Annotated in this window: 54 protein-coding genes, 1 pseudogene and 2 other annotated features (1 of these 57 only partly in view); of the genes and pseudogenes, 8 read left to right on the forward strand and 47 right to left on the reverse strand. The window is 48.6% G+C overall.

The genetic code is table 11. The features are described 5' to 3' along the window. Window positions 1–328, forward strand: partial view of an NADPH-dependent FMN reductase gene (locus NSU00_RS10135; protein ID WP_013859893.1) — the 3' portion only. The gene continues 227 nt to the left of window position 1, outside the view; 328 of the gene's 555 nt are visible here — the last part of the coding sequence; its start codon lies off the left edge, out of view; its stop codon occupies window positions 326–328. A 346-nt stretch (window positions 329–674) separates the two neighbouring features. On the opposite strand, the gene NSU00_RS10140 is transcribed toward NSU00_RS10135, so the two are convergent. The 3 genes from NSU00_RS10140 to NSU00_RS10150 all read right to left on the reverse strand — a co-directional run bounded on the left by NSU00_RS10140 (window position 675) and on the right by NSU00_RS10150 (window position 3,136). Then, window positions 675–1,193 (reverse strand): VOC family protein, encoded by a 519-nt coding sequence (locus NSU00_RS10140; RefSeq protein ID WP_340703635.1) that lies wholly within the window; start codon window positions 1,191–1,193, stop codon window positions 675–677. 118 nt (window positions 1,194–1,311) lie between these two features. Next, window positions 1,312–1,779 carry a dUTP diphosphatase gene (gene dut, locus NSU00_RS10145; RefSeq protein WP_258921338.1) on the reverse strand — a complete coding sequence of 156 codons (468 nt, stop codon included), beginning with the start codon at window positions 1,777–1,779 and terminating at the stop codon, window positions 1,312–1,314. 238 nt (window positions 1,780–2,017) lie between these two features. Then, window positions 2,018–3,136 carry an RNA-guided endonuclease TnpB family protein gene (locus NSU00_RS10150; RefSeq protein ID WP_071452103.1) on the reverse strand — a complete coding sequence of 373 codons (1,119 nt, stop codon included), beginning with the start codon at window positions 3,134–3,136 and terminating at the stop codon, window positions 2,018–2,020. Between the two features lie 87 nt (window positions 3,137–3,223). On the opposite strand from NSU00_RS10150, the gene NSU00_RS10155 reads away from it, so the two are divergent. Continuing rightward, the gene (locus NSU00_RS10155) at window positions 3,224–3,364 is read left to right on the forward strand and encodes a ribbon-helix-helix protein, CopG family (protein WP_003352379.1); all 141 of its coding nucleotides are present in this window, start codon (window positions 3,224–3,226) and stop codon (window positions 3,362–3,364) included. 145 nt (window positions 3,365–3,509) lie between these two features. Here the strand turns inward: NSU00_RS10155 and rplT are convergent, their stop codons facing one another. The 19 genes and pseudogenes from rplT to NSU00_RS10250 form a co-directional block, all read right to left on the reverse strand. Further along, complete coding sequence (gene rplT, locus NSU00_RS10160; protein ID WP_013859897.1) at window positions 3,510–3,863, reverse strand: 50S ribosomal protein L20; 354 nt, start codon at window positions 3,861–3,863, stop codon at window positions 3,510–3,512. A gap of 33 nt (window positions 3,864–3,896) precedes the next feature. Continuing rightward, window positions 3,897–4,094, reverse strand: a complete 198-nt coding sequence (rpmI, locus tag NSU00_RS10165) for a 50S ribosomal protein L35 (RefSeq protein WP_013859898.1) — start codon at window positions 4,092–4,094, stop codon at window positions 3,897–3,899. Window positions 4,095–4,117: 23 nt separating this feature from the next. Beyond that, window positions 4,118–4,639, reverse strand: coding sequence for a translation initiation factor IF-3 (infC, locus tag NSU00_RS10170; RefSeq protein WP_162096694.1), 522 nt, complete (start codon window positions 4,637–4,639; stop codon window positions 4,118–4,120). Between the two features lie 72 nt (window positions 4,640–4,711). Beyond that, window positions 4,712–4,827: a sequence feature (ribosomal protein L20 leader region), on the reverse strand. Window positions 4,828–5,224: 397 nt separating this feature from the next. Next, window positions 5,225–6,478, reverse strand: a complete 1,254-nt coding sequence (locus tag NSU00_RS10175; protein WP_340703636.1) for an MFS transporter — start codon at window positions 6,476–6,478, stop codon at window positions 5,225–5,227. Between the two features lie 99 nt (window positions 6,479–6,577). Beyond that, window positions 6,578–8,500 (reverse strand): threonine--tRNA ligase, encoded by a 1,923-nt coding sequence (thrS, locus tag NSU00_RS10180; RefSeq protein ID WP_029142484.1) that lies wholly within the window; start codon window positions 8,498–8,500, stop codon window positions 6,578–6,580. A 75-nt stretch (window positions 8,501–8,575) separates the two neighbouring features. Further along, window positions 8,576–8,798 (reverse strand) — a binding site (T-box leader). Window positions 8,799–8,916: 118 nt separating this feature from the next. Continuing rightward, a complete protein-coding gene (locus tag NSU00_RS10185) occupies window positions 8,917–9,753 on the reverse strand; it encodes a putative sporulation protein YtxC (RefSeq protein ID WP_340703637.1) in 837 nt (278 codons plus the stop codon). A gap of 126 nt (window positions 9,754–9,879) precedes the next feature. Continuing rightward, entirely contained in the window at window positions 9,880–10,824 is a 945-nt protein-coding gene (gene dnaI / locus NSU00_RS10190) for a primosomal protein DnaI (protein ID WP_029142485.1), read from the reverse strand. Continuing rightward, a complete protein-coding gene (locus tag NSU00_RS10195) occupies window positions 10,821–12,218 on the reverse strand; it encodes a replication initiation and membrane attachment family protein (RefSeq protein ID WP_017554726.1) in 1,398 nt (465 codons plus the stop codon). Before NSU00_RS10195 ends, dnaI begins: the two co-directional genes overlap by 4 nt. A 14-nt stretch (window positions 12,219–12,232) precedes the next feature. Continuing rightward, entirely contained in the window at window positions 12,233–12,691 is a 459-nt protein-coding gene (nrdR, locus tag NSU00_RS10200) for a transcriptional regulator NrdR (RefSeq protein ID WP_013859905.1), read from the reverse strand. A 205-nt stretch (window positions 12,692–12,896) separates the two neighbouring features. After that, window positions 12,897–13,385: pseudogene (locus tag NSU00_RS10205) on the reverse strand (benzoate transporter); the annotation flags it as partial. A 97-nt stretch (window positions 13,386–13,482) separates the two neighbouring features. Continuing rightward, the gene (locus tag NSU00_RS10210; RefSeq protein WP_340703638.1) at window positions 13,483–14,520 is read right to left on the reverse strand and encodes a glyceraldehyde-3-phosphate dehydrogenase; all 1,038 of its coding nucleotides are present in this window, start codon (window positions 14,518–14,520) and stop codon (window positions 13,483–13,485) included. 132 nt (window positions 14,521–14,652) lie between these two features. Further along, the gene (gene coaE / locus NSU00_RS10215; RefSeq protein WP_118497776.1) at window positions 14,653–15,255 is read right to left on the reverse strand and encodes a dephospho-CoA kinase; all 603 of its coding nucleotides are present in this window, start codon (window positions 15,253–15,255) and stop codon (window positions 14,653–14,655) included. 16 nt (window positions 15,256–15,271) lie between these two features. Next, the gene (gene ytaF, locus NSU00_RS10220; RefSeq protein WP_041819248.1) at window positions 15,272–15,913 is read right to left on the reverse strand and encodes a sporulation membrane protein YtaF; all 642 of its coding nucleotides are present in this window, start codon (window positions 15,911–15,913) and stop codon (window positions 15,272–15,274) included. Window positions 15,914–15,977: 64 nt separating this feature from the next. Then, a complete protein-coding gene (gene mutM, locus NSU00_RS10225) occupies window positions 15,978–16,811 on the reverse strand; it encodes a DNA-formamidopyrimidine glycosylase (protein ID WP_013859910.1) in 834 nt (277 codons plus the stop codon). A 35-nt stretch (window positions 16,812–16,846) separates the two neighbouring features. Beyond that, on the reverse strand, window positions 16,847–19,474 hold the full coding sequence (gene polA, locus NSU00_RS10230) for a DNA polymerase I (RefSeq protein ID WP_412734191.1): 2,628 nt from the start codon (window positions 19,472–19,474) through the stop codon (window positions 16,847–16,849). Between the two features lie 233 nt (window positions 19,475–19,707). Further along, window positions 19,708–20,643 (reverse strand): malate dehydrogenase, encoded by a 936-nt coding sequence (gene mdh, locus NSU00_RS10235; protein ID WP_195850581.1) that lies wholly within the window; start codon window positions 20,641–20,643, stop codon window positions 19,708–19,710. A gap of 70 nt (window positions 20,644–20,713) precedes the next feature. After that, window positions 20,714–21,988 (reverse strand): NADP-dependent isocitrate dehydrogenase, encoded by a 1,275-nt coding sequence (gene icd / locus NSU00_RS10240; protein ID WP_013859914.1) that lies wholly within the window; start codon window positions 21,986–21,988, stop codon window positions 20,714–20,716. 195 nt (window positions 21,989–22,183) lie between these two features. Beyond that, complete coding sequence (gene citZ, locus NSU00_RS10245; RefSeq protein ID WP_340703639.1) at window positions 22,184–23,299, reverse strand: citrate synthase; 1,116 nt, start codon at window positions 23,297–23,299, stop codon at window positions 22,184–22,186. Window positions 23,300–23,678: 379 nt separating this feature from the next. After that, the gene (locus tag NSU00_RS10250) at window positions 23,679–24,146 is read right to left on the reverse strand and encodes a DUF441 domain-containing protein (RefSeq protein WP_014097750.1); all 468 of its coding nucleotides are present in this window, start codon (window positions 24,144–24,146) and stop codon (window positions 23,679–23,681) included. 166 nt (window positions 24,147–24,312) lie between these two features. On the opposite strand from NSU00_RS10250, the gene ytvI reads away from it, so the two are divergent. Then, the gene (ytvI, locus tag NSU00_RS10255; RefSeq protein ID WP_340703640.1) at window positions 24,313–25,431 is read left to right on the forward strand and encodes a sporulation integral membrane protein YtvI; all 1,119 of its coding nucleotides are present in this window, start codon (window positions 24,313–24,315) and stop codon (window positions 25,429–25,431) included. A gap of 42 nt (window positions 25,432–25,473) precedes the next feature. Here the strand turns inward: ytvI and pyk are convergent, their stop codons facing one another. From pyk to dnaE, 6 genes are all read right to left on the reverse strand, one after another. Continuing rightward, window positions 25,474–27,234: a pyruvate kinase gene (gene pyk, locus NSU00_RS10260; protein WP_340703641.1), complete on the reverse strand. Its 1,761-nt coding sequence runs from the start codon at window positions 27,232–27,234 to the stop codon at window positions 25,474–25,476. Between the two features lie 21 nt (window positions 27,235–27,255). Beyond that, a complete protein-coding gene (gene pfkA / locus NSU00_RS10265; RefSeq protein WP_029141413.1) occupies window positions 27,256–28,218 on the reverse strand; it encodes a 6-phosphofructokinase in 963 nt (320 codons plus the stop codon). A gap of 421 nt (window positions 28,219–28,639) precedes the next feature. Beyond that, the gene (gene accA / locus NSU00_RS10270) at window positions 28,640–29,614 is read right to left on the reverse strand and encodes an acetyl-CoA carboxylase carboxyl transferase subunit alpha (RefSeq protein ID WP_340703642.1); all 975 of its coding nucleotides are present in this window, start codon (window positions 29,612–29,614) and stop codon (window positions 28,640–28,642) included. Next, window positions 29,608–30,483 carry an acetyl-CoA carboxylase, carboxyltransferase subunit beta gene (accD, locus tag NSU00_RS10275; protein WP_013859921.1) on the reverse strand — a complete coding sequence of 292 codons (876 nt, stop codon included), beginning with the start codon at window positions 30,481–30,483 and terminating at the stop codon, window positions 29,608–29,610. The genes accA and accD overlap by 7 nt, the downstream gene beginning before the upstream one ends. 105 nt (window positions 30,484–30,588) lie before the next feature. Continuing rightward, on the reverse strand, window positions 30,589–31,821 hold the full coding sequence (locus tag NSU00_RS10280; RefSeq protein WP_041819251.1) for an NAD(P)-dependent malic enzyme: 1,233 nt from the start codon (window positions 31,819–31,821) through the stop codon (window positions 30,589–30,591). 160 nt (window positions 31,822–31,981) lie between these two features. Beyond that, window positions 31,982–35,320, reverse strand: coding sequence for a DNA polymerase III subunit alpha (gene dnaE / locus NSU00_RS10285; RefSeq protein ID WP_340703643.1), 3,339 nt, complete (start codon window positions 35,318–35,320; stop codon window positions 31,982–31,984). Between the two features lie 146 nt (window positions 35,321–35,466). On the opposite strand from dnaE, the gene NSU00_RS10290 reads away from it, so the two are divergent. Next, the gene (locus NSU00_RS10290; RefSeq protein ID WP_013859924.1) at window positions 35,467–35,799 is read left to right on the forward strand and encodes a YtrH family sporulation protein; all 333 of its coding nucleotides are present in this window, start codon (window positions 35,467–35,469) and stop codon (window positions 35,797–35,799) included. Then, on the forward strand, window positions 35,796–36,302 hold the full coding sequence (ytrI, locus tag NSU00_RS10295; RefSeq protein WP_017554745.1) for a sporulation membrane protein YtrI: 507 nt from the start codon (window positions 35,796–35,798) through the stop codon (window positions 36,300–36,302). Before NSU00_RS10290 ends, ytrI begins: the two co-directional genes overlap by 4 nt. 41 nt (window positions 36,303–36,343) lie before the next feature. Here ytrI and NSU00_RS10300 read toward each other — a convergent pair whose 3' ends face one another. Beyond that, window positions 36,344–37,282 carry a DHH family phosphoesterase gene (locus NSU00_RS10300; RefSeq protein ID WP_340703644.1) on the reverse strand — a complete coding sequence of 313 codons (939 nt, stop codon included), beginning with the start codon at window positions 37,280–37,282 and terminating at the stop codon, window positions 36,344–36,346. Between the two features lie 82 nt (window positions 37,283–37,364). Between NSU00_RS10300 and NSU00_RS10305 the strand changes: the two genes are divergently transcribed. After that, window positions 37,365–37,673 carry a YtpI family protein gene (locus NSU00_RS10305; protein WP_195850575.1) on the forward strand — a complete coding sequence of 103 codons (309 nt, stop codon included), beginning with the start codon at window positions 37,365–37,367 and terminating at the stop codon, window positions 37,671–37,673. Window positions 37,674–37,691: 18 nt separating this feature from the next. On the opposite strand, the gene NSU00_RS10310 is transcribed toward NSU00_RS10305, so the two are convergent. Together NSU00_RS10310 and NSU00_RS10315 are read right to left on the reverse strand one after the other, a co-directional pair. Beyond that, window positions 37,692–39,008 (reverse strand): CBS domain-containing protein, encoded by a 1,317-nt coding sequence (locus NSU00_RS10310; protein ID WP_340703645.1) that lies wholly within the window; start codon window positions 39,006–39,008, stop codon window positions 37,692–37,694. 198 nt (window positions 39,009–39,206) lie between these two features. Then, window positions 39,207–39,890 (reverse strand): metal-dependent hydrolase, encoded by a 684-nt coding sequence (locus tag NSU00_RS10315; RefSeq protein ID WP_013859929.1) that lies wholly within the window; start codon window positions 39,888–39,890, stop codon window positions 39,207–39,209. 151 nt (window positions 39,891–40,041) lie between these two features. Here NSU00_RS10315 and NSU00_RS10320 point away from each other — a divergent pair, with 151 nt between their 5' ends. Next, window positions 40,042–41,136 (forward strand): M24 family metallopeptidase, encoded by a 1,095-nt coding sequence (locus tag NSU00_RS10320; protein ID WP_061575649.1) that lies wholly within the window; start codon window positions 40,042–40,044, stop codon window positions 41,134–41,136. Window positions 41,137–41,215: 79 nt separating this feature from the next. Here NSU00_RS10320 and ald read toward each other — a convergent pair whose 3' ends face one another. Further along, on the reverse strand, window positions 41,216–42,331 hold the full coding sequence (gene ald, locus NSU00_RS10325; protein WP_340702784.1) for an alanine dehydrogenase: 1,116 nt from the start codon (window positions 42,329–42,331) through the stop codon (window positions 41,216–41,218). After that, a complete protein-coding gene (locus NSU00_RS10330) occupies window positions 42,303–42,566 on the reverse strand; it encodes a hypothetical protein (RefSeq protein WP_142918780.1) in 264 nt (87 codons plus the stop codon). The genes ald and NSU00_RS10330 overlap by 29 nt, the downstream gene beginning before the upstream one ends. Before the next feature lie 68 nt (window positions 42,567–42,634). Here NSU00_RS10330 and NSU00_RS10335 point away from each other — a divergent pair, with 68 nt between their 5' ends. Next, window positions 42,635–43,099: a universal stress protein gene (locus tag NSU00_RS10335; RefSeq protein ID WP_019720725.1), complete on the forward strand. Its 465-nt coding sequence runs from the start codon at window positions 42,635–42,637 to the stop codon at window positions 43,097–43,099. A 30-nt stretch (window positions 43,100–43,129) separates the two neighbouring features. Here NSU00_RS10335 and NSU00_RS10340 read toward each other — a convergent pair whose 3' ends face one another. The 14 genes from NSU00_RS10340 to refZ form a co-directional block, all read right to left on the reverse strand. Next, a complete protein-coding gene (locus tag NSU00_RS10340; protein ID WP_019720724.1) occupies window positions 43,130–43,960 on the reverse strand; it encodes an EcsC family protein in 831 nt (276 codons plus the stop codon). 155 nt (window positions 43,961–44,115) lie between these two features. After that, on the reverse strand, window positions 44,116–45,306 hold the full coding sequence (locus tag NSU00_RS10345) for an acetate kinase (protein WP_340703646.1): 1,191 nt from the start codon (window positions 45,304–45,306) through the stop codon (window positions 44,116–44,118). A gap of 209 nt (window positions 45,307–45,515) precedes the next feature. After that, window positions 45,516–46,517 (reverse strand): class I SAM-dependent methyltransferase, encoded by a 1,002-nt coding sequence (locus NSU00_RS10350; RefSeq protein WP_041819254.1) that lies wholly within the window; start codon window positions 46,515–46,517, stop codon window positions 45,516–45,518. Between the two features lie 113 nt (window positions 46,518–46,630). Next, complete coding sequence (gene tpx, locus NSU00_RS10355; protein WP_340703647.1) at window positions 46,631–47,134, reverse strand: thiol peroxidase; 504 nt, start codon at window positions 47,132–47,134, stop codon at window positions 46,631–46,633. A gap of 120 nt (window positions 47,135–47,254) precedes the next feature. Then, window positions 47,255–47,704, reverse strand: coding sequence for a GerW family sporulation protein (gene ytfJ / locus NSU00_RS10360; RefSeq protein WP_118497765.1), 450 nt, complete (start codon window positions 47,702–47,704; stop codon window positions 47,255–47,257). 35 nt (window positions 47,705–47,739) lie between these two features. Beyond that, on the reverse strand, window positions 47,740–48,414 hold the full coding sequence (locus NSU00_RS10365) for a DUF2953 domain-containing protein (protein ID WP_340703648.1): 675 nt from the start codon (window positions 48,412–48,414) through the stop codon (window positions 47,740–47,742). Between the two features lie 52 nt (window positions 48,415–48,466). Continuing rightward, window positions 48,467–48,991, reverse strand: a complete 525-nt coding sequence (locus NSU00_RS10370; RefSeq protein ID WP_019720717.1) for an RDD family protein — start codon at window positions 48,989–48,991, stop codon at window positions 48,467–48,469. An 11-nt stretch (window positions 48,992–49,002) separates the two neighbouring features. After that, a complete protein-coding gene (gene sppA / locus NSU00_RS10375; RefSeq protein ID WP_340703649.1) occupies window positions 49,003–50,019 on the reverse strand; it encodes a signal peptide peptidase SppA in 1,017 nt (338 codons plus the stop codon). A 115-nt stretch (window positions 50,020–50,134) separates the two neighbouring features. Then, window positions 50,135–51,709, reverse strand: a complete 1,575-nt coding sequence (gene mbcS / locus NSU00_RS10380; RefSeq protein ID WP_340702787.1) for an acyl-CoA synthetase MbcS — start codon at window positions 51,707–51,709, stop codon at window positions 50,135–50,137. Between the two features lie 133 nt (window positions 51,710–51,842). Next, a complete protein-coding gene (locus tag NSU00_RS10385; RefSeq protein WP_013859944.1) occupies window positions 51,843–52,046 on the reverse strand; it encodes an alpha/beta-type small acid-soluble spore protein in 204 nt (67 codons plus the stop codon). 88 nt (window positions 52,047–52,134) lie between these two features. Beyond that, on the reverse strand, window positions 52,135–53,343 hold the full coding sequence (gene thiI / locus NSU00_RS10390) for a tRNA uracil 4-sulfurtransferase ThiI (protein WP_035188423.1): 1,209 nt from the start codon (window positions 53,341–53,343) through the stop codon (window positions 52,135–52,137). Continuing rightward, a complete protein-coding gene (locus NSU00_RS10395) occupies window positions 53,340–54,494 on the reverse strand; it encodes a cysteine desulfurase family protein (protein WP_019720714.1) in 1,155 nt (384 codons plus the stop codon). The genes thiI and NSU00_RS10395 overlap by 4 nt, the downstream gene beginning before the upstream one ends. 464 nt (window positions 54,495–54,958) lie before the next feature. After that, on the reverse strand, window positions 54,959–56,659 hold the full coding sequence (gene ezrA / locus NSU00_RS10400; RefSeq protein WP_340702788.1) for a septation ring formation regulator EzrA: 1,701 nt from the start codon (window positions 56,657–56,659) through the stop codon (window positions 54,959–54,961). 292 nt (window positions 56,660–56,951) lie between these two features. Next, window positions 56,952–57,590, reverse strand: a complete 639-nt coding sequence (gene refZ, locus NSU00_RS10405; RefSeq protein ID WP_019720711.1) for a forespore capture DNA-binding protein RefZ — start codon at window positions 57,588–57,590, stop codon at window positions 56,952–56,954. Window positions 57,591–57,671 lie beyond the last annotated feature (81 nt).

Consider the following 57,671-nt stretch of genomic DNA (forward strand, 5'->3'; position numbering starts at 1 on the left):
ACCGGAATATAACCGTTCCGTCCCGGCTGTCTTAAAAAATGCCCTCGATGTTGGTTCCCGCCCGTACGGCCAAAGTGTATGGAATGGAAAACCGGCGGCAATCATCAGCCAATCCCCTGGAAACTTGAGCGGGTTTGGCGCCAATCATCATTTGCGCCAGTCGCTTGTTTGTTTGAACATGCCGATCCTCCAGCAGCCTGAAGCTTATATCAGCAATGTGGCTGCACTGTTTGATGAAAGCGGCAAGATTGTAAATGAAGGCACAGTCCAGTTCCTGCAATCTTTTACAGATGCATTTGTTGATTTGATTAAAAAGTACAAAGGCTGATGTTCCATATCGGAAGCTGAAAAACAGCGGGATGCCCTTTCGCCAAAGGGTTCCCGCTGTTTTTCGCCCCTGTGCCATTCCTTGATCGTTTAAAAGCAGCTGAAAATCCGGAGAAATGTCTTTTCCGGCCAGGAACAGCGGGCCTTCACAGAGATTAGTTCACAACGCAGGAGCTGGCCGGCAAGCTGGATACCGAATTGAATCAATTTAAAGTCAGCTAATGATAAACAGACAGTATGATCACATGCAAGTGGCCACACTGCCTGTTTTGATGAGTAGGAATAAACCAAATCCGGCCAAACTCAGGACCTTAACGTATGCAAGTCCGGAAGCGGCGCTTTTAGAATCATGCTTCATGCATTCTGACAATGATTTTCCCGCGTACGTGGCGGCCTTTTAAGGTTTTCAAACCGGCCGGCAGTTCCTCACGCGGGAGCACTTGATTGACCATCGGGTTATATGTCAATTCATAACTGTGGCTGTAAATTTCCACTAAGTTTCCGAACGGATCTTCACAGTAGACCATCCGGTAAGGCTTTTTCCCCGGGTAATATTCGCGGACCGGCATCCGTTGTTTGCCCCCGTGCGCCTTTATTTTTTCCATGAGCCCTTCTACATCTGGGTCCTGGACGGCATAATGGAAAATGCCCGTTTTCCAGTACTCAAAATGATTGTCAGGTGTTTCAATGTTTTTGAACTCAAACATGATTTGCGGCCCTGCGCCCATTTTGCTGAGTGATTCTTTTTCGGTCATTCCCGGCGTATCGCCTGCAATGCCGACATCTAAGGCAAATGCGATGTCAGGGTTTACTTTATGGGCTGCTGTTTTCGCACCGCGCAGGTGTGTTTGGTCTAATTTTGCCATCGTTTTCCCCTCCAGCATCACATTCATGCGATTTATTATAACGGAAATTTTCAGAAGTATATATGGATCCGCCTGTTTCACAGGCCCCACTATTTCCGGATTTTAGCTGCCGTGCCGTTTAGAAATTGCTGCGGTCCATCCCCTCTAACGCGGCCAATCCTGTGGACCCAAATCCGCCTTCCCCTCTTTCGGATTCTGCTAACTGTTCCGTAACGGTGACGGTGACAGACATTACGGGCGCGATAATCATTTGGGCGATTCGCATCCCTTTTTCAACTGTGAACGGTTGCTTTCCAAAGTTGATTAAAATGACTTTAATTTCTCCTCTGTACCCTTCATCAATCGTACCCGGGCTGTTTAAAACTGTGACCCTGTGGTTTAAAGCGAGCCCGCTTCTCGGCCTGACCTGCGCCTCTGTTCTGCGCGGCAGCTCGATTGCAATGCCGGTACGGATCAGTTCCGCTTCCCCCGGCGCAATGGTTTTTTCTTCGATGGAAAATAAATCAAGCCCTGCATCTCCGGGATTGGCCCTTTGCGGCAGTTGTGCGTCAGGATGCAATAATTTTACTTTTAAGACATCATCCATTGAAATAACTCCTTTGCGTATAGTTCTTCCATGATTATATCAAACTAAAACAGGTTTTTACTTTTTTTCCGGGGAATCCGGAAATTTTTTACCAGAAGGGGGACTATGCTTGGGTGAACTACCCACCACTTATCAACCTTACGGTTTGATTGAAGTGGGGGCTTCTCGACTTATCGTTGCTTTTACTAGCCAACGAAAACTGACCGAGCTAACCCTCTTGTTCCAAGAGTTTTGTTACTTATGATAACGCTAATAAGCGTATACCTTCATTTTTGATATTGATTGCTGAATTATAGTCGCGATCTGCCACATAACCGCACGAACAACGGTAGGTGCGTTCAGATAGTTTCACAGGTTTTTCTGCACCACAACAAGAACACTTCTTAGTGGAGGGAAACCACTTATCAATTTTCACAAGTTGTTTCCCCTGTTCTTTTAGCTTATACGCTAAGAAAGTAGTGAACATCCCCCAGCCGTTATCATGAACGCTTTTCCCAAAGTGAAGGGCTTGAGACATCCCTTTCATGTTCAAGTCCTCAATCACGACAGCATCAAAGTTAGAAGCTAATTCTTTTGACTTATGATGAAGAAAATTCATGCGTTGGTTCGCCACTTTCTCATGTAATTTAGCCACTACTAGTCGTTGCTTGTTCCAACGTGCAGAACCTTTCTTTCTTCGAGAAAGAATTCGTTGTGCTTTTGCTAATTTATCTAAGGCTTGCCGATAGTAACGTGGGTAATTGGCTTTCTTACCCTGTTCACTCTCGACATATAGACCATCCATAGCAAAATCCAAACCAACAACTTTCTGTATTTTAACTGGACGAATATCTTTCTCATATTCTGTCAAAATTGAAATGTAGTATTTGCCTGTCTTTGTTTTAGAAATAGTGCAAGATTTGATTTTATAATCAGCAGGTATCTCTCTATGCTGTTTCATTTTTATTGGCTTTTTGATTTTTGGCAGTTTGATATGACCATTTTCTAGCTTAATATTTCCGTTGACCATATTAGTTGTATAGGATTGTTTTGCTTTACGATTTTTGAACTTTGGAAAATCCGCATTTCCTTCAAAGAAATTCTTATAAGCAGTCTGTAAGTTCATTTGTGCATTTGCCAAAGCTAAAGAATCCACTTCTTTTAGGAATGGAAATTCACTTTTATATTTTGCAGGGGTCGGAAACTTTTGCTTTTTAAGCAATTCTTTATCATCCTTGAACTTTTCATACGTTTCTTTGCGTTCAGCTAACATCTTATTGTAGACAAAGCGAACACAACCAAATGTCTTAGCTAATAATGCGGATTGTTCTTTGTTTGGTAACAAACGAAACTTGAAAGCTTTGTTTTGCTTGGCCATATCCATTCACCTCACTTTGTGCGGAAAAATTTCGTATATATTGATTATATCGTAAAAAATCCGTACAATCAATATGAGGTGATAATCATGAGAGAAGAGAAAGAACGTGTAGAAATTCGTATGCCTAAGACGATATTAGAAAAATTGGAGCAATATCAAAAAGAAAATGGGATTCCAACTAGAACAGCCGCAATCTTAGAATTGTTGAGAAAAGGATTGGAAAAATAACTTTGGCTAAAGCCAACCGAAATTCATCTTCCACCTACTCATTGGTGCGATTCGCACCTTCACATTCCTTAAGGATGGGAGACTTCTTTCGGAAAGCCGTTAAAAAAACAGAGCCTCCGGCATGCCGGAAGCTCTGTTTTTTTGATTATAATGCTGCTTTTGCTTTGTTTGCCAGTTCGGCAAATGCTTGTGCATCGTTCACAGCGAGGTCGGCAAGCATTTTGCGGTTCACTTCAATGCCGGCCTGTTTCAAACCGTGCATCAAACGGCTGTAGGAAAGGCCGTTGATTCTTGCCGCAGCGTTAATACGGGTAATCCACAGTTTGCGGAAATCGCGTTTTTTCTGGCGACGGTCGCGATACGCATACATGTAGGATTTCATTACTTGCTGATTGGCAACTTTAAATAATGTATGTTTTGAACCATAATAACCTTTGGCTAATTTCAGAACTTTTTTGCGTCGTCTGCGGGTAACTGTACCGCCTTTTACACGTGGCATAATCTTTTCCTCCTAATTGAAAGCTTTGTTTTCTTACAGATTGTCGAGCATTTGGCGGATGCGTTTCATGTCGCTTGCGGATACAAGCGTTGATTTACGCAGCTGGCGTTTTTGTTTTGTCACTTTATTTGCGAACAAATGGCTTCTGTAAGCGTGGGAACGTTTCAGGCTGCCGGAGCCGGTTTTCTTAAAACGCTTGGCAGAGCCGCGGTGAGTTTTCATTTTTGGCATGATTAGTCCTCCTTAAGTTGGCGTTACTTCTTCTCTGTTTTTGGTGTGAGCACTAAGAACATGCTCCGTCCGTCCATTTTCGGTTTGGATTCGACCGTGGCGACTTCGGCACATGCTTCTGCAAACCGGTCGAGGACACGCTGCCCGATTTCTTTATGGGTAATGGCGCGGCCTTTAAAGCGGATCGAGGCTTTTACCTTATCGCCTTTTTCCAAAAACTTAATGGCATTGCGGAGTTTTGTATTAAAGTCATGTTCTTCGATGGTCGGGCTCAAACGAACCTCTTTTACGTTAATGATTTTTTGTTTTTTTCGTGCTTCCCTGTCTTTTTTCTGCATCTCGAAACGGTATTTTCCGTAATCCATGATGCGGGCAACAGGCGGTTTTGCGTTTGGCGCAACAAGTACAAGGTCAAGGTTGGCACGTGCCGCAATCTCCAATGCTTCGTTCCGGGATTTAACCCCCATCTGTTCACCGTTTTGGCCGATTAAACGGACTTCGCGGGCACGAATGCCTTCGTTCACCATCATGTCTTTGCTAATAATGAGCCACCTCCAAGATAATTTCAAACAAACGTGTGAATATATCGCTTGCGAAAAAGCCCTGAACGTACTGTACACGAAAAAAAAGCGCAGGGAACACACCCGCGCTTATAGTCACAATCATCAATAGATACCTGGCAACTGCACCATTGCGTCAACAGGTGAGAAGCGGGCTGCTCCTTCTTTTCACAAACTTATATTCAATTCCACTCCATTATTGTATCACTTTACCGTATCCATGTCAATTTGCAAGAATCCCGAAAAATCTGTTTAACTTTTTTGGCTCAACATGCGTTATTTTATCAAACCGGCAGAGAAATCGCAAGTGTTTTTTTGGTCTCCTCTCTGAAGTGCTTAATGAAAATGCTTGTCTTTGTTGAAACAAAAGCTTCTAAAAATAAAGTTTTTACATCAAGCCTGAGCATCTATTTACATGCTTTTTTCGGTAGGCAAGAGAGCGACATTTTATATAAAATGAACGGAAATCGGATCAAATGTAAATCAATTTTTCATTTTCCCCTCCTAACCATGCCACCGGTTTCAATCCAATTTTCCGATAATAGCCGTGCGTTCCATTTATCTCCTTTTTTATCTACTTAATTTCACATACGTATGGTCAATCTCCACAACTTTTGGCAGTTTTCTCATTCTTCCGCTTCCCATATAAAACAGTGCCAGGACAAACAGCCCTATTCCAAAAAAGCTCATGGTAAGCTGGACGGAAGTGATCTTGGCCATCACGCCGCCGATCAATGATCCTGCCGGCATCGCAAGCGATAGCAAACTCACATTGATGGTATTGACCCGCCCTAACATTTGTTCATCAGGCAATTGCTGAAATATGGCAGAAAACAAAACATTGATGGCGCCAATAGATAACTCGGAAATAAACATAAGCGTATAAACATACCATATCGAAACATTGCTCAATAAAATCATAAAAAGCCAGGACAACCCGGAGAGCAAAAAGCCTGCAGCCAATATTTTGCCAAATGGAAATATCCGGCTGATTTTATCCGCACCTGCTGCTCCTGCCAAAGCCCCTAAGCCCAAAGCCGCTGTCATGATGCCGTAGGATGAAGCGCCTTCGCCCGTAGTATTGGCGAAAGAAGGCAATACGACCATTACAATTGCGAAAAAAAAGTTTAAAAACAGCAAGGGGATTAATAATTGCAAGATGAAAGGCTGTTTGACAAACGATATTCCTTCTTTAAAATCCCGTTTGTACGCCTGCCATTCTTCCCGTACGCTCCCGGTTTGCTTGCTTCTTTTTACCTGTACTTTTAAAAACAAAAACAGAGTGGATGAGAGTATAAAAAGAAGCGAATTCATACCGAGCACCATCGACATCGAGAAAGCGGCAAGGATAAACCCGGCAATCCCATTAAAGAAAAAATCCGAACCCTTATATGCAATGGACATGAGTGAATTGGCCTTGACGAGATCTTTCTTTTCCACGGCTTTCGGCAATAATACGCTCTCTAACGGGTAAGTCAGTTCCGATAAAAACGAAAGAACCGGGATGGAAAGCAACAGCAGCCAGACATTCATGATTCCATACTTGCTTAAAACAACAAGAAAAAGCAGTAAGCCGGCTTGTAAAACGCTTGCTGTAACCAGCAATTTTTTTGCATTTATTTTGTCAAGAACCGGGCCGTAAAATAAGCTCAGCACCTCTGTCAGCGAAAATAAGAATCCGGCAAATCCGGTATAGACCGTCGAGTTCCCCCCTAATTTTAAAACCATCCACATCATGGCAATATAATAAACACTATCCCCAATATTGGTGAACAGCCTGCCAAAAAACAACGCATTAAAATGACGATTCCGAAATAAGTGCATTGGGCTCCGTCCCCTTCCCCTGTGCCAACCCATTTTTTCCTCTATTATATAATAAAAAGCACCCTGCAAATCTGCAGGGTGCGTGATTTCTTGTCTGTTTTACCGTTTTATTTCTTCTTTTATCTTGCTGAGGAAGGTGTCGACCGGCACCGTTTCCGTTTGTTTCTCGCCGTACTTGCGGACATTGACCGTGTTGTCGGCAGCTTCCTGGTCGCCGACAACGAGCGCGTACGGGATTTTTTGCACTTGGGCTTCACGGATCCGGTAGCCCAGTTTTTCATCGCGGTCGTCCAGTTCAACGCGGACTCCTTCAGACTTAAGCGTTTCTTGGACTTTCCGCGCATAGTCATAATGGGCATCCGGCGATACCGGAATCACTTGTACCTGGACCGGTGCCAGCCATGTCGGGAACGCCCCTTTGTATTCCTCGATCAAATAAGCGACAAACCGTTCCATTGTCGAAACAACGCCGCGGTGGATGACAACCGGGCGGTGCGGCTTGCCGTCTTCCCCGACATACGTCAGGTCAAACCGTTCCGGGAGCAAGAAGTCAAGCTGCACGGTTGACAATGTTTCGTCTTTGCCAAGCGCCGTGCGGACCTGGACGTCGAGCTTCGGGCCGTAAAATGCGGCTTCGCCTTCCGCTTCGTAATAGTCAAAACCAAAATCATCCATCGTTTCTTTCAGCATCGCCTGTGCCTTGTTCCACATTTCATCATCATCATAATACTTGTCCGTATTTTCCGGGTCACGGTACGACAAGCGGAACGAGTAGTCGGTAATGTTGAAATCTTTATAGACCTCAAGAATCAGTTCAACCACGCGCTTGAATTCTTCCTTAATCTGGTCCGGGCGCACGAAAATATGGGCATCATTCAGTGTCATGCCGCGCACCCGTTGCAGGCCGGAGAGCGCACCTGACATTTCATAACGGTGCATGAGCCCGAGTTCGGCAATCCGGATCGGCAATTCGCGGTAGCTGTGGATCGTATTTTTATACACCATCATATGGTGCGGGCAGTTCATCGGGCGCAACACGAGTTCTTCATTGTCCATTTTCATGACCGGGAACATATCTTCCTGGTAATGGTCCCAGTGGCCGCTCGTTTTATACAGGTCCACGCTGCCAAGCACCGGCGTATAGACGTGGTCATAGCCGAGTTTGACTTCCTTGTCGACAATATACCGTTCAATGATGCGGCGGATCGTTGCGCCTTTTGGCAGCCAGAGCGGCAGGCCTTGTCCGACTTTTTGCGAGTTCGTGAAAAGTTCGAGTTCTTTCCCAATTTTCCTGTGGTCGCGTTCTTTTGCTTCTTCCAGGAATTTCAAATGGGCCTCGAGATCCTCTTTCTTGAAGAAAGCCGTCCCGTATATGCGCTGCATCATTTTGTTGTTGCTGTCGCCGCGCCAGTATGCACCGGCAATGCTTAATAATTTGAATTCCTTGATTTTTCCGGTTGACGGCACATGGACGCCGCGGCACAGGTCAACAAATTCGCCCTGTTCATAAACCGTGACCGTTTCGTCCGGAATCGCATCAATCAGTTCAAGCTTGTATTCATCATTCGCAAATATGTTTCTGGCTTCGTCACGGGATACGACTTTGCGGACAATTTCAAGGTTTTCCGCAGCAATTTTTTTCATTTCCTTTTCAATTTTCGGCAAGTCTTCCGGCGTGATCGACGCGTCAAGATCCATATCGTAATAAAATCCGTTTTCAATTGCAGGGCCGACGCCAAACTTGACATTGCCATACAGGCGGCGGACAGCCTGTGCCATTAAATGTGCCGTGCTGTGGCGCAGAATGCCAAGCGCATCTTCATGCTCAGGGGTGACGATTTCAATTGCGCCGTCTTCTTCAATCGGTGTGCGCAAATCGAGCAGTTTGCCGTTCAGTTTGCCGGCGAGCGCCTTTTTCCGGAGGCCCGGGCTGATCGATTGGGCAATCTCTTCCGTTGTTGTCCCAAATGGAAATTCCTTTAAAGCGCCATCTGGAAATGTGATTTTTACGATCTCTGCCATATGTCCCACTCCTTTAAAAATGATGTCAACGCGGGTGGCCGCAAGAACAAAGCAAAAAAATAAAACCCGTCCCCGGCAAGGGACGAGTTTTGTACACGCGGTTCCACCCTCATTTCCGCACGTCTCCACGTACGGCTTGAGTTTGATAACGGAAATATCCGCCAGCCGCTACTGATTTTGTTCACGGCTGAAGTTCGGAGGCGGTAAGCATCCTGCCCGTGCCGGAAAGCTTGCAGCCTGGGGCTTTCCTCTCTGAAAGGCGGTAACAGAATCCTGTTGTCCTCGTCATCACATTGAATTTTTCATTTCCAATTGATTATGTAAGTAATTATAGAAGTTTGCAATGAAAAAATCAAGGGATAGCCGATGGATTTTGTTGCCGTGCTGCATTGCCCCGGTTCAAGGCCCCCTTTTTATCATTCGCTGGCGGCGAGCTGATCGTGCATAAAGTGCATCCGGCTTTTCACGGCCACCCGTTCTTCAAAAATATTGCATATCGTACGGATCAAAGCATGGTCCGGGGTATCCGTATAAATTTCAATGCGGGCAGGCGCAATCGATAAAAGCGGTGCAATCGTGACAGAGTCAATATAGACAGGGTGGTTGGACAGAAGCCTGCGGTCAATCAGCCCATCCAGTTCTTCCCTCGTCATTTCCCGGAATTGGCCGTTGTAAAATTTCACCTGTTCCCCGAGGCAGAGCTTTATTTTTTCTCTTTTTGGTTCTTTTTGCTTCAAGTAATCCCTCAAGCTTTGCACAAAAATCTGGTATTCCTGTTCCATTTTGTATTCGTCAATCGCAATACCGATGTATCGGTCAAGGCAGTCAAAATAGCCTTTTAAGCGGAACGTCAGCACGGAAGCGAGCGGCAATGTGCGCGATTCGCCAACCAGCGGTGCGACCGCCCCTTCGATGGCGGCACGTTCTTCAATCCCGCCCGCCATATCCGTCAGCTCCGGCCGCTCTCCTTTCAGCATGCCGGCCACGATTTCGAGTATCCGGTTTTGCTCTTCTTTCGCCCGAAAAAAATAGGCTTGGTGCAATTGATTGCAAATCCACTCGTTTCTTTTTTTCTTCATGATAAAATCTGCAACGGCCGCCTGCAGTTCCTTTTTACTGCCGGCCGCTTCCACCACATAATGTATTTTCCCATGCAGCACTGCTTCCCGGATTTTCACAGCGCGCCCTTTTTCCTTTGCAAAATATGCTTTTATCCATAATGCATCATCCTTGTCCCTGATCAGGAATTCCAATCCAAGCCCCCCCTGTACGGTAAAACATGCTCGTTTGCTTTACCTTATGTATATGAAGGGGCACCGGCAAATAGAAGGCGGCAAAGCGTTACGAAATGAAAAAGGCGGGCCCCCTTCATATAAGGGTCAGGCCCGCTGGTTCGGCCCCTCCATCCGGACAGGGACGCTTAAATATTTAATGCGCTCAAGGATGCGCGCGGCTTTCAATTCTTCCTTTTCCCCGCGCTGGGTATAAGTGAAATGGTATTCTAAATCCTCATAGCTGAAATTGGATGTAAAAAAAGTGGGAAGGTCTTCCTGCATCCTGTATTGGAGAATCGGGCCGAGCACTTCATCCCGCGTCCAGCTCGAGTTCGTTTCCGCGCCGATATCATCCAGCATCAATACGGGCACTTGTTTCACCATATCCAGCTTTTCCCCGGTGGAGTGGTCGCCGATGGAATCCTTCATTTCGCGGAAAAACTCGGGCACATACACAATTAAAGAAGAGACCTGTTTCCGGTCCGCCAGCTCGTTCGCAATCGCACCAAGCAAATACGATTTCCCGACGCCGAAATTGCCGAATAAATATAACCCCTTCATTTTTTTGCCCGGCTCGTATTCACGGACAAAGCGATGCGCAAAATCGTATGCATCCAGGCGCCCCGTTTGTTCAAGGAAAAAATCGCCAAAGGATGCCGCCAGTATTTTTTTCGGCATGTGCATGCTTTGGATCAGCCTGCGCGTTTTATTGCGCTCATCCTCCAATATTTTCTTCTGGCACCTTTTATAGTGGATCTCAATATTGCCATGTTCAATAACAAGTTCCGGCACATATCCTTTCATCATATTCACGCATTCGCCAAGGCTTTTGCACCGGCTGCAATTTTTTTCCTGTGAAATGAATTCGTACAGTTTCATCCAGCTTTTTTCAATCATCGATCTTGTGACTTCGCCGCGGTGTGCATCCAAAAAAGCGCGGACGTCGGGATGCGTGATGATTTCCTGCTTCATTTCTTCATAACGCTTGCGGAAACCGGGATTGGATGAAAGCCTTTTGAGCGTCTCGTTTATGTTTTCCACCGCCTTCACCCTTTCTTGTATTGTTCACGTATTTTTTCAAGCCTTTTCCTTTTCTCTTCCAATGACTCCCCATCGGCTTGGACTGCGGCCGCAGCGGTTTTTTGGTCTTCTTTTTTAAACCAGTCCGGCAGCTTCTCAACACGGACCGGCTTTCTCCGTCCGGTGCCGTTTTTCTCTTTATTGTTCAGCCATTGTTTGTACTGGCGGTCTTCTTTTTTGGCAAACGCCATCGCTTCCTTAGCGGTTTTCAGTTTTTTGCGCGCCCAGTGGGAGGCCACTTTTTCCAAATAATTTTTCGACAGTTTCATATCGGTTTTAAATAAAACATATTGGATCAATACATTTACAACCCCGAGGGGAAGCTGCTGGGCAAACATGACTTCTTCAATGGCGGCAAGATCTGCTTTCGCCGGTTCGCTGCCGCCTGAAAAATCGATGAGCATTTGCCGTGGAGAGGTCGTTTCCAGGTAGCGGAGGAATTTCTCCTCATCGTTTTCCGGCTCTTTTTGTTCTTTCGCATCCGTTTCTGGCTGGAAGCGGTCAACAAGGCGCGGCAGTTCATCATGATGCTCAATCTGGAACCAGCTGCGCGCGATTTTCCGCAAATCCTCCACCCGGATTTCCAAGTCCGCCGTCAATGCCTGGAGTAAAATTTTCTTCATGTCCAGTTCATTTAAACCGTATAAAAATGAAAGCTTGACAATCGCTTCCCTTACTTCTGGCGTGATGGCGCGCAGCGGAATCAGGTCGTCACGCAAGTTTGCATATAAAAGGTCAAAATTGAAATGGGTGTTTTCGATTTTAATGACCGGGGCGGCGTTTTTTTCGATATAGCGGCGGTTTTCCTCCAGCCGGCTGAGTTGCTGTGCTTCTGCGTCATTCAGCACTTCGGGGCCGATTTTTGCGGCATACACATCCTGGAATGAGCGGGTGATGTCCCGGTACTCGCCCGGTTCTACGGCACGGTCGGAAAAGAAGTTTTTCAACCGCAGGAAATGTGTCCTGCCGAGCTGCCGGTACAGGAAAACATTTAACAAACCGTCGTTAAAAAACTGTTCCGGGGACAGGGGCGGCTGCAGTTCGTATATAAACATGCGGATGTCGTCCGTTTGTTTCATATATGTTTTCAAAAGCCCGATGCCTTCAAGTTTCAGCCGGGCTTCGTAAATTTCGGACAGATTCATGGACAAAAAGCTCATCAGGTGGTAATGGTTCCAGTCTTCAGACCAGAGCCGGCCGACTTCCACTTCATTCCACAGTGTCATATACAGGCTGTAACATTGCGGCCCGATTAACGGCTGGTACAGGAGCGAAATGACCTTTTGATCATAATCCTGGAGCAGGCCGTTCGACGATGCGCGGTAACGGTCAGCCGGCTGTATTTCATTCCATATCTGTTTCATAAAAGGCACTCCGTTTAAGCATTCTTGTTGAGCAGTTCTTTCAGTTCATCGAGAAAAACATTCAAATCTTTAAACTGGCGGTAAACGGAAGCAAAGCGGACATAGGCCACTTCATCCACTTTTGACAGCCTGTCCATGACCATTTCCCCGATCAGGGTGGAACTGACTTCTGTATATCCTTGCCTGCGGATTTCTTTTTCGATCTCCATGGAGATTTTTTCAAGCTGGTCCAGCGACACAGGCCGTTTTTCACACGCTTTAATCAGCCCGCGCAAAATTTTCTCACGGTTAAATTCTTCGCGGTTGCCGTCCTTTTTCACGACAATGAGCGGGGTTTCTTCCACTTTTTCAAACGTGGTGAAGCGGTAAGAGCAGTCTTCGCATTCACGCCTTCTGCGGATGGAACGGCCTTCGTCGACCGGCCTTGAATCGATCACACGCGTATTGTTGCTATGGCAAGACGGACATTTCATATGAACCCCCCGTTCTGATACATTCTTATTACCATCATATATAAAAGAAGGCGAATAGACAACAGATTGCCATTAGAAAAACGGGATGAAAAATCACCCCGCACGTTTTTGGAAAGCTTCTGTACCTGTTGCGGCACCGAATGCCGGCCTCGGGCTTCCTTCCGCCGCCATAAAGGATCCCTGACGTTTTATGAACCGCCATTTTTTACTTCCGGCCGTAGTGGATCCACAGCCTGTTTTCCTTTTCTTCCATTTTAATTCCCCGAAAGCCGGCGGCAAGTTTTTCTTTTTGCGCGCTGAAGTCATTCATCGGGATCGGGGTGACTTCCCGGCAGGCAGGCGGAACCGGTTCGTACAGGTCTTTCACGAATACATAGCGCGTAAGGCCGCCGTATTTTTCGGTCAGGGCCGCAATTTGCATGCCCTGTGCAAATTTATCTTTCAAGCTGGGCATGTTAAAGGGCGCGACCGTACAGCAAATATAGCGGAAGGAATGGCCTTCCTTCCCGAGTTCTTCCATAATCACGCCGGCGAGTATTTTTTGCAGACGATTGCCGCGATACGCCGGCAGCACAACGGAAATTTCCTGATAGATGACTTTTGCCAATTCACTGCCGGATAATCCGATATCAATCCCGAGGTGTTCTTCATCAACAGGCGGAACAAGCAGCGCCCGGAAAGCGATTAAATCATTCATCTATTGGCCAACAGCGTTTAGGCTCCCTGTTCCAGCCGTTTTCAACAATTACCCGATAAAGGAAACGGAGCAGGCTGGTGCTGCTCCGTTCGGTTCAGGCAATATTGATTTTTCCGGTCTCTTCCATTTTTTCCGCGACGAGCTGTGCCAGTTGTACGACGCGGCAAGAATAGCCCCATTCATTATCGTACCAGGCCAGCACCTTGACTTTGCTTCCATCCATGACTATCGTGGATAAGCCGTCGACAATGGCCGAATACGGATTTGTCGTATAATCGGAAGAAACGAGCGGCACTTCTGTATAGTCCAAAATGCCTTTCAGCGAACCTTTCGCCGCCGCCTTAAATGCATCGTTCACTTCGTCTGCCGTCACTTCTTTTTTCAAATCGACGACAAGGTCCACCAGTGATACATCCGGGGTCGGAACGCGCAGCGCCATGCCGTGCAGTTTCCCTTTCAGCTGCGGGAGGACAAGGCCTAACGCTTTTGCCGCCCCGGTTGTCGTCGGAATGATCGATTCGGCACAGGCCCGGGCACGCCTTAAATCTTTATGCGGATTGTCGGTATTGTTCTGGTCATTCGTATAAGAATGGACCGTTGTCATCAGGCCGTTTACAATCCCGAATTGTTCATCAAGCACTTTCGCGACCGGCGCCAGGCAGTTTGTGGTGCAGGAAGCGTTAGAGATAATATGATGCCGTTCGATATCTAAAACGTTTTCATTTACCCCTAAAACAATGGTGGCATCCTCATTCTTTCCGGGTGCTGTCAGCAGCACTTTTTTCGCGCCTGCCTGGAGATGGAGCGCGGCTTTTTCCCTCGCATTGAATTTTCCTGTTGCTTCAATCACCACATCGATATCCATTTTTTTCCATGGCAGCCGGGCCGGATCACGCTCCGCCAAAAGCCGGATGCGTTTGCCGTTTACAATAAGCGCTTCCTCCCCCTCTTCCGCTTCCACTTCCCCCGGAAATACGCCGTGGATGGTGTCATATTTAATCAAATGTGCCAGTGTTTCCGCCGGATAGCAGGCATTCACCGCCACAATATTTAAAGTGTCATCCATCATGGCTTTTCTGAAAACCATCCTGCCGATGCGGCCTAGGCCATTAATCGCAATTTTTGTTTCCACAGTGCAGACAACTCCTTCGAATAATAAATGACATACTTTTAATCCATTATTCATCAATTAGTATATCATATTTTAAAAGTTATGTAGCGTTATTTCCCTATTTTTGTATAAAAAAAACCATGATGTACCCCATCATGGAACGAGCTGCCAATCTGACACGATTTTTTCAAGCTGCTGCTTTGTTTCCTCCGGGCTGCCATTGTTGTCGATCACCGCATCCGCCAATGCCTTTTTTTCGCTCAGCGGCATCTGCGCCCGGATCCGCATCTGCGCTTCTTTTTCTGAAAGGCCGTTGCGGGCCATTAATCTCTTTAATTGCGTTTCTTCATCCACGTAAACGAGGATGGTGCGTTCAACCATATAGGTGAGCCGGCTTTCAAACAGGAGCGGGATATCCAGAAAGACGGTTTTTTCCCCATTTTCAATTGCCCGGTCCTTTTCCCGCGTCATCCAGGCGCGGACTGCAGGGTGGACAATACTGTTCAGTTTCATCCGGAGTGCTTCATCCGCAAAAATGAGTGCCCCGAGTTTTTTACGGTCAATCGTGAGATCTTCCAGCAAAATCCCTTCGCCGAACGCTTCAATGATTTGTTCATATGCCGGTTCGCCGGGTTCGACAACTTTTCTTGCGGCAATATCCGCATCGACAATCGTAAACCCTTTTGCTTTCAGCATATTGGACACCGTGCTTTTGCCGCTTGCAATCCCGCCTGTTAAGCCGATAATCTTTGCCATATTCCCACCTGCCTTGTTAAAACTTGCATATACCGATCAAAATGAGGAGAACACCTGGTATAAAGGAAATTTTCCGGATCCATTGCAGCCGGGAAAACAGCATGCCGAGCCGGATGCCGGAAGAGACAAGCAAAAAGCTCATGCCGGCAACAAGGAAACTGAGCAGAAACGGGGAATAGCCCATGATGCCCGCACCGATCCCGGCGCCAAATGCATCGAGCGAGAGCGCAATCCCGAGCATGACCGCTTCGATTCCGGTAATGGCCCCGGAACGGTCAAAATCCGCGCTCGTCGGTTTTTTCAAAATATGGATGACGACGCCCAAAGAGCGGATTTCAAAGTTGAGCACGACTTTTTCCCCGGGTTCTTCTTCTTTTTCGTCGTTTGACCGGAAAAACTGGATCATCACCCATCCCCCGATCAAAATTAAAATCACGCCGCCAATCCGGTTTGCCGTTTCCGGGCGAATCCAGTGGAGCAGGCTCTTCCCGAACAGCACGGAAAGAAATAAAGAGGCCCCCGAACAAACGGCGATGATGAGAAGGGACTTAAGCGGAATCTTCATCTTCCGCAGCCCATATGTAAAACCGGTGCTGAAATTATCCATGCTGACCGCCAATGCCAATAGCAAAATCGAAAGCCGGAAACCCACGGCCATCGCCCCTTCCGTTTTGCATCGCTGCTATCAGTGTATGGAGGGGGCCTGACCAATGTTCATCCCGTTATCTGCGTTTCTTTTGGCAGTTCGGGCAGTAATGGGTGCCGCGGCCTGCTGTAACCATCTTTTCAATCGGGGTGCCGCATTTCCGGCACGGCTCCCCTTTCCGGCCGTAAACATACAGTTCGAGCTGGAACATGCCCATCTGCCCTTGTGAATTTACATAGGAACGGACCGTGCTGCCGCCTTTTTCAACGGCTTCCTGCAGCGTTTGGATGATCTCGCTGTGTAAAAGATGCACGTCTTTTTTTGTCAGCGACTTTGCTTTCCGCTCCGGAAAGATGCGGGCGCGGAACAAGGCTTCGTCCACATAAATATTCCCGAGCCCGGAAATGACCGTCTGATCGAGCAAACAGGATTTGACATTGCGTTCCGTTTTCTTTAATTTGCCGTATAAATATTTTTCCGTAAACGCATCGGATAACGGCTCAGGGCCGAGTTTCGAAAGCGGGAGCGAGGACAGTTCCTCCCCCTTTAAAAACAGATGCATCGTCCCGAATTTGCGGACATCTTTGTACCTTAGTTCCTTCCCGGATTGAAAATGAAAAATCATATGCGTATGCTTTTCAACCGGCTCATTTTGGCCATAAACCCGGTACCGCCCTTCCATGCGCAAATGGGAGACAAGCGCATAATGGTCCGTGTAAAAAATGAGAAATTTGCCGCGCCGCCCGAGCGAACGGATCGTTTCACCGGCCAGGGCATCGGCAAACGCCTCTGTGTTAAGCGGCTTTTTGACCATTTTCGGCAAAAGCACCGTTACGCTTTCAATCGTTTCGCCGGCAACGAGCTGTGCCAGCGTTCTTCGTATCGTTTCCACTTCCGGTAATTCCGGCATTGCTTTTTCCTCTTTTCTTTCTTTGTTGCCTGCAGCTATTTTGCATCAAACCAGGTCGGCCCGTATGCAGAATCCACTTTCAGGGGAGCAGCGAGATCTACGGCATGCTCCATCACTTCCGGCACAATTTCTTTCAGCACTTCAATTTCTTCTTCCGGCGCTTCGAAAATCAGCTCATCATGGACCTGCAGCAGCAGCCGCGCCCGCAGCTTTTCTTTTTTCAGCCTTTTTGCCATATCGATCATCGCTTTTTTAATTATATCGGCTGCGCTTCCCTGGATCGGGGTATTCATGGCCGTCCTTTCAGCAAAACTGCGCAAGTTGAAATTCCGGCTTGAAATTTCCGGCAAGTAACGCCGCCGCTTTAAAAGGGTGGAGACATAGCCTTTTTGCTTGGCTTCTCTGACAGTTTCATCCATATATTCCTTGACGCGCGGGTAGGATGCAAAATACCGTTTGATAAATTCGCCGGCTTCCTTGCGGGTAATGCCGAGATTTTGCGAAAGCCCGTAGTCGCTGATGCCGTATACGATCCCGAAGTTGACCGCTTTTGCCTGGCGCCGCATCTCAGGCGTTACTTCTTCCGCTTTTACATGGAAAACTTCCATCGCCGTTTTTGTGTGGATATCCATGCCTTCGCGGAACGCTTCAATCAGCTTTTCATCGCCGGAAATATGGGCGAGCACCCGCAACTCTACCTGCGAGTAATCCGACGAAAAAATGAGCCAGCCTTCTTCCGACGGGACAAACGCCTGGCGGATTTTCCGGCCTTCTTCCATTCGGATCGGGATATTTTGCAAATTCGGATCCGTCGAGCTGAGGCGGCCGGTTTGCGTCAAAGCCTGGTTAAAACGCGTATGGACTTTGCCATCCCGGTGGACCACTTTTAAAAGCCCCTCAATATAGGTGGACTGCAATTTCCCAAGCTGCCGGTAATGAAGGATTTCCCTGACGATTTCGTGGGCAGGTTCCAATTTTTCCAGCACATCGGCAGACGTGGAGTATCCCGTTTTTGTTTTTTTAATGACCGGCAGCCCCATTTTTTCAAAAAGAATGGTGCCAAGCTGCTTCGGCGAATTGATATTGAATTCAGTGCCGGCCATACTGTAAATCCGCTGCTCAATCTCATGGAGCCGGAGTTTAAATTCTTCACCCATTTCTTTTAAACGGTCCGTATCGACTTTCACGCCGATGTATTCCATATCCGCCAGAATAAGGGACAGCGGGAGCTCGAGTTGTTCAAACAGTTCAAGCTGGCCGTTGTCTTTGAGCGCTTTTGTGCAAGGTTCGCAAAGGGCATCAATCGCTTCCGCTTTCCGGGAAATATGCTCGGCATACCGTTTTTCCCCGGGCAGCTTCCGTTTCGCGCCTTTTCCGTAGACGGCCTCATCGGTTTCCACATTCCCATAATCATGCGTTTTTGCCACCGAAGCAAAATCTTCGACCGTATCGGAAGGATTCAAAAGATAAGAAACGAGCAGCAGGTCAAAGCCGGTCCCGCGCAGTTCCATGCCGTACCGCCTCAAAGCGACAATCGAACGTTTTGCATCATAGACGTGCTTGATTTTACTTTCATCTTCCACCCATCTTTTGAACGCTTCGGAAGCAAGTGCGTCTTCCGCCCGGAGGAAAAAGAGCCCTTTTTCGTTTTTTAAACCGAACCCGATGATCTCGCCCGTATGGTAATTTTCATCGAGGATCTCCACATAAAAAGAAGAGACATCCGCAAACAAGTTGTCCGTAATGTCTTCGGCGATTGAAAAAGAAATAGCTTCCAGTGCCGGTTTTTCTTCCGTCCGGGCGCCCCCGCCCATTTTTTCAAGCATCGATTTAAAGCCCAATTCCTGGTACAAATGCCGCAATTTTTCCGGGTCGGCGTGCCTGTATGCCGCCTGTTCAATGGAAATCGAAAGCGGAATGTCGCGGTGGATGGTGGCGAGTTCTTTGCTCATCAGCGCCTGTTCTTTGTGCGCCTCCAATTTTTCCTGCAGTTTTTTTCCAGATACTTCCCCGATATGGCTAAGCAGCTCTTCCACCGTCGGGAACTGTTTTAACAGCTTAATGGCTGTTTTTTCCCCGATCCCCGGCACGCCGGGAATGTTATCGGATGAATCACCCATCAGCCCTTTCATGTCGATGATCTGGTGCGGCTTTAACCCGTATTTTTCCTCGACATGCGCCGGCGTGTAGGCTTCCATATCGGTGATCCCTTTACGTGTAATCATGACCGTTGTTTTCGGCGAGACTAGTTGCGTCATATCTTTGTCGCCGGAAATGACTTTAACAGTAAACCCTTCTTCTTCCGCTTTTTTCGACAGGGTGCCGATAATGTCATCCGCTTCGTAATTTTCCAGTTCATACCGTTCAATCCCGTGGGCATCGAGCAGTTCCCGGATCAGCGGGAACTGCTCGGACAGTTCCGGCGGGGTTTTTTGGCGCGTTCCTTTGTATTCGCTGTATGTTTCGTGGCGGAAGGTCGTTTTGCCGGCATCAAACGCCACCAAAATATGCGTCGGCTTTTCTTCTTCCAATATTTTGGTAAGCATCATCGTAAAGCCGTACACCGCATTTGTATGTATGCCTTTGTCATTGTTTAAAAGCGGCAAAGCAAAAAACGCTCTGTAGGCAATGCTGTTTCCATCAATTAAAATCAATTTTTTCAAAACCAAAACCTCCCGGAAAAATGGAGAATATCCGTTCATATTCCTTTCCCCATTTTACCATGATTCGGCGCAAAGGAAAAATCGCGGCGCTTTTTAAAAAAAGAAACGAAATATTGCCGCTCTGTTGCCGCCGGGAAAGGCGCGATCATCGCTTTTTCCGGCAGGTTTTAAAGGAGCAGGCACGAAAAAAAGCCCCAAACCCTTCGTGCGGATTTGGAGCAGAATTTTTCTGTTTATACGAGTGCATCCATGACTTTCCGGACGGAAGCGGCGGATTTGTCAAGCGCTGCTTTTTCTTCCGGTGTCAAATCGAGTTCGATGATTTTTTCAAGGCCGTTGCCGCCCAAAATGACCGGAATGCCGAGATAAATGCCGTTATAGCCGTATTCGCCTTCGAGATAAGCAACGGCGGGCAGGATGCGGCGCTGGTCTTTGGCAATGGCTTCTACCATTTCCGTTAATGCCGATGCCGGCGCATAATAAGCACTGCCGTTGCCAAGCAGGTTCACGATTTCCCCGCCGCCTTTTCTTGTCCGTTCCACAATTTTATCAAGGCGCTCTTTTGGAATCAATGTTTCAAGCGGAATGCCGCCTGCGTAAGAATAGCGGACGAGCGGCACCATCTCATCGCCATGGCCGCCGAGCACAAAACCGGTAACGTCTTTGACGGAGACGTCCAGTTCCTCTGCGACGAAAGCGCGGAATCTTGCCGTGTCGAGGACACCCGACTGGCCGATTACACGGTTTTTCGGAAAACCGGATGTTTGAAAAACGGTGTAAGTCATCGCATCAACCGGGTTCGTCAGTACAATCAGCACGGCATTTGGCGAGTATTTTACAATTTCCTTTGTCACGTTTTCCATGATCCTTTGGTTTGTCTGGACGAGGTCATCCCGGCTCATCCCCGGTTTGCGCGCAACGCCCGCGGTGATGACGACGATATCGGAATCCTTTGTGTCTGCATAATCCGACGTGCCGGTGATCCTGGCATCAAACCCCTGTACCGGGGATGCTTCAAACATGTCCAAGGCTTTCCCCTTTACCGGATTTTCCAATTGCGGGATGTCAACGAGCACCACATCCCCCAGTTCTTTTTGGGCAATCAGAAATGCCGTTGTCGCCCCTGTAAAACCGCCGCCAATAACCGATATTTTTTTCCTTTTCAGCATGACGAGCCCCCTTTGTTAAGTGTCAGCCGGCTGTTAAAAAGCAGCCGGCCTGCCGTAAATCATTTGTCTGTTATTCCGCCATGTTTTTGATCAGTTCATCGCCGAATTCAGAGCATTTGACTTCCCTCGCGCCATCCATCAGGCGGGCAAAGTCGTATGTGACAACTTTGGAAGCGATCGTTTTTTCCATCGAACCGGTAATCAATTTTGCCGCTTCATTCCAGCCCAGATGTTCGAGCATCAAAACACCCGACAAAATAACAGATGAAGGGTTCACTTTATCCAAGCCGGCATATTTCGGCGCCGTTCCGTGCGTCGCTTCGAAAATGGCATGGCCGGTTTCGTAGTTGATGTTCGCGCCAGGGGCAATCCCGATGCCGCCGACTTGTGCGGCGAGCGCATCCGAAATGTAGTCGCCGTTTAAGTTCATCGTTGCCACGACGTCAAATTCGCGCGGGCGGGTCAAAATTTGCTGCAGGAAAATATCGGCAATCGCATCTTTGATGATGATCTTGCCGTTTGCTTCTGCTTCCTTCTGCGCCTGGTTGGCAGCATCCGCGCCTTTTTCTTCTTTAATGCGGTCGTATTCGGACCAGGTAAAGACTTTATCGCCGAATTCCCTTTCCGCCAGTTCATAACCCCAGTTTTTAAACGCGCCTTCCGTAAATTTCATAATATTGCCTTTATGTACGAGCGTAACGGATTTGCGTCCTTCTTTGATCGCATAGTTAATCGCGGCGCGCACCAGCCGTTCCGTGCCTTCCTTCGATACCGGTTTGATGCCGATGCCGGAAGTTTCCGGGAAGCGGATCTTTTTTACGCCCATTTCATTTTGCAAAAACGAAATGACTTTTTTCACTTCCGGCGAACCTTCTTTATATTCAATGCCGGCATAAATGTCTTCCGTGTTTTCGCGGAAAATGACCATATCGGTATCCTGCGGGCGTTTGACCGGGGAAGGGACGCCATCAAAATAACGGACAGGGCGCAGGCAGACGAATAAGTCGAGTTCCTGGCGCAGCGCAACATTCAGCGAACGGATCCCGCCGCCGACCGGAGTGGTTAACGGCCCTTTAATGGCAATGAAATATTCGCGGATCGTGTCAAGCGTTTCCTGCGGCAGCCATTCCCCTGTTTTATTGAATGCTTTTTCCCCTGCATAGACTTCTTTCCAGACAATTTTCTTTTCGCCTTTATAGGCCTTTTCAACAGCCGCATCCAATACGCGCTGTGCAGCCGCCCAAATATCAGGGCCTGTGCCGTCCCCTTCGATAAATGGAATAATCGGGTGATTCGGTGTGTTTAATACGCCGTTTTCTACGGTGATCTTTTCTCCTTGTGCCATTTCAAAATCTCCTCCAGTCCCAATATCAGTTTATACTTGTGGTGTACACGGAATGGGCCGGCCCCGTGAATGGCCACAGGCCGGTCCTTCTCCAAAAAGCGCACGCTTGCCCGTCCCCGAAAGATTGAAAGGCACGGGCGGGCGTTTTAAAAAATCGCGAAAAATTTCAGCCGGGATTCCCCGCCTAGGTTTGCGTTACCGGTCTTCGAGCGGAACGTACTGGCGCATGCCCGGGCCGATATATTCCGCGCGCGGGCGGATAATCCGGTTGTTGGCGTATTGTTCCAGAATATGGGCAATCCATCCGGAAATGCGGCTGACGGCAAAAATCGGCGTGAACAGATCATGGTCGATGCCAAGGCAATGGTAGACAGATGCGGAATAAAAGTCCACATTGGCAGGAATGCCTTTTTCGCTCGTGACAATTTGCTCAATTTTTACCGACATATCATAATATTTACGCTGTCCGGTCAGCTCTGTCAATTTTTCCGACATTTTTTTTAGGTGTTTTGCGCGCGGATCGCCTTTTCTGTAAACGCGGTGGCCAAAACCCATGATTTTTTCTTTTTTCATGAATTTTTCATGCAGGTAATCTTCCACTTTATCGACCGAACCGATTTCCGTGAGCATTTTCATGACCTGCTCATTTGCGCCCCCGTGGAGCGGGCCTTTCAATGCGCCGATTGCAGCGGTAACGCCGGAATAGATGTCGGAAAGCGTCGCAACACAAACGCGTGCAGTAAAAGTGGATGCGTTCAGTTCATGGTCCGCATGCAGCACAAGCGCTTTATTAAAGGCCTCCACTTCAATCGGTTCCGGTTCCTTTCCTTTTAACATGTACAGGAAGTTTGCGGCAAAACCGAGATCTCTGCGCGGCGCGACAGGTTCCAGGCCTTTCCTGACTCTTGCGAAAGCGGCAACAATTGCCGGTATTTTTGCCTGCAGCCGGATGGCTTTGCGCAAGTTTGCTTCCCGGTCCATTGCATCTGCTTCATCATCGTACAGCGCAAGTGCGGAAACAGCGGTGCGGAGCGCGGCCATCGGGTGCACTTTCCCGATCGGATAAGTTTTAAAGCTGTCCAAAATTTCATTCGGCAAATCCATATGATCTGCCAGTTCCTGCTTAAATGTTTCCAGTTCGGATTTTGTCGGCAGTTTTAAATGCCACAGCAGGTAGACGACTTCTTCAAAGCTGGCTTTTTCCGCTAAATCATCAATGCCGTAGCCGACATATGTAAGCGTGTCATCGATGATCGAGCTGATTGAAGTTTCACTTGCAACGACCCCTTCCAGACCTCTTGTTGCTGTCATGCTTATCTCTCCTTCTCCTTAAGGTTGTTTCCCCCATCTCAAACGTAGATAAGTTGATTTCGGGGTATATATTTTTCTGCGGAATAAATAACGGTTGCCGGCCGGCAATATGCAAGCGATCACATACTCTATTATAATATAATAATTATATTTGTCTATTTTTTGACGTACATGCGCCCGCTTACATAAATCATTATAAACAATTTTCAAACACATTGGTACAGAAAAAATCCAAATTTCTTCTTTCAGTATAGCGCTTTCGCAGCCGTGCTGGCAATCATTTTGATTTTAGCATGCGCCTTTCTGTGGCCAACAGGAGAAAAACCGTTGAAAAGTCTTTTTTTCAACGGTTTTTATATGACCTGCAAATTTCTCCCGGCTAAAAACTGTTTGTCACCCATTCGACAATTTTCATGGCCATCCAGGCAATGCCGGCGCCGATCAGCGGCCCGACCGCAACCCCTTTAAACAAAGAAACGGCGAGAATGGTGCCAAGCACGAGCGCCGTCGTAATTTGCGGGTCGCTCGCAAGCAGGGTGATGCCGTTTTTGGCCAGAAGCGCGACAATGATGCCGGATGCAAGTGCAATCCATGCATACGGCGATTTGAGTGATTCATACAAATCTTTAAAGCCGATCTGCCCGGTTGCAATCGGCACAAGGACGGCAATCGTAATAATGGTGACGCCCCAGTTGATCCCTTTCGACTGGACGGTTGAAAAAATTTTTGCATCCAGCCCTGCCACTTTCAAGACAAGTAGCACAATAACTGAAATGATTAACGATTGGTTTTTTGCCGCAAATCCTATCGCTAAAAGCAGCAGCAAAAACAAATACGGCTGGTACATATACATCCCTTCTTTCTTGCTGGAAAACTATTGGTGCCGGGTATCTTTCTGAACTTTTTTGGAAAGACGGAAATAGAAAATCCATCAAAAAAAGCGGCTTTTTCTTTGTTTTACGCGCCCCGCCGTGTAAAATAATAACATATTAACGAATACAGGAGGGTCAAACTTGAATTCCGTTTACATACACCGCGCGCTGCGGGGCCTTTTTGTTGCACTGTGCATCCTGGTTGGCTTTTTTGCAGTCTATCTGGCTGTAAAATACGCCTACCCGTTTATTATTGCCCTGTTGATCGCGCTTATGATCAACCCGCTCGTCAATTTTCTGGACAAAAAGGTGAGACTTCCGCGGGCGCTTGCTGTTTTGATATCCCTGATTCTGATCATTGGCGTCTTTGTCGGCATCATTACGCTGCTTGTTGCCGAGATTGTAACAGGGGCGAATTACCTTGCTGACGTTTTGCCGGAGCATGTCCAGACGCTTGTCAATTATTCGGAATCGCTTGTCACCGCACAAGTTTTGCCGCTGTACGACAAGCTGGCGGGCCTCTTTAAAAATCTCGATGCGGGCCAACAGGAAACGATCGTGCAAAACATCCAGGCAGCCGGGCAAAAGATCGCTTCTTCAGCAGGCGATTTCCTGTCCGGGCTGTTTAAAAAACTGCCGGGGCTTGTTTCCTGGATTCCAAATGCGGCAACCGTGCTGATTTTTGCCCTGCTTGCAACATTTTTCATCAGCAAAGACTGGAACCATTTGACAGGCAAAGGAAAGCTGTTGCTGCCGAAAAAAGCAAGAAAAAGCGGGATCACCGTGTTTGCCGACCTGCGCAATGCGCTGTTCGGTTTTATCCGCGCTGAATTGACATTGATTTCCATGACACTTGTCATTGTGCTGATCGGGCTTTTGATTTTGCGTGTGAATTACGCGATTACGATCGCCCTTGTTTGCGGTATTGTCGATATTCTTCCGTATTTGGGAACGGGCGTTGTGTTTGTCCCGTGGATCATTTACGAATTCATTACCGGCAGCCTGCCGCTTGCGATCGGGCTAACCGTCCTTTACATTGTCGTGATCGTGCAAAGGCAGATTATGGAGCCAAAAATTTTATCGTCCAGCATCGGAATGAATCCGCTCGCGACGCTGATTGCCCTGTTTATCGGATTTAAAACAGTCGGGTTTCTCGGCCTGATTCTCGGGCCGATTACGCTCGTGTTGCTGACCGCATTGATCCGTGCCCATGTGTTCCATGACATTTGGAACTATATTATGGGCAAAAAAGCAATATAAAAAGCGCAGAGGCCGGATGCCTCTGCGCTTTTTTTAGTTTACTTACAATACAGTCGCATGGCCGTTGTAAACCGAGCCGGTTGCCGCATCTACCGTAACTTCCTGCCCGTCTTCAAAAATGGAAACGGCTTTTTCAACGCCAACAATGACCGGAATGCCGACATTGATGCCAACAACTGCAGCATGGCTTGTCAAGCCGCCTTCTTCCGTAATCAGCGCGGCGCATTTTTCAATGGCCGGCATGATTTCTTTGTCGGTCGTTCTCGTGACGAGCACACAACCTTCTGTTGCCTTTGCGTTTGCTTCTTCAGGGCTTTCAGCAACGATGACCGGGCCGAATGCCGATTTTCTGCCGATTCCCTGGCCTTTTGCCAATATATCACCGATCAGGTGCACTTTCATCAGGTTGGTGGTGCCTTTCCCACCAACCGGGACGCCTGCTGTAATGATCACAAGGTCGCCGTGATGGACGATTTCGGATTTCAACGCTTCCTCCACTGCAATTTCAAGCATTTCATCCGTATTGTTTGCCTTTGTGCCCAATTGTGGGTATACGCCGGACACAACAGTTAAGCCGCGTTGTACTTTCGGATCGCTCGTGACAGCAATGATTGGGGCCGCCGGGCGGTATTTGGAGATCATGCGTGCCGTATAGCCGCTTTCAGTCGGCGCAATAATGGCATTCACATCAAGATTTAAAGCCGTATGGGCAACGGACTGGCAGATAGCGTCTGTCATATTATGGTCCGTGCTCTTGCTGCGCTTGTTCAGAATATCGCGGTGGTTAATTGCTTTTTCCACATGAACCGCAATATTGTACATCGTCTTAACCGCTTCAGCAGGATATTTCCCGGCTGCCGTTTCGCCGGAAAGCATGATCGCATCCGTGCCGTCAAAAATGGCGTTGGCCACGTCGCTTGCTTCCGCGCGGGTCGGGCGCGGGTTGCGTTGCATCGAATCAAGCATTTGCGTTGCGGTAATCACCGGTTTGCCGAGCGTATTGCATTTTCTGATCAGTTCTTTTTGCACGAGCGGCACCGCTTCGGTCGGAATTTCAACGCCGAGGTCGCCGCGGGCAACCATTAAGCCGTCTGATACCGCAAGGATTTCATCGATATTGTCGACGCCTTCCTGGTTTTCAATTTTAGGGAAAATTTTCACATGCAAAGCATCGTGTTCTTCAAGGAGCTGGCGGATTTCCAAAACGTCGGACGGCCGGCGTACAAACGAAGCCGCAATGAAGTCAATGCCTTGTTCAAGCCCGAACAGGATATCGCTCACGTCTTTTTCGGTGATGCCCGGAAGGTTCACGGAAACACCCGGGACGTTAACACCTTTTTTGTTTTTCAAAACGCCGCGGTTCAGCACTTTTGTAAAGATTTCACCGGCGTTTTTATCGATGGCCGTCACTTCCAGTTCAATCAAACCGTCATCAAGTAAAATTTTAGAGCCAACGTGCACATCATCAATCAGCCCTTCATATGTGACCGAAAATTTTTCCGTTGTCCCGAGCACTTCTGTCATTGAAATGACCGGTGTCATGCCTTCAACGAGCTCGAATCCGCCGTCTTTCATATCATGGGTGCGGATTTCCGGTCCCTTTGTATCGAGCAGAAGCCCGATCGTTTTGTTTTGGTTTTTTGCAGCTTCACGGATATTTTTAATCCGGGCAAGATGTTCCTCATGGCTGCCGTGCGAGAAGTTCAGGCGGCAAACATCCATCCCGTTTGCCATTAATCTTTCAAGCATTTCCACACTTTCACTGGCAGGCCCGATTGTACATACAATTTTGGTTTTTTTCATTCTATTTCCTCCTAAGAAACGTTAGATCGACAATTCTTTCGACAGCTTGTACATGTTTTTATTAACGGCGTGCGGTTTTCCGAGAATCTCAAGGATATCGTGGTCAACCAGCTGGTTATTTTGAATGCCGACAGCGCGGCCCCCTTTTCCTTCAAGCAGCAGTTCAACAGCCCTTGCGCCGAGGCGGCTTGCAAGCACGCGGTCAAATGCCGTCGGAGAACCGCCGCGCTGGATATGGCCGAGAACAGAAACGCGGGTATCGCCGATCACACCGGTTTTTTTCAATTGTTCAGCAAACTCGTTGCCGCTCATCACGCCTTCCGCGACAATGATGATGCTGTGGCGTTTGCCGCGTTTTCTCCCCTGTTCAAGACGCTCCACGATATCTTTTAAGTCAAATTTTTCTTCCGGAATAATAATCGATTCGGCTCCGCCGGCCAGGCCGGACCAGAGCGCGATATCCCCGGCATTTCTGCCCATGACTTCAATAATAAAGGTGCGTTCGTGAGAAGAAGCGGTGTCGCGAATTTTATCAATCGCATCAAGCACTGTGTTCAATGCCGTATCAAAACCGATTGTAAAATCCGTCCCCGGGATGTCGTTATCGATTGTCCCTGGCACACCAATGCAGTTAAAGCCCTGTTCCGTCAATTTTTTGGCCCCTTGGTAGGAACCGTCGCCGCCGATCACAACGAGCGCTTCAATGCCATGGTCTTTCAGCTGCCTGATCGCTTTTTGCTGCCCTTCCGGCGTTTTGAATTCTTCGCTTCTTGCCGACTGCAAAACCGTGCCGCCCCGCTGGAGAATATCGCCAACAGATCCTGCTTCGAGCTTTTGGATGTTTCCTTGAATCAATCCGTTATAACCTTGGTGAATGCCGTAAACTTCCAGGCCGTGATAAATCCCTTTACGGGCAATCGCGCGGACCGCCGCATTCATCCCCGGTGCATCGCCGCCGCTTGTCAATACTCCAATTCGCTTCATATGCTTCACCTCTGTATATGTAATTCTCATGGCAGGCCGGTATTTCAATCAAGCAAAGTAACTATAGTATCGCCAAGTCTGCCTTCGGATATTTCTAAAATACCACTTTAAAAGCATGTTCACAATCAATCATGAAAAAGTAAAAATTTTAAAAATGTGCGTTTTTGAACAAACTGTGTCGGAATAGTATGAATACGCTACCAATTCCCCAGCCTTCCCGCTTGCCAGCAAAGGGCGTTCTTTTTTTCTTTTCCCGGTTTCCATGCCGGTAAACCAGGATCTGTTTTTACGTTCCAACCACTTAGAAGAAAGGGACTAGCTGGAAAAACAGAACGCCAAACATTTTGGCTTGTATACATTGCACCGTGTAAAAAGCGAGGCAACCGGCACAAAGTCAGCCGGTTGCCTGTCATCCTTGCGGCTACTGGCGGGCAAACTGTTCGAGCGTTGAAAACACGCCGATTTTACGGTATTTTTCGTACCTTTTTTCCACCAGTTCTTCAGGGGCATATGCCCGCAACTCCTTTAATGATGCGGCAAGCACGGGGCGGATCAGCTCTGCCTGCGCTTTTGGATCTTTATGTGCACCGCCTTTTACTTCCGGAATCAGATCATCGATAATGCCCAGTTCTTTCAGCTCGGGCGCGGTCATCTTCATGGTGGCGACAGCCCGTTTTGCCTGCGATGTATCTTTCCATAAAAGCGCCGCGGCGGACTCCGGTGAAATCACTGAGAACCATGCATTTTCGAGGACATGGATATGGTCGCCGACGCCAATGCCGAGCGCCCCGCCGCTGGCCCCTTCGCCGATAATCAGGCAGATGATCGGAACGGACAGCCCGGACATTTCAAACAAATTGCGCGCGATCGATTCAGCGATGCCCCTTTCTTCCGCTGCTTTTCCCGGATACGCACCTTTTGTGTCGATGAAGCTGATAATCGGGCGTTTAAATTTTTCTGCCTGCTTCATCAGCCGTAATGCTTTCCGGTAGCCTTCCGGGTGTGGCATGCCGAAATTGCGGCGGATGTTTTCTTTTGTATCTTTGCCCCGCTGCTGGCCAATCACGGTGACAGGAAGACCCTCAAATTTTGCGATCCCGCCGACAACCGCCCCGTCGTCGCCGTATACACGGTCGCCATGGAGCTCAAGAAAATCGGTAAAAAGATATTGAATATAGTCCAATGATGTCGGCCGTTCGGGAAAACGCGCAATTTGGATTCTGTCCCATGGATCCATGTTTTCGTAAATTTCCTCTTCCAGCCGGGAAAGCCTTGCTTCCAGTTTTTCAATTTCGCTTGACAAATCGACATCCGACTGTTTTGTAAATTCCTTTAACTCGGCAATTTTACGTTTCAGCTCAATGACCGGTTTTTCAAATTCAAGTTCATTCACCATTGTAATTCACCTGCGTTTGTTGGTTGATGGATGTCCAGAATGCCTGCCAATGTTTTTTTCAGGTCATGGCGTTTCACAACCGCATCGAGCTGGCCGTGTTGAAGAAGAAATTCTGCAGTCTGGAAATCTTCAGGAAGTTCTTCTCGGATCGTCTGTTCAATAATACGGCGACCGGCAAAACCGATCAACGCGCCGGGTTCCGCAAGATTGATATCCCCGAGCGAAGCAAAGCTTGCAGTCACGCCGCCTGTTGTCGGATGGGTCATCACGGTTACCGTTAACCCGCCGTGGCGGCTGAACCTTTCAAGCGCCGCGCTCGTTTTTGCCATCTGCATTAAAGAATATATCCCTTCCTGCATGCGGGCGCCCCCTGAAGCAGTGAAAATGATAAACGGCACATGGAGCCTGTCTGCTTCTTCGATGGCGCGCGTAATTTTTTCGCCGACAACCGAGCCCATGCTGCCCATCCGGAATTGCGCATCCATGACAGCAAGCACGACCGGCCTTTCCTGAATGTCGCCTTTACCTGTCAGTACCGCTTCATTCAGGTTTGTTTTGTTGCGGTCCTTTTCCAGTTTTTCAAGGTAACCCGGAAACGCAAGCGGGTTTTTGGAAACAAGGCCGCGGTCGAACTCTTCAAACGTCCCTTCATCCAGCAGGCTTTCCACCCTTTCATAAGCGGTCATTTGATAATGGTAGCCGCAATGGAGGCAGACTTTTAAATTTTTCTGCAGTTCTTTTGTATACATGATTTTGCCGCACTTCGGGCATTTTGACATGATCCCTTCAGGAACTTCCTGCCTTGTATGGTCTGAAGGGATAGTCGCATATTTTCGCTTTTTCGGTTTAGAAAAAAAATCTTTCAGCAAATCTTACCCCTCCTGTATCTGGCACCGGAACCACCGGGCAAGCCGGCGGTTTTTCTGCCGAAGTACCGGCAAAAAAGGCGGCTTTTTTCTTCCGGCAACTGATGCTTATTTGCCAATTTCGGAAAGCTGCTTCGTTTTTTCGCGGATTTCTTCCGTGTCCACCTGAATGCGGGCGACACCGGTTTCCATCGCCGCTTTCGCAACAGCTGCCGCAACCGCCGGCGCAACACGCGGATCAAACGGGCGCGGAATGACATAATCCGCATTCAGTTCATGTTCATCAATTAAACCGGCGATCGCGTGGACGGCGGCTTGTTTCATCTTTTCATTAATATGCGTGGCGCGCACATCCAATGCCCCCCTGAAAATGCCCGGGAAGGCGAGGACATTGTTGACCTGGTTTGGAAAATCGGAGCGGCCTGTGCCAATGACTTTCGCGCCGGCCGCTTTGGCATCTGCCGGCATGATTTCCGGATTCGGATTGGCCATTGCAAAAATAATCGGATCTTTTTTCATTGACTGCACCATTTCTTTTGTCAGCGCCCCTTCCACGGAAACGCCGATAAAAACATCCGCTTCTTTGATCACATCCGCCAGGCTGCCTGCTGCTTTGTCACGGTTTGTATATTTGGCCACTTCGGATTTCACCTTGTTCATTCCGAACGGGCGCCCTTCATAAATTGCCCCTTTGGAGTCGCACATGATAATATCGCGGACGCCAAAGTTGTAAAGCAGTTTGATGATCGCGATGCCGGCAGCACCCGCGCCGCTTGCCACCACTTTAATTTCAGACATTTCTTTGCCAACGAGTTTTAAAGCGTTCACGAGCCCTGCAGCCGTTACAATCGCCGTCCCGTGCTGGTCATCGTGAAAAACAGGAATATTCATTTCCTTCTTCAGCTTTTCTTCAATGACAAAGCAGTTCGGCGCAGCGATGTCCTCCAGATTCACGCCGCCAAAAACCGGTTCCAGCCGTTTCACTGTCTCCACGATTTCATCAATATCTGTCGTATCAAGGCAAATGGGAAAGGCATCGACGCCGGCAAAGCTTTTGAACAATATTGCTTTGCCTTCCATGACCGGGAGTGCGGCTTCAGGGCCGATATTTCCAAGCCCGAGAACGGCGGTGCCGTCCGTTACGACTGCGACCATATTGCCTTTCATCGTATATTCATAGACCGTTTCCGGTTTGTCGTAGATCATTTTGCAAGGCTCAGCCACGCCGGGCGAATAGGCCAGGCTCAGATCCTTTGCATTTTTGACGGTGACTTTTGACTTGGATTCCAATTTCCCTTTGTGTTCGCGGTGCATATGTAACGCTTCTTCCCGCAATGACATGAACCTCACTCCCCCGTTTTCACTGCACGATATGCGATTTCTTATTCACAAGCCTATTAAACAATATAACATATTTAATCAATTCCGCAGCTGCGATCTCGCATTCTTTTTTTGTGAAGCCTATTAAACAATATAACATATTTAATCTGGAGAGAAAAACTTATTTCAATATGACATTCCCTTCACCAAGCAGTTCCGTGAGCTTTTCGAGGCACGCTTCCTCCGCCCGGACCCGGCTTTTTTCCGGAAGCCGGATCGTTTTCCGTTCCGCTTCATAATGAAGAATGACCGGCGAGTCCCCCGGAAAAGCGTCAAGCACCTGCTTCACTTGAACAAGCAGCATGCGGTCCTTTCCAGCCGGAATCTTTAAATATAACGTGGCGCCGGCAGGCATGAACGGGCCGGCATCTTTTAGCCCCCGGGCAATCACCTGCTTTTTGCCGTTCCTGTTTTCGACATTTCCTTCCACGACCACAATTAACCCTTTTTGGCATAACGGGCTGTATTTTTTAAAGATATCCGGAAAGACGACACATTCTATTTCATCCGTTTCGTCACTCATGTGCAAAAATGCCATCAGGCTGCCTTGTTTTGTGCGGATCGTTCTTGTGTCCGTAATGCAGGCACCAAACCGGATTTTCCTCATGCCCGAATGCAGCTTGCTTACCGCAAGCACGCCTGTCTTGTCCCAAAAAGGCCGGTACTGCCCGGCCGGATGCCCGGATAGATAGAGCCCCAAATATTGCTTTTCAAATGCGAGCTTATCCATCAGTGAAATCGGCTCGGTTTCCACATAATTCGGTTCAATGCTGAACGCTTCATCCTCAAAGAACAGATCCGCCTGCCCGTCATCCGGCTGCATAATGTCCGCATGTTCAAGGGCGACATCGATGCTGGCAAGCAAGACAGCCCTGTCTTTTCCGAATTCATCCATCGCGCCTGAAAATGCAAACGCCTCTAAAATTTTCCGGTTCAGCCCTTTCACCCGCAGGACAAGATCAAACAAGCTTTTAAACGGGCGCCGTTTTCTTTCTTTAAGCAGTTCTTTGATGGAGGCGTATCCGATCCCTTTTATTGCGGCAAGGCTGTAGCGGATGGCGCCGTTTTCCACGGTAAACGGATAATGGCTGTGCTGCACGGAAGGCGGCAAGACCCGGATCCCCATCTGCTGCGCTTCGCGAATATACTGGGCAATTTTATCCTCGTTGCCGATCACGCTCGTCAAAAGGCTCGCCATAAAATAGAGCGGGTAATGGGTTTTTAAATAAGCAAGCCGGCAAGCGAGCATGCTGTAGGCGACGGCATGGCTGCGGTTAAAACCGTAATTGGCGAAACGGACGATAAAATCATAAATAGTATTCGCCGTTTTTTTCTCATATCCTTTTTTTTGCGCGCCATTTATAAAATGCAGCCGCTGTTCGTCCAGGATTTCCCTTTTCTTTTTGCTGACGGCCCGGCGGAGCAAATCCGCCTCCCCGAGCGAAAAGCCCGCCATCTTTGAAGCGATCTGCATAATTTGTTCCTGGTAGACAATCACGCCGTATGTTTTTTCCAAAATCGGCTGAAGATCGGGATGCGGATATTCGACCGGTTTCACCCCGTGTTTCCGCTCAATATAGGCCGGGATATTTTCCATCGGCCCGGGCCGGTACAGCGCATTGACCGCGACAATGTCTTCAAATTCGGTCGGTTTAAGCCGCTCGAGCACTTTCCGCATGCCGTCCGACTCGAACTGGAAGATCCCGGTCGTATTGCCCGTACTAAAAAGGCGAAATGTCTCCGGATCATCAAGCGGCACATCCTGGAGGCGGATTTTTCTCCCCGTCCCCTTTTCGATCCCCGCGAGGATATGCTCAAGAATGGTTAAATTCCGCAAACCGAGGAAGTCCATTTTCAAAAGCCCGATTTCTTCGAGATGGTTCATCGGATACTGGGTTAAAAAAATGCCGTCATGCCCTTCCTGCACCGGGATGAGGCCCGTAAGCGGTTCACCGCTGATAATGACGCCGGCAGCATGGGTGGAAACATGGCGCGGCAATCCTTCCAAAAGCCGGGCCGTTTCAAAAAGCTTGCGGCGCTGGTCCGACTGGCCGATCCACTCCCGAAAGGCGCTTGATGCTTCATATGCTTTTTTAAGCGTCATGCCAGGCTGTGACGGGATGAAGCGCGACAACCGTTCAAGCTCTTTTGTTTCAAGGCCGAAAATCCGGGCAACATCCCGGGCTGCGGCTTTCGCGGCAAATGTGCCGAATGTGATGATCTGCGCGACATGCTGCCGGCCGTATTTTTCCGCGACATAGCGGATCATCTCGTCCCGCCTGTGATCCGGAAAATCGCTGTCAATATCCGGCATGGAAACGCGCTCCGGGTTCAAAAACCGTTCAAACAAAAGCCCGTATTGCACCGGGTCGACATCGGTAATATAAAGCGCGTATGCGACAAGGGAGCCGGCAGCGGAACCGCGCCCCGGCCCGGTAAGAATCCCGTGTTCTCTGGCATATTTCATAAAATCCCAGACAATGAGGAAATAGTCGCTGAACTGCATTTCCCGGATGATTTTCAGCTCATACTCCAGCCGGCCTGTATACCGTTCGCCCGGATTCGGCACGCGTTCGCTGAGGCCTTTGCGGCACACTTCTTCCAGGAAGGCATCCGCCGTCTGCCCGCCCGGAACCGGAAACGCCGGCAGCAGCCGCTGTCCCGTTTTGATTTCCACAGAGCAGGCATCTGCGATTTTTTCCGTATTGGCCAAAGCTTCCGGGAAATCGGCAAAAAGCTGTTCCATTTCCTGCTGCGGCTTAAAGTCGTACATCCCGCTTTCCGGGCCCGGCTGGTTTTCATCCGTAAGTTTCACCCCGGCTTTGATCGCGCGCAACACTTCATGGGCAAAAGCATCTTCCTTCTTTAAGTACTTCACATTTGCGGCAACGACTTCCGGGATGCCCAGTTTTTCCGACAGCGCATGCACATCGGGAAGCACTTTCTTAGCTTGCGCTGTCCCGTTGTTTTCAAGTGCAAGATAAAAGCTCGGCCCGAAAATTTCCTGGTATAAAACCGCAACCTCTTCTGCGCGCGGTCCATCGTCCCGCAACAGCGCCTGCTCGATTTCCCCTTCAAGCCCCGGCGTAAAGGCGATCAGGCCATCGCTGTAGGCGCGCAGCCATTTTGTGAAAATGCCGGGTTCGGGCCTCGTCTGGATGGCACTTGAGATTTTCATCAAATGCCGGTAGCCGGTTTCGTTTTTGGCAAGCAACACAACCGGATAGGCTTTGCTGGGTTCAAATTGGCTCATCACATCCGCTGTCATGCCGATAACGGGTTTGATGCCGTTTTCGCGGCAAGCCTTGTAAAAAGGGAAGGCCCCGTACATCACATTGCGGTCCGTGATCGCAAGGGTGTCATAATGAAGCGCTTTTGCGTACGCCGCCCATTCAGGGATGGAGATCGTACTTTCCAGCAGGCTGTAGGCTGTTTGGACCTGCAAATGGACAAAACGCATGTTAAACTGCCTCCTATTCGTACCTGTACATGATTCTTATTATACATGTTTTCAAGCGAGCAAAAAAGAAGATACGTTCGATTTCATACGGGCACGCATTGTCCCATATATTGTTTAGTAATGAAGAAAAGATGGGGATGGTTCGGTTGAGCGAAGGATTTTTTCCCGCATTTTTCAACAGTTATTTTATCGCGTTCGGCGTAATGTTCGGCGGCGCCTTGATCGGGGGGCTCGCTTCGTTCATTACCGGCGAGCCGCTTTTGACGGAAATTTCGAAGATTGCGCGCGACCTCCGCATCTGGGCGATCATTGCCGCCATCGGGGGGACGTTCGACACCGTTTACAGCTTTGAAAAAGGATTTTTGGAAAGCGAGACAATGGTATTGTTCAAGCAGCTGCTTTTAATTCTGTCGGCCATGGGCGGTGCCAAAACGGCCGCGCTTATTATTTCATGGATTACCCAGGAGAATGTGCTATGAGAATCCCGCCGCTTTACCGGAAACCGGGCTGGCAGCGGTTCATGGCCGGATTTATCGTGGGCGGTTGCATCAGCTGGCTTATTTTTCTGTATATGTTCGGTGTCATGCAGGAAAGGCAGGCGCAAATGATTGAACGCCAGGAAAAAACAATCCAGGATTTGCAACAGGAAAAGGCAATCTGGCAGGAAGACTATAAAAAACTCAATCAAAAAAATGAAAAGCTCCTGACCATCCAGCGTATTGACGTGAAAATCAGCAACTATGAAAAATATGATATCCACGATTCACAAAGTATTTTTGAAGCAGAAGAGGATATTAAACATGACTTAAGCCCGCTGATCGCAAAAAATTTAAAAACCGCTTATTTGAACAAAGACTTGATTATCCGCATGCTCGAAAACAAAGTCATTAAAATCAACCACCGCCGCTATACCTTCGAAGTACGAGACATTTTGTTTTACTCCGTTGTCCGCGTCCACCTGAATTTAAAGCTGGCAGACTGAAAGAAGGCAAATCCGCTTTCCCGCGGTTCTGCCTTCTTTTTTTACCCTTCCTTGCAGAGCGCGATCAAATCCTTTTTTACCGCCTCTGTCGTTTCCCACGAATGCACGGTGGCCCCGGCAGCAAGCGGATGCCCGCCGCCGCCGTATTTGCGGGCCAGCTCATTGATGGCAGGGCCTTTTGAACGGAAACGGAGGCGGATTTGGCCTTCTTCTTCGATAAAGAAGCACCAGGCTTTAAGCCCTTTAATATCGCCGAGCGTGGTGACAAGCTGGGAGGCTTCCCGCACCGTTACGCCGAATTTTTCAATCAGTTCTTTTTTCAGCACGACGATCGCCACCCCGTGCTCAAGAATGTCCAGGTTCTGGTATATATACCCTTGGAGCCTCACGACTTCCGGTTCAACCTCGTACATCTTGTTAAAGAGCGCTGTCCGGTCGAAATTGTAATGGATCAGTTCACCGGCATAGTCAAATGTTTTTTCCGTCGTGCTCGGATACAAAAACCGGCCTGTATCCCCGACAATGCCGGCAAACAGCAGCCTTGCCGCATCATCTGTCATCCTTAGCCCCTCTTCTTTCCCGGATAAGTAAAACTCATAGATCATTTCGCTGACAGAGGACGCGTCTTCATCAACCCATTGAACATCCCCATAAGCATCATGGTTCGGGTGGTGGTCGATTTTGATCAGCCTTTCCCCGAGATGGAAGCGCTGGTCGCTGATCCGTTCGCGGTTGGCGGTATCACAAACGATGACAAGCGCCCCGCGGTACGTTTCATCCGGAATCCGGTCCATCCTGTTCAAATAGGCGAGGGCCGGTTCATCGTCGCCCGCGATGTAAATGTTTTTATCCGGAAAAGACGCCTTCAGTATTTCCGCAAGTCCCCCCTGCGATCCGTAAGCATCCGGATCCGGCCGGACATGGCGGTGGATGATGATCGTGTCAAAAAGCCTGATCGTCTGTAAAATTTTTGCTTTCATCTTACTCCCCGTTTCTCTGGCAAGATTTTTTTCATTTTGTAAAATAGAAGGAAATACGGACAACTCGATTTGGAGGTGCACGATGCCGATCCTTGCCGTTTTGATTCTCGCATCTATTAGCGCGTATGTATACTTTAAACTAAAAAACATCCGCAGCCTTTTGGTGATGCAAAAAAAGGTGTTTTCCGCCAAAGCCAATATGGCGCTCGGTTCATTTATTTTTTTGTTCGGCGTGAATGAATTGTTTCTGTTCCACACTGCCGCCACTTATATCATCGCAGCCGTTTTTATCGCGCTCGGGCTTTTCAATATCGCAGGCGGTTTCAAAAGGCTGCGGTTTTACCAGCCCGAAATGCAGAAAGAAAGGGACGAATCCCGGCGTGCACCGTAAAAGGCGTGGCACGTCCCGTTATCTTTCAATCAGCTGGCACATCAGCAGGGCTTTGCCGACAAGGTTGCCCTGATTGAAGACTTCCACATCGATTTTGGCAGATTTCCGGCCGGAGTCGAGAATTTTCGGTACAATCCGGATCATGCTTTCGAGCTGGACCGGTTTGATAAAATAGACCGTTAAGCTTTCGATGATCATATCGCCTTTTTTTCTGGAGCGCAAAAAGCGGTTGGCCGTTTCGTGCACAAGTGTCGTGAATACACCGTATGAAATCGTCCCTAAGGGGTTGGTCATTTGCGGCGTCACTTCAAACTGGAAATCATCCGGATCCTCCGTTTTGGCCGATGAAGCATCGAGCTGGGTCGTGACGATATTGTCGATCGTTTCCCCGACTTGCGGCTGGCGCTGTGTCATTTGCAGCTCCTTTAAGACGTCCTGGCGGCTGACAATCCCCCTCAGCCGGTTAAAATCATCGGTCACCGGCAAGATTTCGATCCCTTCCCAGACCATCATATGGGCAGCGGATGTGACGCTTGTTTTTTCACTGACCGTAATCGGATTTTTCGTCATCACTTTCTCGATACTTGAGTCCGTATCGGTTTCCATCACGTCTTTCGAGGTAACGATGCCCGCCACCTTTAAATTGCGGTCGACAACAGGAAAGCGCGAGTGGCCTGTTTCCCGTTTTTTGCGGTACCAGTCCCGGACCATGTCCGTTGTATTCAAATAAGCCGTTTTTTCGATCGGTGTTAAAATATCTTCCACGAGAATAATTTCTTTTTTAATCAGCTGGTCATAGACAGCACGGTTAATCATCGTCGCAACGGTAAACGTGTCATAGCTCGTCGAGATGACCGGCAGCGATTTCTCATCCGCAATTTTTTTTACATAGTCTTTTGTATCAAATCCGCCGGTAATCAAAACGGCAGCCCCTGACCTTAACGCCAATTCATGCGCATCTGTGCGGTTTCCGACAATGAGCAGGCTCCCAGGATCCGTATACTTCGACATCGCCTCGAGTTCCATGGCGCCGATCACAAATTTTGTAAGCGTTTTATACAGGCCGGATTTTCCGCCCAGCACTTGGCCGTCGATAATATTGACGACTTCCAAAAATGTCAGCTTTTCGATATTTTCTTTTTTCTTCTGCTCAATCCGGATGGTGCCGACCCGTTCAATCGTGCTGACATACCCTTTTATTTCAGCATCTTTAATGGCGCGGTAAGCGGTCCCTTCACTGACATTCAGCGCCTTTGCAATCTGGCGGACTGATATTTTTTCCCCGACCGGCAGCTCATTGATATATTGTAAAATCTGTTCGTGTTTTGTCGCCATTTTTTCACCTTCTTTCCGTTTTTGTACGCTTTCAAGGAATATGTATGGAGCAATCTGTATATTTCTATTATAGATGGAAAAAGGGGAAAAGGGCAATCAGGTCCCTTTAAATAATGGAAAAGGGGGAGTGCGGCCGGCACTTTTTCAGCACATGCCGGCTGCAAGCGAACCCCTGTATTTGCCAATCCTGGACCTCTGTTACAATTCGATCGCATCTCCGGCTTTCATGACTTTGCCGTTTACGCCGTCGAGCAAATCGATAAATTTCTGCGGATCCTGCTGAATGAGCGGGAACGTATTGTAATGGATCGGCACGACCGTTTTCGCCTGCAGAAATGTTGCCGCCACTGCTGCGTCTTCCGGCCCCATCGTGAAGTTGTCGCCGATCGGCAGAAATGCGAGATCAATCGGGTGGCGTTCGCCGATTAATTTCATATCCGAGAACAGCCCGGTATCGCCAGCGTGGTAGATTGTTTTCCCTTCCGCCATCAGCAAAACGCCCGTCGGCATCCCGAGGTAAACGATTTCTTTCTTTTCATCATCCACAACCGCCGAGCCGTGGAACGCCTGGGTAAGCTTTACTTTTCCGAAATCGAACTGGTACGAGCCGCCGATATGGAGCGGATGCGTATTCAGCCCTTTCCAGGCAAAGTAATTTGCAATTTCATTATTGGCAATAATAAGCGCATTCTTTTTGCGGGCAAGCGCCTCTGTATCCCCGATATGATCGCCGTGCCCATGTGTGAGAATAATCACATCCGGGCTTTCTTCCTCCACTTTCAGGTCTGTCTGGCTGTTGCCGGTAATAAACGGATCAAAGAGTATCGTTTTGCCGCCCGTTTCCACTTTTACAATTGAATGGCCGTGAAAAGAAACTTTCATCAGCTGATCACTCCTTTTAAAATTTGTACGGCTTCAGTGGCCACTTTCATTATATTATTTCTTTGCCCCGTAATCCTGCCTGATGCTCTACATGTAGCCTCTTAACCTATTTTTTGCTATGCTAGTAACGTCTGATAAGGAGATGAATGGGATGAATAAGCGTTTGGCAAGTGTGGCAGCGTGGCTGAAAGCGGAAAAGACCGATGCTGCTTTTATTACGTCGCCTGACAATGTCTTTTATTTGAGCGGTTACCGCAGCGACCCGCACGAAAGGCTGCTCGGCATTTGCGTATTCCAGGAAAAAGAGCCGTTTCTCTTCTGCCCGGCAATGGAAGCGTATGATGCGAAAAAAGCCGGCTGGGAATATGACATTCTCGGTATCCGGGATACGGATAACCCGTGGGATTTGGTGGCTGGAGAAATACGCGGGCGAATCGGGAATGTCGATACATTTGCGGTTGAAAAAGAGCATTTGAACGTGGAACGGTTCGAAGCGCTGAAAGAACGGTTTGGCGGCGCCCGCTTTACCGCTGCTGAAGAAAAATTGCGCACGATGCGCCTCATCAAAGATGAGCAGGAACAGAAGATTTTAAGGGAAGCGGCCGCTTTTGCCGATCTGGCCGTTGAAACGGGCATCCGCGAAATTCAAGAAGGAAAAACCGAACTTGAAATCGTGGCTGCCATTGAATTTGCAATGAAAGAAAAAGGGATTTCGGAAATGAGCTTCGCCACCACCGTCCTCTCAGGTGCGAAGGCGGCTTCCCCGCACGGCGCGCCCGGCCTTGACAAAATCGAAAAAGGGAATTTTGTCCTGTTTGACCTGGGCGTTGTGCACCAAGGCTACTGTTCCGATATTACAAGGACGGTCGCATTCGGGGGGCTCAGCGAAGAAAAAACCCGGATTTACGAAACGGTATTAAAAGCGGAAGAAGCAGCCGTGGCGGCAGCAAAACCGGGGGTAAAGGCAAAAGAGCTCGACTTGATTGCACGCCGCATCATTGAAGACGCGGGATACGGCGAATATTTTACACACCGGCTCGGCCACGGGCTCGGCATCAGCATCCACGAATATCCTTCTGTCACCCATACGAATGAGCTGGTGCTTGAAGAAGGGATGGTCTTCACGATCGAACCGGGAATATACGTGCCGGGAGTTGCCGGCGTCCGGATTGAAGATGACGTCTGCATTACAAAAACGGGTGCCGAAGTGCTGACAAAGTACCCGAAAGCCTTGCAGTATGTTTAAAAAAGAAGTACAAGCAGCTTTCATGCTGCTTGTGCTTCTTTTTTTGTTCCGGCAATTCTTGCAGCCGGCTTTTGAAAACTTATTTTAAAAGCTTTTTCACATCGGTATAGGAGAGCCCGAGCGAATCGGCCACCGCTTGATACGTTACATGCCCGTTCAGCGTATTGACTCCTTTTAACAGCGCCTCATTTTCCAAAACTGCTTTCTCATACCCCTTATTGGCAATTTCCGCCGCGTACGGCACCGTCACATTGGTGAGGGCAATCGTCGATGTGCGGGCAACCGCGCCCGGAATATTGGCGACTGCATAATGGACGACATCATGTTTGATATAAACCGGATCATCATGGGTCGTGGCACGGTCTGTCGTTTCAAAACTGCCGCCTTGGTCAATCGCAATATCCACGACAACAGAGCCCGGCTGCATCGCTTTGATCATCTCTTCTGTCACCAGTTTTGGCGCTTTTGCACCCGGGATCAGAACGGATCCGATCACAATGTCCGCATCACTCACCGCTTCCGCAATATTGTACGGATTCGAGATCAGGGTTGTAATTTTGCTGCCGAAAATGTCATCAAGCTGGCGCAGGCGGTCCGGATTCAACTCGACAACCGTTACATCCGCCCCAAGGCCGATCGCGACTTTTGCCGCATTCGTTCCGGCAACCCCGCCGCCAATAATTGTAATCCTGCCTCTTTTGACGCCCGGCACGCCGGAAAGCAGGATCCCTTTTCCACCGTTATTTTTTTCAAGAAACTGTGCGCCAATCTGCGGCGCCATTCTGCCCGCCACTTCGCTCATCGGCGTCAAAAGCGGCAGCGAACGGTTGGCAAGCTGCACGGTTTCATAAGCAATGCCGGTCACTTTCTTTTTCAGCAGTTCTTCCGTAAGCCCGGGTGCTGCGGCAAGATGCAAATATGTAAATAAAATCATGCCTTCACGGAAATAGCGGTACTCGCTTTCGATCGGCTCTTTCACTTTCATGACCATTTCAAAAGACCACGCATCTTCAGCAGTCTCTACGATCCGGGCACCGGCTTTGGCATATTCTTCGTCACTGAACCCCGATGCAAGGCCCGCATTCTTTTCAATAAAAACTTCATGCCCCGCTTTGGACAGGGTCACCACGCCGGCCGGGGTCATGGCCACACGGCTTTCATTGTTTTTAATTTCTTTTGGCACGCCAATTCGCATAGAAAGTTCCTCCTCGTGTTCGTGTTTTGCCATCCGTTTTCTTATTATTGTAAGAAAACATATCAAACGGTTGAAAACTTTCCCAAACATCTTTATTGTAGCAAAAATTCCCTCTTTTTCCTATGTTTTTTGCAAATTTCTTATCCGCGGCAAGGAACGGGATACCGTTTTCATTTTTGCCTGCTTCCGCCCGTTTTGATTGAAAAATGGATCGCCGGGTTTTTTCATTTTTCACACACAAACCGGGAAAATTCTAGTAAAATAGACATGAAAGGCAGGCAGTTTATAAAGGAGATGAGTAAGATGGGCACACAATACCGGAATATTTTAGTAGCGGTAGATGGCTCCAAAGAAGCCGATTGGGCTTTTACAAAAGCGGTTGAAATCGCCAAACGGAACAAGGCGGAATTATCGGTTGTCCATGTCGTCGATAACCGGGCGCTCGCCACTTTGACGCCGATTGATTCGACATTGTATGAGCAGAACGAAAAATTCGGGGATGAGCTGTTAAGCAATTACAAAGACCGCGCCGCGGAAAAAGGGATCAAAGTCCAGACGATCATCCAGCTCGGCTCTCCGAAACTTCAAATCACAAAAAATGTCGCGCCAAAAGTGCATGCGGATTTAATTGTGTGCGGCGCAACCGGTTTAAATGCAGTGGAAAGGCTCCTAATCGGAAGCGTTTCCGAGCATATTGTCCGCACTTCCCCCTGCGATGTGCTCGTTGTGAGAACGCCTAAGGAAGAAGAAGGCAAAGCGGAAAATTAAGCAAAAACCAGCCTTTTACGGGCTGGTTTTTTAACGGCCGCTTTTTTCTGTTAAAAACCGGTATTGATAATATTTCTCTGCAATTTCACAAACTTTTTTAGAAAAATAGTAGTTTGTAGCAGCCCCGATGGCCATCCCGGCCCAGCTGTTTTCTCCCCGCTTTTTCGGCCGGAGCAGCGCCAGAAAAGCGAGCTTACCGGCATGCCCGATGGCCCCCGGCCACAAATAGCGGTGGAATAACTTTTCATTCCCTGCATAGAAGCCGGTTCCGCGCGCTTCCAGCTCATCCATCAATTCTTCCCAGAGCGCATATTTCACCATGTCCGGGGCAGCGGCCATCAGCACGATTTTCAGCGCCGCCACGAGTCCGCCGGGCGATTTTGTTTCAAATCCGTAAGCTGCACCGGTGAGCTGGACCGCCCGGAGATTCACAGCCAGCAGGAAAAACGGGTCCGCCGCGGCAAAAACGGCTTTCCCGGTTCCGCTCAATGCCCCTTCGAAGAGTGAGAGACGGCGGTATTTTGCCTGCTGCCGTGCCGCAATAAACCCTGCCTGGTCGATGGTAAGTTTCCTCATATCGGGAATCGTTGCGACAGAACTGTCAAAGAGACGCCCCGCAGCAAGTATTTTTTCGATCTCATGCCCGTAAGGCAGATTTTCATCGGCAAATGAACAGATTTGAAACAAAACGGCATCTATTTTTTCATGGATATTTTCCAGCGCCTCATCCGGAAAATTGGCAAAGAGCGCATCCAGTTTTTGCTTGCGCCCGCCCCCTTCTTTTCCGGCCGCTAACAGCTTCTCCGCCCAGTCGTTGATTTCATCCAGGACTATTTTTTCCCTGTCTGTCCATTCCGCCATTTTCGATCCGCTCCCAAACTCTGTTTTACAGCCATTATAACATAAATTCCATGCACGGCTGTCCGTTTATGTTATGCCAAAGCGCTTCCTGAAACGATTTATTCGGGCACGGGCAGCAGAGAAAGCAAGCTGCCGGCGCCGGCCGGCTTCCGCGGTCATGAAGACAGCCGGACAACATCGCGTGCGATCATCAGCTCTTCATTAGTAGGGATAACGAGCACTTTTACAGGGGAATGCGGATAATTGATAAACGCTTCGGTCCCGCGGATCTGGTTCAGGGTCGGATCCCAGTAAATGCCCATAAATTCCAGTCCCGTTAAAATTCTTGCGCGGATGGCATCGCTGTTTTCCCCGATGCCGGCTGTAAATATAATCGCATCCACGCCGGCCATTTTCGCCGCATACGACCCGATGTATTTATGGATGCGACTTGCAAAAATGTCAAGCGCCAGTTCAGCCCGCTTGTTCCGCTCGAGTTCTGCCGCCACCTGGATATCGCGCAAATCGCTGGAAACGCCCGAAATGCCAAGAAGCCCGGATTCTTTGTTTAACACTTCGAGCACTTCTTCCGCGGTTTTGCCTGTCTTCTCCATAATAAACGGAATCAGCGCAGGATCGATATTGCCGGAACGCGTGCCCATCGTCACACCGGCCAATGGCGTAAAGCCCATGGACGTATCGATTGACCGGCCGCCCTGGATCGCCGCAATGCTTGCCCCGTTGCCCAAATGGCATGAAATCAGGCGCAGCTGTTTAAGCGGCCTGCCGAGCAGCTCAGCGGCGCGCATCGCTACATATTTATGGGAAGTGCCGTGAAACCCGTATTTGCGGATCCGATATTTTTCGTAGTATTCATAGGGTAGGCTGTATAGGAAAGCACTTTCCGGCATCGTTTGGTGGAAAGCGGTATCAAACACGGCCACTTGAACCACATCCGGCAGCACGGCACGGAACGCCCGGATCCCCGTTGCGTTCGCCCGGTTATGAAGCGGCGCGAGTTCCGCCAAATCTTCAATTTGCGCGAGCACCTGGTCATTGACGACAGCAGAATCATTGAATATTTCGCCGCCGTGCACAACCCGGTGGCCCACGCCTTCTATTTCATCCAAAGACCGGATAATACCGGTTTCCGTTAATTTATTTAATAAAAACTGCACGGCAACTTCATGGTTCGGAATATCGGTAATTTCCTTCACCCTGTCCCCGTTTACCGTAATGGAAAACAAGGCATCGTTTAACCCGATCCGTTCAATCAGGCCTTTCGTTATAACGCTTTCATTCGGCATATCAAATAATTGAAATTTTAAGGAGGAGCTCCCCGCATTAATTGCCATAATTTTTGCCATTGCTCGTCTTCCCTTCGCAAAATCAAATGAACCCTTTTATTTTTTTAAAATAGTGATCTCATTTTCTCATTTTGCCATTCTATCCGGTTTTTTTCAACCGGTTTTTGGTTCCGTCTCCCGGGAACATATAAAATGATACCATAAAAACACAAACAAATGGGGGCCGGAACGCAATTTCCTGCTTTCCGGCCCCCATTTTTCCCAATTCGTCAAATTTTGCCGCTTTGGATATTTTCTTTGCACCAGGCGTCCATTTTTGCCATCAGCTGCCTTAGCGCCCCCTCGTTGGACAGGGACGGGAGCGACGCCAGCAGCACTTGTTCCGGCGCCTTCACGCCTTCCGCTTTCTTGCGGATGACAAAAATGCTTTTGGCAGCCTGTTCGTTTTTGAAGATGGTCATCGGCAATTGCAAAATCGCCTGGATATCCGCCTCTTCTTTTAAAAACCGGCGAAGTTTCGGGGCTTCTTTTGTTTCAAATAATCCGTTTGGGATGAGAAAAAATAAAAATCCGCCCGGGCGCGCCGCTCTCAGGCTCTGCTCGATAAACAAATGATGGGCGTACGAATGCCCTTCATCTGCCTTCAGCTTGTAATCTGCGGCGCCCGCATCATTCGGGTAGTATCCGACCGGCAAATCGCAAACAACGATATCAACAGGGTCAATGAACAATTGGGACAGGGCATCCTGCGTAAACAGTTCGATTTCATGGTGCAGAAGGTTCGCCCCCGTGTATGCGAGCCGGATCAAAACATCATCGATATCCACGCCGTAAGCAGTAATGTTTTTCCCGCTGAGCTGGTTCAAAATGGTCACAAGCAAATTGCCGGTGCCCACCGCAGGGTCCAAAATGGAAAATGTGCCCATATTTTCTGTAAACTTGCCGATAAAATAGCTCATCAGCAGTCCGATCGAATCCGGCGTCATTTGGTGGTTTGCCTGGACGTTTGCTTTCATCCCCTTCAGGATGGCGAGCTGGTAGGCTTTCCGGATTTGCTCGCGGGTAAAGTCCCCGAGGCGGACCGTTCCGTATAGGTTTTCAAGGCGTTTTTCATCGCGCGCATCAATCCCATTTTGGCGGATGCTTCCGCTGAATAAGTTTTCCCCGGTCATCGCCACGGCTTCCAGGTACGGGACAGAGAGGCGATTTTCCAAGATTTGCGCGGATTCGTTAAAAACGGTAAAAAGGGTTTCAACAGGAGAGGCTCTCATTCATTCTCCTCCTTCATATTCTTCTTCCATATAAAATCCCCGATGGAGATCGGGGATTTTATCGCAGTATAGCAAGCGCTCTTCGCTTTTCTTGACGCTTTCAGATACCTGTTTTACTCTGCATCTTTTGCGGCTTGCAATGCTTTTTCGTAGTCAGGATGGTTGGTGCCTTCGCTTACATATTCCACATATGTAACCGTATCATTGGAATCCACGACAAATACGGCGCGGGCAAGCAGGCGAAGTTCTTTCATCACAACCCCGTAAGCTTTGCCGAATGACAGGTTGCGGTGGTCGGACAACACTTTTACATGGTCGAGCCCGGATGCCGCACACCATCTTTTTTGAGCAAAAGGCAGGTCACAGGAGAAAGTATAAACGTTGACTTCTTTCCCGAGTTTTGCTGCTTCTTCGTTAAAACGGCGCGTCTGTGCATCGCAAACACCGGTATCAATCGACGGGACAACGCTGAAGATGCGGACGCCGCCTTTTGTATCCGAAAGTGTCACCTCATTCAAGTCATTATCCAGAACCGTAAAGTCCGGTGCCTTATCGCCAACTTTTACTTGTGTCCCTTCCAATGTGACTGGATTCCCTTTAAATGTAACCGAAGCCATGAAATACCCTCCTTATTTTTGCCGGGGCTTACAATCCCCGTATTTCAGCTGTACTCATACCTTATCATACTGGACAACGAAAAAAATTTCCAATTTAAAACCCGCGAATCATGCGGGTTGTTAAAAATCAAGATCCTGTTTTTGCTGGTTGGCCGGCTGTTGCCCGCCATTTTGGCCGTTTTGTTTCAGCATGCTCTGGATTTTTTCGATAACGCCCGGTGCGACATCCATAATTTTTTCAATCAGATGCGTGTTTTGGTCCAGATGCAGCATTTTCACGCCTTGTGCGCCAACAACCAAAAAGGCAATGGGCATAATCGAGACGCCGCCGCCGCTGCCGCCCCCGAAAGGCAGCTCTGCCGGGCGGGATTCGCCGCTGCCGCCGGATCCGGATGGCCCGTTAAATTGGCTGCCGCCTGCCGCAAACCCGAAACCGACTTTGGATACGGTTAAAATGACGCTTCCATCCGGCGTTTCCACCGGATCCCCGATAATCGTATTTACGTCAATCATTTCTTTTAAATTTTCCATTGCGGCCGTCATCAGGCCTTCAATCGGATGTGAACCCATTGTTGTTTCCTCCTGTCATTTGTTTCTGCCGGGATTTAAGCATGCCGGCCGTTTTCCGGCTCAGAAACCGGTGTAAGCGCGATTTCCGCTTTTCCTCCCCGCCAGTATTTCAGCATTTTAAATGCGGCTATTATAGCTTTCCCGATCTGGACTTTCACCATACATTTTAACTGTGTTTCGGAAATCGGGTACTGGAAAAAGGGCGTAACGGAAAGGACAGGATCCGTTTTTACACGCAGATGTGTGGTAATGAGGCTTAAGATCCCCCCTTTCACCGCCCAGATGCTTCCGGCGACAATTCCCGTCCACGCGGCATCATGCAGCCCGATTGCTGTATGCCATTCGAATTTTCTTAACTGGACATTGCGGATGAACTTGCCTACAATCGCCTTTAAACCGATGACGCGCTCCGCAATTTTTTTCACATCTTCAATCCGCTGTTCGAGGACATCCGGCGTAATGTTCCTTTCCTGCTCTGCATGTTTTGTCTCTTTTTCATATACGACACCGGGTTTTTTCCGGTCCACTTTCACTGCCGGGATTTTCACGGTATAGCAGATGATGCCCCACACCCTGATTTGGATAAAAATTTTATCATCATCTAAGCGGTGCCCGTATTCAATAAGGACGGACAGGGAAGAGAACCATACAATCGCAGTGATTGCGGCAAGTGCGAAAAACGCGGATAGCCACCATATCATTTCCATCATCAGCCTTTTTTGCAACCATTATCGCCAACAGAGCAAAAAAATAAACCTGCCCTTAAGCAGGTTCATAATAAGGATAGACCGGTTCATGGGACCGTTCATGAATGACGGCCGTATCGGCAAACAAATCGTGCACCCCTTGTTTTTTCGGCGTAAATGCAACGACAATATAGATGACCGCAATCTTGACACAAACATAACGGACGATCCATTCCCGGAATAAAACGGTGCTCCATTTCAGCGGCCCGGGATGGTTCAGCGGTACAACCCTGAGGCCAAACACCATTTTCCCAAGCGTCTGGCCGAAAAACTTCGTCATTAGAACGAAATAACCGTAAAATACAAGGGCTGATGCGATCGTAATCGGCGAGTAAATTTTTTCGTCTGTAAGGGACAGTCCGGAAAGCCGGAAAATGGGATGGATGACCAGCCATTTCACACTTTGGACAACAAGCAGGTCAAGCAAATAAGCCCAAAACCGTATCCAGAACCCGGCATAACGGGCTCCTGATAAACTCCCGGATATTTGTTCCGGCGCTTTTGTCAATGTTTCAGGAATATGGTTTTCGTTTGAATTCATGATGCTCCCCCCTATTCAGCCCCGGAATACAGGTACATCGGGCGTGGTGCGTTCGATTGCGTCAACAAATGCGCAAGCCCTGTCATTTCTGCTTCTTTGCCGAGCATTTTTTGCGCTGAAGCAGAAAACAGCGAATCGAGCCCGCCGCTTGTTTCATATTCCACAACCTGCGCTTTTCCGAGATGAAGATCTTTTTTCATCGCTGCAATGGTGTCGTCTAGGTAACCGTATTTGTCAATCAAATGCAAATCGAGCGCCTGCCTGCCGTCGTATACACGCCCGTCCGCAATTTTGCGTACCTGTTCTTTCGGGATGTGGCGCCCTTCGGAGATGACTTTGACAAAACCGTTGTACGAATTGTTGACCATTTTCTGCAGCATTTCTTTTTCGCTCTTCGTCATGTCCCGGTAAGGGCTCATAATGTCTTTATACTCCCCGCTTTTGATAACCGGAAAATCAATGCCGTATTTTTTGGCAAGCTTCCCGTAGTTCACGCTTTCCATGATGACCCCGAGCGACCCGGTCAAGGTTTCCGGGCTTGCGAATATTTTATTGGCCGGCGTTGAAATATAATAAGCGCCGGATGCGCAAGTCGGCCCCATGGACACGTAAATCTTCTTCTTCGTATCTTTTTTAATTTCCATCAGGCGGTGATGGATTTCTGCCGACTCGGCCACCCCGCCACCCGGCGAATTAATATGTAAAATGATCCCTTTTACATCGCTGTCTTTTTTCGCCTGATCCAGTTCTTTCAAAAAACTTTGGTGGTTATATTCACCGGTGTCAAGCAGTGATGGTGTCGTGCCGGTATCCTGAATTGTCCCGTTCACATTCAGCACGACGATTTTCTTTGACTCATTCCCATCCTGCAATACATTTTCGGAAACATCCCCTTCCCCAGCTTCCACGGTCTCTTTAAAGATTTTGGAAAAGTTGGTTGATGCCGCCATGCTCGCCAAGTTCACAATAATGGAAACGACGAACAGCCCGCCTGCCAAAGCAAGCGCTCCCCATCTTTTTTTGTTCATGCCAACATTTCATCCTTCCACTTTTTTGGTTTTTCTTTTATTCTACTTGAAGATCCGGGACATTAAAACAAAAAGCCGGGCATTTTTTGAAAAAAAATGCCCGGCTTTTCGTTTCTTATCTATTCCATTCCTGCTGCCTGAGCTCGACACGGCGAATTTTGCCGGAGGCCGTTTTTGGCAATTCCTTGATAAATTCAATTGCACGCGGATATTTGTACGGCGCGGTCAGTTGTTTGACGTGGTTTTGCAGTTCTTTTACAAGACCCGGCACATTCTCGCTGATGCCGTCTTTTAAAACGACAAAAGCTTTCACAATGCTGCCGCGGATTTCGTGCGGGCTTGCAACAACGGCACATTCTTTCACATACGGATGCTTGACAAGGGCATCTTCGACTTCAAACGGTCCGATCGTATAGCCGGAAGAAATAATGATATCATCCCGCCTGCCTTCAAACCAGAAATAACCGTCCTCGTCTTTTCTTGCCCTGTCCCCTGTAATGAAGTAATCGCCGCGGTACTGCTTGGCCGTGCGCTCTGGCTCTTTATAATAGCCTTTAAAAAGCGCAGGCGTGTCTCTATGGACGGCAATATCGCCGGTTTCACCCGGTTTGCACGGCTTCCCGTCATCATTTACGATTTCGACTTCATTCCCGGGAAACGGTTTGCCCATTGAACCCGGGCGCAACGGCGTATCAAGGGAATAACCGACGAGCAGCGTGCTTTCCGTCTGGCCGTAACCGTCGCGGATCGTGATGCCGAAATGGTTTTGGAAAACATCGATGACTTCGCGGTTCAGCGGTTCTCCGGCTGAGACCGCGCTCCTTAAGCTTTTCAGATGATACTGGGACAAATCATCGACTTTTGCCATTAAACGGTATTCAGTCGGTGTGCAGCAGAGCACATTGATTTCATATTCATCTAAAAGGGACAAATATTTTTCAGGGTCAAAACGGCCGTTGTAAACAAACCCGATTGCGCCTGAACCGAGAACGGAAAGGAACGGACTCCACACCCATTTTTGCCATCCCGGTGCGGCCGTCGCCCAAACACGGTCGCCTTCTTGAATGCCAAGCCAGTTCGGGGCAGCCGTGCGCAAATGGGCATATCCCCAGCTGTGCGTATGGATAACGCCTTTCGGATTGCCGGTTGTCCCGGAAGTATAGGACAAAATGGCGATATCATCTTTTGACGTTTTGAAGATTTCCAGTTCACAAGGGGCTGCTTTTTTCTTTTCATCCAGGAACGCCCATCCCGGTTCCGGTGCTCCAATTACGAATTTTTTCAAATTTTCAATGCCGCGGACATCTTTAAACTGTGCGGTGCATGAATAATGGGCGACAACGCCTTTTACATCCCCTGTTTCGATCCGGTAGTCGAGATCTTTTGTCCGCAGCATTTCCGAGGCCGGTAAAAGGACGATGCCGCATTTCATTGCAGCGAGATATACTTCGTATGCTTCTACAATACGCGGAACCATGACAAGTATGGTATCTCCCTTTTTCAGCCCGCTTTCCAAAAAGACATGGCCGGTCCGGTTTGCATTTTCAATTAATTCTTTATATGTGACTTCTCTGTGCATGCCTTCTTTGTCTTCCCAAATCAGCGCAACTTTGTGCGGGTCCCGGGCATATTTCTCAATTTCTTCGGCTATATTGTATGTTTGTGGCGCAATCAGGTCACTACGACGCAAGCGAATCGCCTCCAGAATTTTTTAGTACCTCATTATTATACCTGATATTAAAAAAATATGATACAAATTTACGCCAAAAACAAGTAGAAGCGGACCCGATTCAGGCCCGCTTCTCTATCCATTCTTCATTCAGTTATCGGGAAGTACCGCCTAATTGTTGTTCAGCCATCGAAACAAGGCGTTTCGTGATTTCGCCGCCGACAGACCCGTTTGCGCGGGAAGTCGTATCAGCACCAAGGTTTACGCCAAATTCCTGAGCGATTTCGTATTTCATTTGGTCCAGTGCTTGTTCAGCACCGCTTACAAGCAATTGGTTGCTGTTGTTGCTTTGTGCCATGTGTCTCACCTCCTTGTGAGTATAGATTGCGCATAAACACATGGCATCATGTTGTAAGTTTATTGGCGGTGCTGCCAATTACTGGATTTTATAACAGCTCAGAAAAATCTTCTTCCTGCGCCGTTTCATTTGGTGTAATAAAGACGTCCTCCGTATTTTGCACCGCTTCTTCAATCAATGGTTCCAGGTCGAGGCGGCTTTCGTAAAGACGCGCAAGCTCGAGTTTCGGCCGTGTTTTCGGCGAAGGCGGCGTGAAAATCGTGCAGCAGTCTTCATACGGAAGGCTTGAGATGTCGTATGTGCCGATTTTTTGGGCAATATCAATAATGTCCAGCTTATCCATCGAAACAAGCGGCCGCAACACTGGTGTCGTTGTGACATCATTGATTGCAACCATGCTGTCGAGCGTCTGGCTGGCAACCTGGCCGAGGCTTTCGCCGGTTACAATCGCAAGCCCGTTATGAATTTTACGGAGCCGGTCGGTAATCTCAAGCATCACCCTTCTCTGCACGGTCATCGAATAGCCTTCCGGAACCCCTTTATGGATCGTTTCCTGGATTTTTGTAAAGGGGACAATATGCACTTTCATGGAGCCGCTGTAGGCGGAAATTTTTTGCGCAAGGTCAAGCGCTTTTTGCTTTGCACGCGGGCTTGTAAACGGCGGGCTGTGGAAATGGACCGCTTCCACTTTCACGCCGCGTTTCATCGCGAGGTATCCTGCAACCGGGCTGTCAATACCGCCCGAAAGCATGAGCATCGCTTTTCCGGACGCACCGACAGGAAGCCCGCCGGATCCTTTTATCACTTCAGTGGACAAATAGACGCCGTTTTTCCGGACATCCACAAGCAGCTCGATATCCGGCTGTTTTACATTGACTTGAATGCCGTCCAGCTGCTTTAAAATATAGCCGCCGACGAGATGGTTCAAATCATTCGAATCGTATTCAAATGTTTTATCGCCGCGGCGGGCTGACACTTTGAAGGTTTTGCCTTTCGCAAAGTTTTGCCGGACGAGTTCGAGCCCCGCCTGCTCGATGTCTTCGAGCTGTTTCCGGGTGCGGACGGCCGGGCTGAATGACTGGATCCCGAAGATTGATTTTAAAATATCGATGACTTGCCCGCCGTCTGCGCCATGCAAGAGCACGTACATGCGGTCGTACAGCGCCTGGACTTCAATGCCGCCAAAAGGCCTGAGCGCTTTTTTGACATTGTCTTTTAAATGCCGGATAAAAAACTGGCGGTTATGCCCTTTTGTCGAAAGTTCCCCATAACGGATTAAAATGCGGTCATAGTTCATTGATTTCTCCCCAACACTTGTTGTAAATTTGTGATTGTTTGCCTTAATATGCGGATAAAACGTTCCGCTTCCTCCATTGTATTTTCATAAGAAAGGCTCACGCGCACCGCCCATTCGGCTTCGTCTTCGGAAACCCCCATGGCAAGAAGCGTGCGGCTCAGTTCCCGCGTTTTTGAAGAGCAGGCGCTTGTTGTGGAAATATAAGTGCCTTCCTCTTCAAGCGCATGCACGAGCACTTCGCCGCGGATGCCGCGGACGGAAAAATTCAGGATGTGCGGCGCTGAAACAGCCGGATTGGTATGGACTGTCACAGCAGGCATCTCCTGAAGTTTTTCGATCAGGGCATCCCGGATACGGGCCGTTCTTTCTGCCGCCCCGGCTTCAAATTTTTCATGGACCAGGCGGAGCGCTTTTCCGGCTGCAACGATTCCGCCTGTATTTTCGGTGCCGCTGCGCAAGCCCCTCTCCTGGTGCCCGCCGGTTAAAAGCGGTGACAGGCGGAGATTTGCCCGTTTATATAATATCCCGGTTCCCTTTAAGCCATGGCATTTATGCGCGGAAACCGTACAAAGATCGATGCCGGCATCATGCAGGGAAAGCGGAACTTTTCCGCAACCCTGGACATCGTCTGTATGAAACAGGATTTTCGGGTAAGTTTTGAGAAGCTGCCCGATTTCTTCCACCGGCTGCACTGTTCCTACTTCGTTATTCACATGCATCACGGAAACAAGAATCGTTTCATCCGTGATGGCCTGTTTTAAATCGTCCAGTTTGATTCTTCCGCTCCTGTCAACCGGCAAATACGTGACGCGAAAGCCCCATTCTTCCAGCTGCCGGCATGTTTCAAAAACAGATGCATGTTCAACAGCCGTCGTAATGATATGGCGCCCCCTTGAACGGTACTCGAGGGCTGTCCCTTTAATCGCCAGATTATTGCCTTCCGTGCCGCCGGATGTGAAAAAAATTTCGTTCTCGTCTGCGCCGAGAAGGCTCGCAATTTGCCGTCTTGCCTGCGTGAGAAGTTTCTCTGTACGCGCGCCGAGGCTGTGCAGGGAAGAGGGATTTGCAAAATAGTTTTCCGATGTTTTCACAAAAGCATCCAGCACTTCCGGATAAGGCCTCGTTGTGGCACTGTTGTCAAAGTAAATCATTTGAACACCCTCTGTTGGCATAAAATTGGATCCAGACCTGCATCATTGCCTAATATACCATGCCGGATAACGAGCTTACAACCGATATACTCCCGTTATGCGCCGCCCATCCCGGTCTCCGCGCCGCTTCTTTCGCGGCACTGGTCTTTCATCTCCAGGATGGGGCGGCAATGGCCCTGCACGTTCGCCCATGCGCGTTAACTTGTTCGGTCGAGGAGATCCTGCCCGAATTGTCGAAAGGATGCACGTTCGCCCATGTGCGTTAACTTGTTCAGACAGAAAATAAGTTGCTTAAGGCTCAGAGGTCTTCACCCGTGCCTGTTTACCAGGTTAAAGAACCAGGCGCCAAAAAACGAGTGCGTCTGTTTGGCATCAGCCGCATGAAAGGCCTGCCTGCCGGCTGAAAGGCGCAGAAAAAAGCAAACGAAAAAAACGGGGAGTGCTCCGTATTTTTTCCGTTTGCTTCAAAGTAATTCTTCAGTTTCCAGCATTTTTTCAATTTTTTTCAATGCGCCGGGCTCCACCGCTTCCACTGTCGTTGCGGCTTCTTCAAGCGCCTTCTCATAATCGTAGCGCCGGAAAGCCGCTTCTGCGCGTTCTAGCCCGTCCGCCACTTTCTTATATTTAGCGCGGTAACGGTTGCCGTATTGAATCACTTTTTCAGCAAGCTGCACATTTTCCATTAAAGCTTTCGTGCTTTTTTCAAAGTTTCCGACTGCCTGTTCCGCCTCCAGCAGATGGCGGTTGACCTTCTCCATGTTTAGCGGCGTGGCATGGAGGCTTTCGGCAGTGTCACGAATCGCGTTCCAGGCCGCTTCGTACAGGGTACGGTACGAGTCCGGCAGCCCAGGAATATTGCTTCTTTCGACAAGGCGGCGCATATCCTGGATTGTCCGCTTCAATTCCGCGATCTTCGCGCGTGCTTCCATTTCTTCTTTCCGCAGGTTCTGCAAAAATTCGTTAAACGTCTTCTGGTCATCCCGCAGTTTTTCAATCTGCCCTTCCATTTCTTTGAGCTGTTCGCTTAACACGGAATAAATCGTTTCGTTTTCGGGAATTTTTACTTCAAGGACCGCCAAACGCGCGGCCAGTTTCTCCAATTGTTTCTCGAGTTCAGCAGGAACAGCCATGTTTTCCTCATGCAGCTGGTATGTCTTTTGCACGGATTCTGTTTCTGTTTTGAGGCGCTTGTTTTCTTCCCGTACTTCATCCAGGATATCCTTCACTTCGCGGAAATGCTTGAGCACATAGTTTTTCGCGTACGCTTCTTTTTCTAAAATATCGTAAATCGTTTCTATTCTTTCCTTGATTTCCCGGATGCCTTCCTCGACATCCGCTGTGTCAGCCTGTTCAAGTTGTTTTCGGTAAGCCGAAAGCTTCTCTGTAAGTTCCTTCATTTCTTCATCAAATTGCAGGTGATCGAGCGCAAAGCCTTGTGCAGCCATTTCTTTGTAGCCCTCTTTTAATTCTGCAAACTGCATCGGCAAAAGCGATTCCGTTTCCGCCAGCAAATCCGGAATTTTCCCGGCATCCTCCTGCAACATTTCTGTTTCTGCTTTCAGTTCATCGGCTAATTTCTTTGCCTCCAAATAGTTCCCGGCTTCCGTCAGTTCATGGTAACGGACAAATTTCTCCGCCAGGCTGTCCACTCTCAAATCGAGGCTTTTAATGGCTTTTCCGTATGTATGGCGCCGTGTCAGGAGCTGTTTCTTCAAGTCTTTGAAGATTTTCCCGAGTTCTTCCACTTCTTTCCGGGATTCTTTCTCGGCATCCATCAGTTCATTGACGCCGTCCAGTATATCTTTTATTTTTTGTTCCGCATTTTGAAGAATCGCCTCTGCTCCCGCCTGTACTTCTTTCGCCTTTTTGAAACGGTATTTGTCGGTGTGCTCCTCGATTTCAAAGAGCTTATCTTCCACTGCCGGCAGTTCCTCGTTTAAAAGGTCCTCCCAGTCTTTGCGCCAGCCTTCAAATAAACTTTCCGCCTCCCCGCCCATATTGAGCCGTTTGACTTTTCCTAGCTCTTCAGTGACAGGCCGGTTCATGATTTCAATTTTCCATGCTTCAAGCTTGTCAATCTCTTTATAAAATTGCCTCCTGATAAAAAAACCGCAAGTCAATAAAACGAGCAACAAAAGAATAGCGCCAATGATGCCATACATCATAAACTTGAAAGCCTCCCGTTCGTCCACAAATCAAACCTTAATATCCGCTCATTATGTATGTATGAATACCGGAGCAATCCTTCCCGATATCCATAGGCATGTATGTTTATTTTTATTCTATGATACCATGTAATGACAATATTTGACTATGAAATTCGAGATTTTTCGATTCATTTTGGGGAAGGTTTTTTCCGCACCCAAAATAAAAAAAGCCGGCGCTTATTTTTTGCACGGCGGCGGGCTTTTTCGGAAAGCTGCCGGCATTTAAAAACAGCCGGCCCGGGCCGGCACATTAAAAAGCGGTTTCAAGCAGCAGCGGTTCCGGCTGCGCCCCCGCGTTTTGCCGGATGCTGTCCAGCCATTCGGCAACCGATTTGCCGTATTTTTCGGCAAAATACGGTTCTTCCGGCTGCATGCCCCATACTTCCCGAATGTACTGGCTGTTTAAATACGGCATCGACAGCATGCTTTTCAGCTGAATCATGAGAAAGTTCAGTTTGCCCGCCTGGATTCCGGGCCCGCACCAAGCCTTGGCAAGTTTTTTCAATAAATAACGCTCTTTCATGAAATAAGTGGACAAAATTTCGCGGACAATTTGCGAATCAACGGTGACTTCCCGCCATACAAATCTGGACAGCAGGTGGTTTTCGCTTTGAAAGTGCAGGATGCGGAAGGCCGCCCGTTTTAATCCTTCTTCCGAAAGATTTTGCACTTCTTCTTCAAGGCAGGCAATATACGGTTCAAAAAAGCGGATAAAGCACGCCTCCAGCAACCCCTGCTTGCCGTTAAAGTAATAGGAAATATTGGCCGAATTGACTTTTGCGGAAGCCGCAATCGCCCTGATCGTCGTTCCTTTATAGCCCTTCGTATGAAATAAAGCAATCGCCGTATTGAATATTTTTTCTTTTGTTTCGCTGCTGTTTCCGTCCATTTGTTCCACCCTTTCCTCTTTTTTGCTTGCCGGGCTTCCCCTTTTGTGTTAAAAATATTCTATTCCGTACTATTCCATATG

The sequence above is a fragment of the Weizmannia sp. FSL W8-0401 genome, from assembly GCF_038009125.1.
Lineage (GTDB): Bacteria > Bacillota > Bacilli > Bacillales > Bacillaceae_C > Weizmannia > Weizmannia coagulans.

Bases quoted from the DNA above. Each gene is read 5' to 3' on its own strand.
- NSU00_RS10395 (WP_019720714.1), bottom strand. From the start codon at position 54,494: ATGATTTACTTTGACAACAGTGCCACAACGAGGCCTTATCCGGAAGTG.
- ald (WP_340702784.1), bottom strand. From the start codon at position 42,331: ATGCGAATTGGCGTGCCAAAAGAAATTAAAAACAATGAAAGCCGTGTG.
- NSU00_RS10305 (WP_195850575.1), top strand. From the start codon at position 37,365: ATGCCGATCCTTGCCGTTTTGATTCTCGCATCTATTAGCGCGTATGTA.
- thiI (WP_035188423.1), bottom strand. From the start codon at position 53,343: ATGAACTATGACCGCATTTTAATCCGTTATGGGGAACTTTCGACAAAA.
- NSU00_RS10140 (WP_340703635.1), bottom strand. From the start codon at position 1,193: ATGGCAAAATTAGACCAAACACACCTGCGCGGTGCGAAAACAGCAGCC.
- NSU00_RS10335 (WP_019720725.1), top strand. From the start codon at position 42,635: ATGGGCACACAATACCGGAATATTTTAGTAGCGGTAGATGGCTCCAAA.
- ytfJ (WP_118497765.1), bottom strand. From the start codon at position 47,704: ATGGGTTCACATCCGATTGAAGGCCTGATGACGGCCGCAATGGAAAAT.
- ytrI (WP_017554745.1), top strand. From the start codon at position 35,796: ATGAGAATCCCGCCGCTTTACCGGAAACCGGGCTGGCAGCGGTTCATG.
- sppA (WP_340703649.1), bottom strand. From the start codon at position 50,019: ATGAACAAAAAAAGATGGGGAGCGCTTGCTTTGGCAGGCGGGCTGTTC.
- NSU00_RS10310 (WP_340703645.1), bottom strand. From the start codon at position 39,008: ATGGCGACAAAACACGAACAGATTTTACAATATATCAATGAGCTGCCG.
- NSU00_RS10345 (WP_340703646.1), bottom strand. From the start codon at position 45,306: ATGGCAAAAATTATGGCAATTAATGCGGGGAGCTCCTCCTTAAAATTT.
- coaE (WP_118497776.1), bottom strand. From the start codon at position 15,255: ATGGCAAAGATTATCGGCTTAACAGGCGGGATTGCAAGCGGCAAAAGC.
- accA (WP_340703642.1), bottom strand. From the start codon at position 29,614: ATGGTGAATGAACTTGAATTTGAAAAACCGGTCATTGAGCTGAAACGT.
- NSU00_RS10320 (WP_061575649.1), top strand. From the start codon at position 40,042: ATGAATAAGCGTTTGGCAAGTGTGGCAGCGTGGCTGAAAGCGGAAAAG.
- dut (WP_258921338.1), bottom strand. From the start codon at position 1,779: ATGGATGATGTCTTAAAAGTAAAATTATTGCATCCTGACGCACAACTG.
- NSU00_RS10155 (WP_003352379.1), top strand. From the start codon at position 3,224: ATGAGAGAAGAGAAAGAACGTGTAGAAATTCGTATGCCTAAGACGATA.
- NSU00_RS10385 (WP_013859944.1), bottom strand. From the start codon at position 52,046: ATGGCACAAAGCAACAACAGCAACCAATTGCTTGTAAGCGGTGCTGAA.
- pfkA (WP_029141413.1), bottom strand. From the start codon at position 28,218: ATGAAGCGAATTGGAGTATTGACAAGCGGCGGCGATGCACCGGGGATG.
- refZ (WP_019720711.1), bottom strand. From the start codon at position 57,590: ATGGACGGAAACAGCAGCGAAACAAAAGAAAAAATATTCAATACGGCG.
- ezrA (WP_340702788.1), bottom strand. From the start codon at position 56,659: ATGATGTATGGCATCATTGGCGCTATTCTTTTGTTGCTCGTTTTATTG.
- icd (WP_013859914.1), bottom strand. From the start codon at position 21,988: ATGGCACAAGGAGAAAAGATCACCGTAGAAAACGGCGTATTAAACACA.
- dnaE (WP_340703643.1), bottom strand. From the start codon at position 35,320: ATGCGTTTTGTCCATTTGCAGGTCCAAACAGCCTACAGCCTGCTGGAA.
- rpmI (WP_013859898.1), bottom strand. From the start codon at position 4,094: ATGCCAAAAATGAAAACTCACCGCGGCTCTGCCAAGCGTTTTAAGAAA.
- rplT (WP_013859897.1), bottom strand. From the start codon at position 3,863: ATGCCACGTGTAAAAGGCGGTACAGTTACCCGCAGACGACGCAAAAAA.
- citZ (WP_340703639.1), bottom strand. From the start codon at position 23,299: ATGACAGCAACAAGAGGTCTGGAAGGGGTCGTTGCAAGTGAAACTTCA.
- pyk (WP_340703641.1), bottom strand. From the start codon at position 27,234: ATGAAAAAAACCAAAATTGTATGTACAATCGGGCCTGCCAGTGAAAGT.
- NSU00_RS10150 (WP_071452103.1), bottom strand. From the start codon at position 3,136: ATGGCCAAGCAAAACAAAGCTTTCAAGTTTCGTTTGTTACCAAACAAA.
- ytaF (WP_041819248.1), bottom strand. From the start codon at position 15,913: ATGGCCGTGGGTTTCCGGCTTTCGATTTTGCTATTGGCATTGGCGGTC.
- nrdR (WP_013859905.1), bottom strand. From the start codon at position 12,691: ATGAAATGTCCGTCTTGCCATAGCAACAATACGCGTGTGATCGATTCA.
- mdh (WP_195850581.1), bottom strand. From the start codon at position 20,643: ATGCTGAAAAGGAAAAAAATATCGGTTATTGGCGGCGGTTTTACAGGG.
- thrS (WP_029142484.1), bottom strand. From the start codon at position 8,500: ATGGCAGAGATCGTAAAAATCACATTTCCAGATGGCGCTTTAAAGGAA.
- NSU00_RS10350 (WP_041819254.1), bottom strand. From the start codon at position 46,517: ATGAGAGCCTCTCCTGTTGAAACCCTTTTTACCGTTTTTAACGAATCC.
- NSU00_RS10195 (WP_017554726.1), bottom strand. From the start codon at position 12,218: ATGAAACAGATATGGAATGAAATACAGCCGGCTGACCGTTACCGCGCA.
- NSU00_RS10175 (WP_340703636.1), bottom strand. From the start codon at position 6,478: ATGCACTTATTTCGGAATCGTCATTTTAATGCGTTGTTTTTTGGCAGG.
- NSU00_RS10250 (WP_014097750.1), bottom strand. From the start codon at position 24,146: ATGTACCAGCCGTATTTGTTTTTGCTGCTGCTTTTAGCGATAGGATTT.
- mutM (WP_013859910.1), bottom strand. From the start codon at position 16,811: ATGCCGGAATTACCGGAAGTGGAAACGATACGAAGAACGCTGGCACAG.
- NSU00_RS10365 (WP_340703648.1), bottom strand. From the start codon at position 48,414: ATGATGGAAATGATATGGTGGCTATCCGCGTTTTTCGCACTTGCCGCA.
- NSU00_RS10340 (WP_019720724.1), bottom strand. From the start codon at position 43,960: ATGGCGGAATGGACAGACAGGGAAAAAATAGTCCTGGATGAAATCAAC.
- NSU00_RS10370 (WP_019720717.1), bottom strand. From the start codon at position 48,991: ATGAATTCAAACGAAAACCATATTCCTGAAACATTGACAAAAGCGCCG.
- NSU00_RS10315 (WP_013859929.1), bottom strand. From the start codon at position 39,890: ATGAAAGTTTCTTTTCACGGCCATTCAATTGTAAAAGTGGAAACGGGC.
- NSU00_RS10280 (WP_041819251.1), bottom strand. From the start codon at position 31,821: ATGTCATTGCGGGAAGAAGCGTTACATATGCACCGCGAACACAAAGGG.
- NSU00_RS10300 (WP_340703644.1), bottom strand. From the start codon at position 37,282: ATGAAAGCAAAAATTTTACAGACGATCAGGCTTTTTGACACGATCATC.
- tpx (WP_340703647.1), bottom strand. From the start codon at position 47,134: ATGGCTTCGGTTACATTTAAAGGGAATCCAGTCACATTGGAAGGGACA.